This window comes from Umezawaea sp. (assembly GCF_036375055.1).
Taxonomy (GTDB): Bacteria; Actinomycetota; Actinomycetes; order Mycobacteriales; family Pseudonocardiaceae; genus Umezawaea.
The window spans coordinates 1-47,800 of sequence record NZ_DASUSQ010000056.1 but is presented as its reverse complement, the minus strand read 5'-3'; the positions used below and the strand labels follow the sequence as shown (position 1 = coordinate 47,800).

The window sequence follows — 47,800 nt, the reverse complement described above, 5'->3', positions numbered from 1 at the left end:
GACGGCGGGAGTGCACACGGCATCCGCCACCCGCTCCCGCTGGCCGGAGGACTCCGCGGTCCGGCCGGCGGGAGGCTGGGGCAGGGGGTTGTGGCAGGGGGTGTGGTCAGCCGCCTGCTACCGATGGGAGGACCTGTAGTTCGCAGTTGTCGTGGAGGACTGTTTCGGTGCCCGCCAGGCGGCGGCACTCCTCGCCGTCCACGTAGAAGTTGACGTAGCGGCGCAAGGCTGACCGCTCGTCCCTCAACCGGCGGTCGAGCAGCGGGTACTGGGCGGCCAGGACGTCCAGGGTGGCGCCCAGGGTGGCTGCCTCGGCCACGTCCAGCTCCAGCTTGGCGTTGCCGTTCACCACCGACCTGAGGACGCCGGGGACCAGGACGACGACTCTCATGACCGGATCACCGCCGCTCGGACGGTGAGGACGTCGGGCAGGTGCTCGGCCACGCGGTGCCAGTGGTCGCCCTCGTCGGCGCTGGCGAAGACCTCGCCGGTGCGGGAGCCGAAGTAGACGCCCGCCGGGGTGGCCGTGTCGACGCAGAGGGCGTCGCGGAGGACCGAGCTGTAGAAGCCCTCGTCGGGCAGGCCCTCGGAGAGGGCAGTCCAGGACTTGCCCGCGTCGTCGGTGCGGTAGACGCGGCACCTCGCGCCGGGCGGGAACCGGCGGGCGTCCGCCTCGATCGGGAAGCTGAAGACGACGTCCGGCCGGTGGGGGTGGACGGCCATGGCGAAACCGAAGTCGGTGGGCAGGCCGTCGGCGATGGACTCCCACGTGTCGCCGCCGTTGTCGCTGCGGTAGACGCCGTGGTGGTTCTGGAGGTACAGGCGGTCCGGGGCTTCCGGGTTGGTGGCGACCTTGTGGACGCACTGCCCGAACTCCGGGTACTCGTCGGGCATGAAGCTGACCTTGACGCCGGTGTTGGCGGGGGCCCACGTGGTACCGCCGTCGGCGGTCCGGTAGACGCCGCCGGTGGACATGGCGACCAGCACGCGCTCGGCGTCGGTGGGGTGCGGCAGGACGGTGTGGACGGCCTGACCGCCGCCTCCTGGCAACCAGTCCGGCCGGTGGGGGTGGTTCCAGAGGCCTTCGACCAGCGAGTAGGTGAGGCCGCCGTCGGTGGAGCGGAACAGGGCCGACGGCTCGGTGCCCGCGTAGACGACCTCGGGGTGGGCCTCGGGGCCGGGCGCGATCTGCCAGACGCGGGCCAGCGAGGTGTCCGTGCCCTCGGGGAACGAGATCGGGGCGTGGTCGGGCTCCTGCCACGTCAGGCCCAGGTCGTCGCTGGTCGAGACGCTGGGACCGAAGTGCTCGCTGGTGACGCCCGCGAGGATGCGAGGCACGGCGCCCCTCGTGTCGATCGCCACGGCGTACACCTCCGTCATGGCGTGGTGCGGGCCGCTCATCGACCAGCTCCGACGACCGTCCTCGCTGGTCGCGAGCCACAGCCCCTTGCGCGTGCCGATGGCGAGCAGAACCGTCTCGTCCTTGTTGTCGCCCATCAATCCCACCTCCCGAGTGTGACGTCCGGCACGCTACGCCGGGGGTCTGACAATTTCCTGGACTCCGGCACCCACCCGCTTAAGTTACTGACTGGTAGCGTGCGGCGGAGCGGACACGACCCGAAGGGAGCCACGGTGGCGGACTCGCTGTTCGACCCCAACAGCTACGACCCCAAGCACCTCGACGAGGAGAGCAGGCGGCTGCTGCGGGCGACGATCGACTGGTTCGAGGACCGCGGGAAGCGGCAGCTCACCAAGGACGACCAGGAGCGGGTCTGGTACACCGAGTTCCTCGACTTCGTGAAGCGCGAGAAGCTGTTCGCGACGTTCCAGACGCCGGCCGCCGACGCGAACGGCCACCCGGACAAGCGCTGGGACGCCGCCCGCAACGCCGCGCTGAGCGAGGTCCTCGGCTTCTACGGCCTCCAGTACTGGTACGCCTGGCAGGTCACGATCCTGGGCCTCGGGCCGATCTGGATGAGCGACAACGCCACCGCCCGCCGCCGCGCGGCCGACCTCCTCGACGACGGCGCGGTCTTCGCGTTCGGCCTGTCGGAGAAGGAGCACGGCGCGGACGTCTACTCCACCGACATGGTCCTGACGCCCAACGGCGACGGCACGTTCAAGGCCAACGGCGGCAAGTACTACATCGGCAACGGCAACGTCGCGGGCATGGTGTCGGTCTTCGGCCGCCGCGCCGACGTCGACGGCCCCGACGGGTACGTGTTCTTCGCCGTGGACAGCCAGGACGAGCACTTCCACCTCGTGCGGAACGTGGTCGACTCGCAGATGTTCGTCAGCGAGTTCCGCCTGGAGGACTACCCGATCGGGCAGGACGACCTGCTGCACAGCGGCGCCGACGCGTTCAGCGCCGCCCTGAACACCGTCAACGTCGGCAAGTTCAACCTGTGCACGGCGTCGATCGGCATCAGCGAGCACGCGTTCTACGAGGCGATCACGCACGCGCACAACCGGATCCTCTACGGCAACCCGGTCACGGACTTCCCGCACGTGCGGCAGAGCTTCGTCGACGCCTACGCGCGGCTGGTCGCGATGAAGCTGTTCTCCGACCGCTCGGTGGACTACTTCCGCTCGGCCTCCCCCGAGGACCGCCGCTACCTGCTGTTCAACCCCATCACCAAGATGAAGGTGACCAGCGAGGGCGAGCAGGTGATCGACCTGCTGTGGGACGTGATCGCGGCCAAGGGCTTCGAGAAGGACACCTACTTCGCGCGCGCCGCCCGCGACATCCGGGCCCTGCCCAAGCTGGAGGGCACGGTGCACGTGAACCTGGCCCTGGTGCTCAAGTTCATGCCGAACTACCTGTTCAACCCCACCGAGTACGCGCCCGTGCCGACCCGGCACGACGCGGCGGACGACGAGTTCTTCTTCCGCCAGGGGCCCGCCCGCGGTCTCGGCCAGATCCGGTTCAGCGACTGGGAAGTCCCCTACCGCGCGTTCTCGGACGTCCCGAACGTCGCGCGGTTCCACGAGCAGGCCGCGGCGCTCAAGACGCTGCTCACCACGGCCGCGCCCGACGCCGACCAGCAGAAGGACCTGGACTTCCTGCTGAACGTGGGCCACCTGTTCACGCTGGTGGTCTACGGCCAGCTCGTCCTGGAGCAGGCGGAGCTGTCCGGCGTCGACCGCGACGTCCTCGACCAGGTCTTCGACGTCCTGGTCCGCGACTTCTCCGGGTACGCGGTCGCCCTGCACGGCAAGGCGTCCTCGACCGACGCGCAGCAGGCCTGGGCGTTGGGCCAGGTCCGCAAGCCGGTCGTCGACGAGACCCGCTTCGGCCGGGTGTGGGAGCAGGTCAAGGCGCTGTCCGGCGCCTACGAGACCCGCCCCTAGACCGGCACGACCCGACCGACCTCACGGCCGCCGCCGAGCACCGGCACGCTCAGGTGCTCGGCGGCGGCCGAGACGTCGAAACCCAGGTCCCGCAACGCCACCAGCGCGACGGCCGTCGTGGCGCGCGGGCTGCCGTCGAGCACCTTCACCGCCACCGCGTGCCCTTCGGCCGTCGCCAGCACCAGCACGCCCTCCGCGCCCCCCTTGGCCAGCACGCCGGGCAGCAGCCGCATGACCTCGGTGTTCACGTGCCCCGGCCCGGCCACGTACTCCGGGTGCGCCCGCATCGCGTCCGCGACCGGCGTCCCCGCCAGCCCGCGGATCGCCCGCGCCAGCCCGGTCAACGTCATCGCGAACAGCGGCGCGCCGCAGCCGTCGACCGCGGTGTGCGTGGACCTCTCCCCCGCGAGGTCCTCCACCCCGGCGCGCACCAGCTCCTGGAACGGGTGGGCGGGCTCCAGGTAGTCGTCGACCGACCAGCCGGACGCGACGCAGCCCGCGAGCATCCCGGCGTGCTTGCCGGAGCAGTTCATCCTGATCCTCGACGGCTCCTCCCCCGCCCGGATCAGCGCGTCGCGGGTCGGCTCGTCCTCCGGCCACGACTCGACGCACCGCAGCGCGTCGGCCGTCAGCCCCGCGTCGGCGAGCACCCGCGAGACCACCTCCACGTGCCGGTCGAGACCGGTGTGGCTGCCCGCCGCGATGGCCAGCGCCGGTCCGCTCAGCGGCGCCCCGGCGGCCAGGCACGCCAGGGCCTGGAACGGTTTCGCGCTCGACCGCGGCAGCACGGGGTCGTCGACCGGTCCCCGGCGCAGCACGACCGCGCCGGACGGGTCGAGCCCGACGACGCTGCCGAAGTGCCTGCTCTCCACGAAACCCGACCTCGTGACCTCAGCGAGCGGAACGTGCACTTCGGGCCTCCAGGTGCCGGGCGAGCGCGGACAGCGAGGCGGTGACCACGAGGTAGACCAGGGCCACCACGAGGAACGTCTGGATCAGCAGGTGGTTGAGGTTCGCCAGCCCTCGACCGCTCTGGAGCAGTTCCAGGTAGCTGACCACGTACCCGAGGGCGGTGTCCTTCAGCAGCCCCACGGTCTGGCTCACCAGAGGTCGGCGTCGAAACCGGTCGGCTCGCCGGTGGCGGGGTCCCGCTGCGAGAGCGGGGGCGCGTCGAGCGAGCCGCCGACGAGCAGCTCACCGCGTTCCCTGATCCTGGCCATCGCGGAGCCCGCGGGGAGGTCGGCCGCGACCGGGGCCTTGGCCAGCAGCCGGTCGACCGCCGACGTCGGGCCGCCACCGGGCACCGCCGACCCACCGCCGGAACAGCCCGCCACCGCGAGCAGGACCACCGACAACGTTGTCCAACGCACGAAAACCGAGGCTAACGGTCCGGTTCGAGGCAGGTCAACGGTTTCAGGCGCGCGCGAGCACGGCCTCGACGATCACGTTGTCGCGGTAGCTGCTCGCCGTCTGGTCGAACGTGCCGCCGCAGGTCACCAGCCGCAGCTCCGACGCCGGGGTCGGGCCGTAGACCAGGTCGGTGGGGAACGCCGCCTTCTCGACCGAGTACGTCCGGTCCACCAGGAACTTCACCGCGCTGCCGTCCGCGCGCTCGACGAACACCTCGTCGCCGGGCTTGAGGTCGCCCAGCCGGAAGAACACGCCCGGCCCGGTCTTCGAGTCCACGTGGCCCGCGATCACCGCGGGACCGGCGTCGCCGGGCGCGACCCCGTCGGCGAACCAGCCGAGCACGTCGGCCCGCTCCGGCGGCACCAGCACGCCCGTCGCCGCGTCCACGGTCGTCTGGGTGACCACGTTGTCGACGGCGATGGACGGGATGCGCACCGACACCGGGCGGGGCGCGGAGACGGCCTCGTCGCCGCCGGGCTTCACGGCGTACGCCGCCAGCACGAGCACGCCGATCCCGAGGGCGATCTTGCCCCTGCTCACGGCACGACCCGGTCGCGCCGCGACCACAGGACCGCCGCGCACACCAGGACGGCGGCGAACGGGACCACGGGCCAGTCGGTCGAGCCCTCGCCGTCGGCCATGCCGCCCCAGCCGGTCTCCTGGCCGCCGCCGGGCACGACCTCGGACGCCTTCGCGTCGGCCCGGATCGTCGCGGTGACCTCGCCGTCCAGCTCCAGCACGACCACGGTGTACACGCCGCCGGGCTCGATGGCCGCCGTCAGGGTGACCGGCTCGGCCCCGCGGGGGACGACCTGGAGCGCCGTCGTCTCCGGGGCGATCGACGCGTAGAGCGTCGGCTCGGCGTACACGGCCTGCTTCACGATCGCCGTGCCCCCGTCGACCAGGTCGGCGGACATGGCGCGCGGGGCCGCGTTGATCATCCTGATCCTGGCCTGGCCGCTGCCGGGGAGGGTGATGTCGTCGTCCAGGACCTTCAGGGCGAGCCGGTCGGCGTTGCCGAGGCCTGCGACCGTGTACGCCCTGCCCTGACCAGCGTTCACCACCGTGCTGGCGGTCGCCTTCACGCCGGGGTCCGACCCGAGTGGCCGCCACTCGACGGTGTAGTTCCCCGGCTCGACCCGCCGGTAGTCCAGGAGGTCGCCGTAGTCGACCCCCGTCGTGCGCACGGCGGTGCCCGCCGTGGGGATGAGCGTGATGTCCTGGCTGCCGGTGCCTGCCGCCAGGTGGGCCAACCGGATGTAGGTGCCCGTGGCGGCGTGTGCCGGGGGCGTCAGGGCGAGGAGGAGGAACAGGACCACCGCAGCACGAGCAGCGCGCACCGCGCACCTCCCTCCGCAGGTCCGATGACGATCTCGACGGTACCTTGCGCGGACGCCGCGTCGGGAACGGGAAAGCGAGAGCCGCCAACCCCTGGTGGGGCTGGCGGCTCTCGCGAGTCCTGGGGACTCGATGAGTCAGGAGACTCGGATCAGCCGAGCGGACGAACAGACTGGGCCTGCGGGCCCTTCTGGCCCTGTCCGATCTCGAACTCCACGCGCTGGTTCTCCTCCAGGCTGCGGTAGCCGCTGGTCTGGATCTCCGAGTAGTGCACGAACACGTCGGCGCCACCGTTGTCCGGGGAGATGAAGCCGAAGCCCTTCTCCGAGTTGAACCACTTCACGGTGCCTTCTACAGCCATCTTGCTACTTCTCCTCTAACAGGTGCGCTGGGACCGAAGTCGCAGTTGCGGCAACTTCCGCCTGACCCGGAGGAAAGCTTCGCGCCCGCAACGTCGTTCCGCGAGCGTGGTCAAACACGAACACAGAAACTTTTACGACCTCGGACAGTCAACCACGGGGGACCTCCGCGCGTCGAGCCGAGATTTTTCGACCGCTCCGGCTGCTACGCTGGGCTATCCGCGGTCACTCTGCGACGCACGTGGACACCCACGGGTCCACCGCCACCGCCGACCGAGCCCGAGGAGCGCCGCCATGCCCGAACCGGTCCTGCTGTCCATCGCCGCCGCGGTCGCCACGAGGGCCGTGAAGGGGCTCTACGAGCTGGTGCGGGCGAAGTTCGCGGACGACCCCGACGCCTCCGAGCTGCTGGACGCCGCCGAGCGGGCCGCGGCCGAGGGTGACGCGACCGACTCCCCCGAGGTCGCCGAACTGGGTGAGGCGCTGGAGCGGGCCGAGCGGCAGGACCCCGAGTTCGGCGAGCGGCTGCGCGGGCACTGGGGCCACTCCGCCACCGTCGAGCAGCGCGGCCGGGTGACGAACCAGCTCACCGGCGACGTGCACGGCAAGCTGCTCCAGGCGGGCGACATCCAGGGCAACGTGCACTTCTAGGCCCGCGACCGGACCGAACCGACCGGGCTCCGCACGCGTGGGCGTAATGTCCATTTCCCCAGTGCGCACCGGAAGGGATCACCAGCGGTGTCGGTTCCCCTGTCGCGGTCGGCGGGCCCAGACCTGGTCAGCTCCGGCAGCGAGCGCCTGCTGTTCTTCTTCGTGGGGCTCGTCGTCACGTTCGTGCTCATCCGGATCAGCGTCCGGCTGATCCGCGCCAAGGTGCGCTGGTGGCCGGGCAACATCACGCCCGGCGGCACGCACATCCACCACGTCGTGTTCGGCACGGTCTTCATGCTCGTGGGCGGCGTGGCGGGCCTGGCCGCGCCGGACGACGTGCACTGGCTGCGCCTGAGCGCCGCCGCGCTGCTGGGCGTGGGGGCCGCGCTGGTGCTGGACGAGTTCGCGCTCATCCTGCACCTGAGGGACGTCTACTGGACCAAGAACGGCAGGCTCTCGGTCGACGCGGTGTTCCTCGCCATCGGCATGACGGGCCTGCTGCTGCTCGGCGCGCGCCCGCTCGGCTACGACGACTTCCTGACGCCCGGCCAGACGGGCGGCGACGCCGTGCTGCTCCGGCTGCTCGCGATCCTGGTCAACATCGGCTTCGCGATCGTCGCGCTGCTGAAGGGGAAGATCTGGACCGGTCTGCTCGGCCTGCTGGTGCCGGTGCTGCCGGAGATCGGGGCGATCCGGCTCGCGAGGCCCGGCTCGCCGTGGGCCAGGTGGAGGTACGCGGACGATTCCCGCAAACTCCGGCGGGCCTACCGGAGGGAAGCCCGCGTCCGACAACCACTCATTCGGATGAAGATCAGGATCCAGGAGTTCATCTCCGGTCGTCATGATCTACCGGATTAAGCGGCGATTGCCCCGGCTTTCACCGGAGCAATCGCGGCTGGGTTAATTGATAACGATGTTGTTCGCTGCGCAGATCGCTACAAGATCGTTCACGCACAGCTCCGACGATTTGACCACACCCTCCGCCACCAGACGGCGCACGGTCGGTTTGGTGATCAGGTCGGCACCCAGGAGCACCGACTTCACGTCGCGCTTGGCGACCAGGTCCCGGAGGTTGCCGGTGGCGAGGTCGTCCGCGCCTTCGAGGTCGCCCTTGGCCACGGCGATGGCGAGCCGGGCCGCCGCCTCCGCCTCGTCCCTGATGGGCTTGTAGACGGTCATGCACTGCTCGCCGCGCAGGATGGCCTGGAGGCCCGCCAGGGTGGCGTCCTGGCCGGTCACGGGCACGCGGATGTTCTTCGCCTTGAGCACCTCGATCACCGCGCCCGCCAGGCCGTCGTTCGCGGCGATGACGCCGTCGACCTTGTCGGCGTTGGCGTCGAGGATCTGCTCGAACTGCTGCTTCCCGATGACCGGGTCCCACTGCTCGATGGCCTGGCTCTTGACCAGCTTCAGCGCGCCGGAGTCGTACTTGGCCCCCATCTTGCGCCGCTGGCCGTCGGCGAACAGCGTGGCGTTGTTGTCGGTGGGAGCGCCCTGGATCTCGATGATCTGGCCGCCGGGCTTGTCGCCGAGGCAGGACAGCAGGCCCTCGGCCTGCAGTTCTCCCACGGCGATGTTGTCGAACGACACGTAGAACTCGGCGGTGCCGCCGAGCGTGACGCGGTCGTAGTTGATCACCGGGATCTTGGCGGCCTGCGCCTTGCGCTCGACGGCGGCGCCGCCCTCGGGGCTCAGCGGCGTGGTCATCAGGACCTTGACCCCGCGCTTGATCATGTCGTCCGCGATGCTCGCGAACTTGTCCTCGTCGCCCTCGGCGTTCTCGATGATCGGCTCGATGCCCGCGAAGCCCAGGGCCTGGGCGAGGAGGGGCCGGTCCTGGTCCTCCCACCGCGCGGAGGACGTCCGGTCGGGGAGGATCACGCCGACCGTGGGCTTCGCCTTGGACAGACCGGTCGTGCCGGTCCGGTCGTCGGGCGCCGTTCCACAGGACGCGACGAGCAGCACCAAAAGACCGCATGAGGCCGCACGTGCAAGTCTTCGCATTCGCCAGTCCCTTGCAACTGAAGTCGTCTGTGACCCCAAATATGAGAATGCGAAAGTTCATACCGCCGGAGGTGCTTTCGTCAAGTCTCACGTGCGCACAGGTGGGAAAGAAGCACATCTTGACGGGCGGTCTGAACCTTTTTCGCGACGGCCGCGCAGCGCTTTCCCCGGAAGCGCCATCACGGAGCGCACGTGAACGACTACTTTTCGTTTCTTCGGTGTTTCGAGAAGACCCCTACCAACGGCGCTGACGCGGGCCGCACATGTGTGTCAGGGTGTCGCCCTTGACGAGGGGTCGGGGACCTCGTCGCGGTTCGGGTGTGAGGAGACAACACAGGTGAGAACAAGGAAGATCGTTCCTTCGGCGCTGGTGGTGGCCACCACGGTGGTCCTGCTGGCCGCGGGGACGCACACGGCGGGCGGGGCCCCCGCCGCGGCCGTCCAGCAGGGCACCACCGACTACACGGTGATCCTGGAGGACGGGCGCAACCGCGACATGGCGATCGGGGACATCCGCGCCGCGGGCGGCGAGGTCACCCGCGTGAACGACGCCGTGGGCGTGCTGACGGTGAAGGCCCCGGCGTCCGGGTTCATCGAGCGGGTGTCGGCCTCCGACTCCGTGCTCGGCGCGGCCCACGTGAAGCCGGTCGGCCACTCCCCGGCGCAGCCGAAGGTCACGCGGGAGCAGGTGAAGCGCGCCGAGGTCGAGTCCGAGAACAGGACCACGACGCCGAACGCCTCCCCGAAGAAGAACGGCGCGAACACGGCAGGCCTCGACCCGCTCGACGGCGACCTGTGGGGCCTCAAGATGGTCCGCTCGGACATCGCGCGCGCCAAGCAGGCCGGTGACAAGCGCGTCTACGTCGGCATCCTGGACACCGGTGTCGACGGCACCCACCCGGACATCGCGCCGAACTTCAACGACGCGCTGTCGCGCAACTTCACGATCGACATCCCGAACGACTCCGACGGCGGCGAGTTCGACGGCCCGTGCGAGTTCCGCGGCTGCGTCGACCCCGCCAACCACGACGACGGCGGCCACGGCACGCACGTCGCGGGCACGATCGGCGCGGCGGCGAACGGCTTCGGCGTCTCCGGTGTGGCCCCCAACGTGTCGCTGGTCAACATCCGCGGCGGCCAGGACGCGGGCTCGTTCTTCCTCCAGCCCGTCGTCGACGCGCTCACCTACGGCGCCGACATCGGCCTCGACGTGATCAACATGTCGTTCTACGTCGACCCCTGGTACATGAACTGCGCGGCGAACCCGGCCGACAGCGCCGAGGAGCAGATCGAGCAGAAGGCGATCATCGCCGCCGTGCAGCGCGCGCTCGGTTACGCGCACCGCAAGGGCGTCACGCTGATCGGCGCGGGCGGCAACAACCACGAGGACCTCGGCAAGCCCCGCACCGACGTGGCGAGCCCGAACTACCCGCCCGGCCACGCCCGCGACCGCGTGATCGACAACGCCACCTGCCTCAACCTGCCGACCGAGGGCGACCACGTCATCTCCGTGTCCGCGCTCGGCCCGTCGACCGCCAAGGCCGACTACTCCAACTACGGCCTGGAGCAGGCCTCCGTGGCCGCCCCCGGCGGGTACTTCCGCGACGGCCTCGGCACCGACTGGTACCGGACCAACGAGAACCTGGTCCTGTCGACGTACCCGCGCAACGTGGCGCTGGCCGACGGCGCGATCGACGCCGCGGGCGAGATCACGGCCGCCGGTGTCACCGCGGGCGTCAAGAAGGCCTGCGAGGACACCACCTGCGGCTACTACCAGTTCCTCCAGGGCACCTCGATGGCCGCCCCGCACGCGGCCGGCGTCGCGGCGCTCATCGTCAGCCAGTACGGCAAGCGGGACGCCAAGCACCCCGGCACCCTGACCCTGGCGCCCGCCAAGGTGGAGAAGGTCCTCACCAGGACCGCCACCGCCCGCGCGTGCCCGGCCCCCAGGACCGTGTCGTACGTGCCGGTCGGCCGCTCGGCCGAGTTCGACGCCACCTGCGAGGGTGACACCAGGTTCAACGGCTTCTACGGCTACGGCATCGTGGACGCCTACGGCGCGGTCACCCGCGGCGGCAACTTCCTCTAGTCCGCTCCACCGCGAAGGGCCCCCGGTGCGCCGGGGGCCCTTTCGTAAACTCCGGCCGTGGCGAAATCAGCAGCTCAGAAGAGGCGGCGCAAGCAGCGGCGGCAGGTGCAGGCGCGGAACGCCCGGCCTTGCACGCCGCGACGGCAGCCTCGGCAGACGTGGTCCGCGGGCAAGGTGACGCTCTGGACGACCCTGGGCGTCTTCGCGTTCATCGGGCTGGTGCCCGCGTTCTGGTACTGGATCGCGCCCGCGATCAGCGACCTCGTCGACCCGGTGCCGGTGCTGGCGGTCATCGCGGGCTGGCTGCCCGTGGGCGGGTTCGTGGCCGCGGTCGGGTTCTTCCTGGTCATCCGCGACGAGCTGCTGCCGAGGACGCGGGTCCGGCTGGCGTGGGTGCTCGGGGTGTGGGGCGTGTCGGCGCTGGCCACGATGCCGATCGACGTCAACTCGCCGCCGCTGGACCACGGCTACCACACCGGCCTCCAGGTGGGCTTCCTCGGCACGCTCGCGGGAGCCGTCCTGGTGCCGGTGGGCGTGTACGCGCTGTGGAAGCCGTTCAACCGGCGCGAGGAGCCCACGACGGCCGTCTGGGGCTGCGCGTTCGCCGTCTTCGCCGTCGCCCTGCTGCTGCTCGCGGCGGCCCTGTCCTGGCTGCCCTAGGTCCCTGGTGCGCGTCACGGCGCGACGCGCACCAGGGCCTGCGTGGTCAGGCCAGCGCGGTGCCCAGCGCCTGCCAGTCGAGCACCGGCGCGGCGTGGTCGCGGATCGACGCCAGCAACCCGAGCCTGGCCGCCTTCACGGCCGGGTCCTCCGCCATGACCAGCACCTCGTCGAAGAAGGTGTTGATCGGGGCGGTGAGCACGGCCGTGGCGGCGGCGAACGCCGCCAGGCCGTCCGGGCGCTCGCCGAGACCGGAGAACGCCCGGTGCAGGGCCACCTCGGCGGGCTCGGTCAACGCCGAGGCGTCGTAGCCCGCGGCGGTGCCGGCGGGCACGATCCGGCGCACGCGCTGGAGCGCCGCGACGAGCTCCCCGAACGACGGGTCGGTGGCCAGCTCGGTGAGCTGCGCCAGCGTCTCGTCGGCGACCGCGGGGGCGTCGGCGAGCGGCAGGACCGCGTTGACGAACCGGTGGTCGTGACCGGCGTCGAGCACGGCCTGCTCGTAGCGGCGGACGGCGAACTCGCGGGCCGCCGCGACGGTCTCCTCCGGCACGTCCAGGCCGAGCTGGGCGCGGGCCGCGGACAGCGCGACGGGCAGCGTGATCGCCCGCAGCCCCTGGAACGCCCGCAGGATGCTCACGGCGCCGAGCGCGGCCCGGCGGAGCCCGAACGGGTCGGAGCTGCCGGTCGGGTTGGCCCCGATACCGAACAGGCCCGCGAGCAGGTCGAACCGGTCGGCCAGCGCGAGCAGCGCGCCGGGCGTCGAAGCGGGCAGCGGGTCACCGGCGGACCGGGGCTGCTCCATCTCGAACAGCGCCTGGGCGACCTCGTCGGTCTCCCCCGCGCGCCGGGCGTACTCGCGGGCCATCGTCCCCGCGAGGCTGGACAGCTCGATGACCATCTGCGAGCCGAGGTCGAACTTCGCCAGGTCGCCCGCGCGCTTGAGGGTCGCCTCGCCGCCACCGAGGTCGACGTGACCGGCGAGCGTGGCCGCCAGCGAGGCGATCCGCTCGGCGCGGTCGGCCACGGAGCCGAGCTTGTCGGCGAACGTCAGCTTCGCCAGGCCCGCCTTCATGTCCTCCAGGGGCGTCTTGAGGTCGGCGCGCCAGAAGAACGCGGCGTCCTCGTACCGGGCGCGCAGCACCGCCTCGTTGCCGGACCGCACGCGGTCGACGTCGATCGTGCCGTTGGCGACGGCGACGAAGTGCGGCAGCAGCTCGCCGTCGGCTCCGCGCACCGGCAGGTAGCGCTGGTGCTTGCGCATGACCGTGGTCAGGATCTCGCCCGGCAGTTCGAGGTAGCGCTCCTCGAAGCCGCCGAGGATGGGCGTCGGCCGCTCGACCAGGTTCGTCACCTCGGCCAGCACGCCGGCCTCGGCGGTGAGGTCGACCGTGCCGCCGACGGACGCCGCCAGCTCGGTCGCCGCGGCGACGATCGCGGCCCGGCGGACGGACGCGTCGGCGTCGATGCCGTGGCCCGCGAGGAACTCCAGGTAGCCGTCGGCACCGGTCACGGCCACCTCGGGCTCGGCGGCCGTGCGGTGCACGCGGGTGGTCGTGCCCGCCTGGAGCGTGGACACGGCGACCGGCACCGGGGTCTCGCCGAGCAGCGCGAGCAGCCAGCGGATCGGGCGGGTGAACGACAGCTTCGGGTCGTTCCACTTCATGTTCTTCTCGGACCGCAGCTCGGCCACGACCTCGGCCAGCAGCCCGCTGAGCACCTCGACGGCACCGCGGCCGGTCTCGGTCTTGACCAGCGCGACGTGCTCGACGCCGTTCTCGGTCACCCGGCCCAGCTCGGACAGCTCGACCTTCTGGCCGCGGGCGAAGCCCTGCACGGCCTTGGTGGGCTCGCCGTTCGCGTCGAACGCCGCGGCCACCTTCGGCCCGCGCACGGTGCGCTCGGCGTCCGGCTCGCGCGGGGTCACGTCGGCGACCAGCACGACCACGCGGCGCGGGGTGCCGTGCACCTCGACGGCGCCGTGGGTCAGGCGGGTGGCGGCCAGCTTGTCCTCCACGGCCGCGCGGACGGCGGCGACCGTGCGGGTCACCTCGGCGGGCGGCAGCTCCTCCGTGCCGATCTCGAACAGCAGCGTCGCGGGCTCGGTGACGGTGGCGAACGCCGTCGGCGCGGTGGCGGGGGCGGGCGTCTCGGCGACGCCCAGCGGGTGCCCCAGCTCGGCGCGGCGCTCGGCCCACAGGCCGGAGACCTCGCGGGCCAGGCCGCGCATCCGGGCGAACGCGCGGGCCCGCTCGGTGGTGCTGATCGCGCCGCGCGAGTCGAGCACGTTGAAGGTGTGCGAGCACTTCAGCACGTAGGTGTGCGCGGGCACCGGCAGGCGCAGGTCGAGCAGGCGCTTGGCCTCGGTGGCGTACTCCTCGAAGAGGCGCTTGTTGGCCTCGACGTCGGCGTCGTCCAGGTAGTACCGGCTCATCTCGTACTCGGCCTGGCCGAAGGCCTCGCCGTAGGAGATGCCGGGCGCGTAGGCGATCTTCTTGAAGTGGTCGACGCCCTGGAGCGCCATCATGATCCGCTCGATGCCGTACGTGACCTCGACGGACACCGGCTCCAGCGTCTGGCCGCCCGCCTGCTGGAAGTAGGTGAACTGGGTGATCTCCAACCCGTCCAGCCACACCTCCCAGCCCAGGCCCCAGGCGCCGAGCGCGGGCGAGGCCCAGTTGTCCTCGACGAAGCGGACGTCGTGCGCCCGGATGTCGATGCCCAGGGCCTCCAGGCTGCCCAGGTACAGCTCCTGGGGGTTGCCGGGGTCGGGCTTGAGGATCACCTGGAACTGGGTGTGCGTCTGGAGGCGGTTCGGGTTCTCGCCGTAGCGCGCGTCGTCGGGGCGCACGCTGGGCTCGACGTAGGCCACCCGCCACGGCTCGGGACCGAGCACCCGCAGCACCGTCGCCGGGTTGAGCGTGCCCGCACCGACCTCGGTGTTGAAGGGCTGCACGACGATGCAGCCGCGATCGGTCCAGTACTTGGTCAGCGCCAGGAGCGCGTCCTGCATGGTCAGCACGGTGACAACCTTGGATGGGGGGTGTGGGGCCGGTCGCAGTCTACGAAAGACGGGGCACGGGCGACTGCGCTGGTCAGGTAGCCGACCGACCCGTATCACCACGGTCGTCACCCGCCTGTGTCACCCTTTGCGCAACCTCGCGGACCGTACGGGCGTCCTATGTGGCGTAGCCGTGCGACCGTTGGAGCAGCGCTCACGAGTAGGAGACGGGTGTGGACAAGCGGCCGCCGCGGCCAGGTGACGGGGGCGACCCCCGCGACCGATCCGTGCCTCCTCGTCGACCCGCCGCAGGTCAGCCCGGCCGCCCCCAGGGCAGGGCCGGTCGGCCCGGCCCGGCTCGCCGCCAGCCGCCGCCCGCCCGGCGCGAACCCGCCGACCCACCGCCCGCGCGCGGCGAGCCCGCGAGCCGGGTCGAGCCGCCGCGCCGCAAGCCCGTCTCGGCCACGGCGCCGACCGAACGCGTGGAGCCCGCGCGCCCGGCCCGGTCCGCCCCCGCACGCACGCCGCGCCCCCCGGTCCGCCGCACCGCGCCCCCGAGCAGGGCGGCGAGCGGAGCGTCGGTCACCGGCAAGGCGATCCTGTCGATGCTGTCGGTGGTCGTCCTGCTCGGCACCGGCTACGCGTGGCAGAACCTGAAGTCGTTCACCGACAACCTGACGACCACGGACGTCATCGGCGAAGGCGCGGGCGGCGAGAAGCCCGCCGACGGCGCGATCGACATCCTGATGGTCGGCATGGACAGCCGCACCGACGCCAGGGGCAACCCGCTGCCGCAGCAGATCCTGGACGAGTTGCAGGCGGGCGGCACCGACGACGGCGGGTTGAACACGGACACGCTGATCCTCATGCACATCCCGAACGACGGGAAGAAGGCCGTCGCGATGTCGTTCCCCCGCGACTCCTACGTGAAGATCGCGAACGGCTACGGCAAGCACAAGATCAACTCGGCGTTCTCCTACGGCATGAACGACGCCGCGGCCGAGCTGACGGAGAAGGGCGGCCTCGACGCCGCCCAGATCACGGTCCAGTCCAAGAAGGAGGGCGCGAAGAACCTCATCGCGACCGTCCAGGACCTCACCGGCGTCACCATCGACCACTACGCCGAGATCAACCTCGTCGGGTTCTACGAGATCACCAAGGCCATCGGCGGCGTCGACGTGTGCCTCACCGAGGCCACCCAGGACGACTTCTCCGGCGCGGACTTCGCGGCGGGCCCGCAGACCATCGAGGGCAAGGCCGCGCTGGCGTTCGTCCGGCAGCGGCACGGCCTGCTGCGCGGCGACCTCGACCGGGTCGTGCGCCAGCAGGTCTTCATGGCGGGCCTGGCGAAGAAGATGCTGTCGGCGGGCGTGCTGTCGGACCAGACCAAGACGAAGAACCTGATCGACGCGGTCACCAAGTCCATCGTGCTCGACCAGGACTGGGACATCCTGAACTTCGCCAACCAGATGAAGAGCCTGTCCGGCGGCGCGATGGAGTTCCAGACCATCCCGACCGGCAACCCCGAGCTGGAGACGCCGGAGGACGGCCAGGCCATCGAGATCGACGAGGCCGAGGTCAAACGCTTCGTCAAGGGCCTGACCGAGGAGCCCAAGCCCTCCGGCACGCCCTCGACGCCTGCCACGCCGTTCGACAACGGCACCCTGACCGTGGAGGTCCGCAACGCCTCCGGCGTGCCGGGACTGGCCGGTCAGGTGCTGGAGGCGCTGACGGCGAAGGGGTTCGTGCCGGGCGGCGCGGCCAACGCGGAGTCCAACGCGAAGTCCTCCGTCGTGCGGTTCGGCAAGGGCGGCGACGAGGGCGCGGCGGCGGTCGCCACCGCGCTGGGCGGCGACGTGGAGACCGAGCAGGACAACAACATCCAGGCGGGCTACGTGCGGGTGTTCGTCGGGTCCGACTACTCGGGGCCGGGCGCCCAGAACTTCGCCGGTGGAGCGGGGATCGGGCTCGACGGGGCTCGGCGGCAGCAGCCGTCCGGCGAGGCGCCGATCACGGCCGACGGCGTCCGCTGCGTGAACTGACCCGGCCGGGGGCGGGATGACGACCCCCGACAGCCGGCGCCGGTCCGACGGGGAGCCCCCGCGGTCGGCGCCGGTCGGTTATTCGACCCCAAACGGGCAGCAGCGGTCACGGGGGACGACCGGCCGGGCAGCCGGGGAACGGCCGCCGAACGTGGGCCGGGGCACACCGCCGACCGGCCCAGCGGGACTGCTCGCAGCAGTTCCGGACGTCGAACGGGCATCGTCGCCACGACCGCACGAAACACCAAAGGACTACTGACGGTACTACTCGGTTAGCCCGATCGGGCGATAAACCGGGCAAGTCACGTAATCAACGCACTTATTCGACCTTTCCTCTGCGTTGGGGCCGAACACCCCACGTGAACGGGTGGAGGAAGTGACGGTGCAGATCGACACAGCGGCGTACCAGCGCGTGCTCGGCGATGAACTCCGCAGCCTTCGCAAGCAGCGCGGATGGACTCGCAAGGAGTTGAACAGCCGGCTCCAGAGCGAGATCTCGCTCCAGACGCTGGCGACCTACGAGCTGGGCACCCGCCAGGTGTCCGTCGTGCGGCTGGTCGAGATCTGCGCGGCGCTGGCCGTGCCCGCGCACGAGGTGCTGGCGCGCGTGCACGAACGCGTGTTCGGGGACGCGCCCACGGGACACCTGTCGCTGAACCTCGTCGCCGTGGTCGCCGACGAACGCCCGGAGCTGCTGCCGCTGCGGCGCTGGGCGCAGGGGCGGCTGCACGCGCTGCCGCTGGGGCAGCCCCCGCAGGTGCACCTCGACCTGCCCGCGCTGGAGTACATGGCGCAGTTGTGCCAGCTCAGCACGGTCGAGCTGATCCGGGCGCTGCGCGATCTGGGCGGGACCGCGCGGAGGTAGGCGGGCGTCCCGCTAGACTCGCCGCCGTGACCAGGGGCGCGCCCGTTCCAAATGCAGGAAGTCGCTTGCCTAACAACGCTAACGAAGATCCAGCCTCCCCAGCCCGTCTGCCGTTGCGGACCGCGGCTGCCGTGCGCTTGGGCAACATGAGTTCGAAGCTGTCCCAGAAGATGGGGCTCGGCGCAGGCGGCATGATCGGTGGCCGGGTGGCGTTGAAGCTGGACCCGCAGGCGCTCCGGCGCCTGACGTCCGGCAGGCGGGTCGCCCTGGTGACCGGCACCAACGGCAAGACCACCAGCACCATGATGCTCAGCCGAGCCGTGACCGCGCTCGGCGAGGTGGCCACCAACCACAGCGGTGCCAACATGCCCGACGGGCACGTGACCGCGCTGAGCAAGCAGCCCGACGCGCCGTACGCGGTGCTGGAGGTCGACGAGGGGTACTTCCCCGCCGTCGCCGCGGCGGCCCAGCCGGACGTCGTGGTGCTGCTGAACCTGAGCCGCGACCAGTTGGACCGCGTCGGCGAGGTGCGCACGATCGAGCGCTCCCTGCGCGACGTGATCTCCAAGCTGCGCTGCACGGTGATCGCGAACTGCGACGACATCATGGTGACGTCGGCGGCCAAGGACGCCCACCGCGTCGTCTGGGTCGCCACCGGCACCGGCTGGCACCACGACTCGGCGTCGTGCCCCCGGTGCGGCGAGCCGATCCGCTGGCAGGGCGAGCACTGGACGTGCAGCACCTGCGACCTGGCCCGGCCCAAGCCGGACTGGGTGACCACGGACGGCTTCCTGATCGCGCCGAACGCCAGCAAGGTCGCGCTCCAGCTCCGCCTGCCCGGCAAGTTCAACCAGGCGAACGCGGTGATGGCCACGGCCGCCGCCGCGACGATGGGTGTGCAGATCGAGGAGGCCGTCCGCCGCCTGCGGGGCGTCTCCAACGTCGCGGGCCGGTACCGGACGATCCAGCGCAGCGGGCACACCGCCAGGCTGCTGCTGTCGAAGAACCCGGCGGGCTGGAGCGAGACGCTGACGGTGGTCAAGGAGTCCGACCACCCCGCCGTGCTCGTGATCAACGCCAACGAGGCCGACGGCCGCGACCTGTCGTGGCTGTGGGACGTCCCGTTCGAGCGGCTGCGCGGCCGGACCGTCATCGCCTCCGGCGAGCGGGCCACCGACCTCGCGGTGCGCCTGACCTACGCCGAGGTGGAACACCAGATCGTGCCCGACCCCCTGCTGGCCATCGACGCGCTCCCCAAGGGGGCGGTCGAGGTGATCGCGAACTACACGGCCTTCCGCGACCTGAACGCGAGGTCCGCCAGTGAGTGACTCCGCTGTTCGGATCGCCCTGGTCCTGCCCGACCTGCTGGGCACGTACGGGGACTTCGGCAACGCCGTGGTCCTCGACAAGCGCCTGGCGTGGCGCGGCATCTCCTCGGAGATCGTGTCGGTCAACTTCGGCGAGGCCGTGCCGGACTCCTGCGACATCTACGTCGTCGGCGGTGGCGAGGACACGGCGCAGACGCTGGCCGTGCGCCACCTGCGCGACAACCCCGGCCTCCAGCGCGCCGCCGCGCGCGGGGCCGTGGTGCTGGGCGTGTGCGCCGGGATCCAGATCTTCGGCGAGAAGTTCACCCGCGCCGACGACGTGACCCACCCAGGGCTCGGGCTGATCGACTCCGTGTCGTACGCGGGCGGCTCCCGCGCCATCGGCGAGGTGCTCGCCAAGCCGGCCAACGGGTTGTTCGAGGGGTTCCTCACGGGCTTCGAGAACCACCAGGGCCGCACGGAACTCGGTCCGGCCGCCCAGCCGCTGGCGCACGTGACCGTGGGCACCGGCAACGACGGGAAGGTGGAGGGGGCGGTGCAGGGCAAGATCCTGTGCACGTACCTCCACGGGCCCGTGCTGCCGCGCAACCCGCAGATCGCCGACCTGCTGATCGAGTGGGCCACCGGGGTCAAGCCCGCCCCGCTGGACCTGCCCGCCGTCACCCGGCTGCGGGCGGAGCGGTCCAAGGCCGCCGGGCAGCGCGTCGAAGCCTGAGCTCTCGCGCGGGAGGGGGCGTGTCCACACCGGACACGCCCCCTCCCGCCGTCTCACACGCGTACGCGGGCCCTGGTCGACAGCACGAAGTCGTCGGCCCGCACCTTCCTGGTGCGCATCCAGTAGCGCCAGGTGAAACCGGGCCAGATGGTCCGGTTCACGCCCTGCGCGTCCAGGTACCAGCTCCGGCAGCCGCCCTCGGTCCACACGCCGCGGCTCAGCTTCCGCTGGATCTCCTCGTTGAACCGCCGCTGGACCTCGGGCCGGACCTCCAGCTCGTCGGCCCGGTCCAGCATCCCCAGGCACTGCGAGACGTACTTGATCTGCGACTCGGCCATGAACACGACGGAGTTGTGCCCCAGCCCCGTGTTCGGCCCGAGCAGGAAGAAGAAGTTCGGGAACCCGGCGACGGTGATCCCGAAGTGGCTCTGGATGCCCTGCTCCTGCCACTCCTTCGCCAGGTCCCGGCCGTCCTTGCCGGTGATCGACAGGTAGCCGAACGCGTCGATCACGTGGAACCCGGTCCCGTAGATGATCGCGTCCACCTCGTGCTCGACCCCGGCGGTGTCGACGACGGAGTTCTCCCGCACCTCGGCGATCCCGTCGGTGACCAGGTCGACGTTGGGCCTGGACAGGGTCGGGTAGTAGTCGTTGGAGATCAGCACCCGCTTGCACCCCATCGTGTAGTCCGGGGTGAGCTTCTCCCGCAGGGCGCGGTCGGGGACCTGGTGGGCCATGTGCCGCTTGGCGATCCCCTGCGCCAGCTTCATGATCTTCGGGTTCACCGCGAAGCCCAGCGCGGTCGACTCCCGCGTCCAGTAGACGAGGTCGCGGTACAGCCGCTGCGCGAACGGGACCCGCTTGAACACCCGGTGCTCGCGCTCGCCGATGGGCCGGTCGGCCTTCGGCATGATCCACGGCGGCGTCCGCTGGAAGATCTCCAGCGACTCCACCTGATCGGCGATCTTGGGCACGAACTGGATCGCGCTGGCGCCGGTCCCGACCACGGCGACCCTCTTGCCTGCCAGGTCGTAGGACTGGTCCCAGCGCGCCGAGTGGAACACCGCGCCGCGGAAGCGCTCCACGCCGGGCAGCGTCGGCACGTTGGGGACGTGCAGCGCGCCCACGCCCATCACCAGCGCCTTGGCCGTGTACGTGTCGCCGGTGCCCGTGGAGACGTGCCAGGTCTTCGCGTCCTCGTCCCAGCGCGCGCCGGTGAACTCGGTGTTGAACCGGATGTGGGGGCGCAGGCCGTACTTGTCCGCGACGCCCTGGAGGTAGGCCCAGATCTCCGGCTGCTCGGCGAACGCCCGCGACCAGTTCGGGTTCAGCTCGAAGGAGTACGAGTACATGTGGGACTGCACGTCGCACGCGCAGCCGGGGTACCGGTTGTCGCGCCAGGTGCCGCCGAGGTCGGACGCCTTCTCCAGGACGACGAAGTCGTGCCTGCCCGTGCGCTTGAGTTCGATCGCCATGCCCAGCCCCGAAAAGCCCGTGCCGACGATCAGGGTTTCGGTCTCCCGGTGCGTGCCCATCAGTGCGCAACCTCCGCGGTCCGACTATGTACTCGCCGGTAGGTTACTCGAAGTAAGTTACTAGCGGTAGTACCCTTCGGGGGTGACCAGCACCCAGCCCGTGCGCAGGCGTCGCATGCCCAAGGCGGAGCGCAAGGCCCAGATGCTCGACGTGGCCGAGGTGGTGTTCGCCGAGCAGGGCTACCTGGCCACCTCCATGGACGAGATCGCGGAGCGCGTGGGCGTCTCGAAGCCCATGCTCTACGAGTACTTCGGCTCCAAGGAAGGCCTGCTGATCGGCTGCATCCAGCGGGCGCGGGCCGAGCTGCGGACGAAGACCGAGAACGCCATCGTCGGCGCCGCGGACCCGGAGGACCTGCTGCGCAAGGGCCTGCTGGCGTTCTTCGAGTTCATCGTCGACCACCGCCAGTCCTGGGCGCTGCTGCGGCAGGAGGCCGCGATCACCGTGCCGTCGGCCGAGGAGGAGATCGAGGGCATCCGGACCCAGCAGACCGCGCTGATCAGCGCGGTGATCGCCGGGTTCTCGCCCGACCTCGAACCGCTGGAGGCCGAGGCGTTCGCGGAGATCGTCGTCGGGTCGTGCGAGCGGCTCGCGCTGTGGTGCGAGCGCAGGCCCGAGGTGGGGCCCGCGCTCGCCACCGACTACGTGATGACCGTGGTGTGGCGGGGCGTGGCGTCGCGCCTCACGGCTTGAGGACCACCTTCAGCGCCTTGCGGTCCTCCATCGCCCGGTAGGCGTCGGCGACCTCCTCCAGCGGCACCGCGCGGTCGAACACCGGGGACGGGTCCAGCCGACCGGCCAGCACGTCCGCCAGCAGCTCCGGCAGGTACTGGCGGACCGGGGCGACCCCGCCGCTCACGCCGACGTTGCGGCCGAACAGGTCCTTCAGCGACAGGCCTTCCGGGCCGTGCGGCACGCCCACGTACCCGACGCGCCCCCCGTCGCGCACGACGCCGAGCGCGGTCTCCCACGACTGCGCGGTGCCCACGCACTCCAGCACGGCCGACGCGCCGAGGCCGCCGGTCAGCTCGCGGACCCGTTCCACCGCCGCCCCGCCGCGCTCGGACACCTGGTCGGTGGCGCCGAACAGCCTGGCGACGGCGGCGCGGTCCTCGTGGCGCCCCAGGGCGATGACGCGCTCCGCACCCAGCCGGGAGGCGGCCAGGACGCCGCACAGGCCCACCGCGCCGTCGCCGACCACGGCGACGACCGAGCCCGGCACGACCCCGGCGGCGAGCGCGGCGTGGTGGCCGGTGCCCATCACGTCCGACAGCGAGAGGAACGCGGGCAGCAGCGCCGCGTCGGCGTCCCCCGGCACCCGCACCAGGGTGCCGTCGGCCTGCGGGACGCGGACCGCCTCGCCCTGGCCGCCGTCGTGCCCCCGCTGCCCCCAGATGCCCCCGTTGGGGCACGAGGTCTGCACGCCGGCCGCGCAGTACGCGCAGGTGCCGTCGCTCCAGGTGAACGGGGCGATGACCCGGTCCCCGACGCGCACGGACGCGACCTCGGAGCCGACGTCGACCACCTCGCCGACGAACTCGTGCCCGATCCGCTGGCCGGGCTGCCGCTCGGACACGCCGCGGTACGCCCAGAGGTCGCTGCCGCAGACGCAGGCCAGCTCGACCCGGACCACGGCGTCGGTCGGCTCGGCCAGCGCGGCGTCGGGCACGTCTTCCACCCGGATGTCACCGGGTCCGTGGATGGTGGTCGCTCGCACCGCTCCCCCTCGTGTCGCCGTCTCCGTTCGAGTCCATCCTGACCCCTCCGAAGGGTTCACGCCCAGGTGACCCGCTTTTACGAATCACATTCGTGTTCGGGTTTTGTTCGGAGTGCGGGAGGTGCACCTGGAACGGGAAGAACACGCCTAGGATGTTTCAACCGTGCCCGTGCAGGAGAAAGGTGGCGTGGTTTTGGCCACACCGGCGTTCAGCGAAGAATCCCGCTCACCCCAGCGCGGAAGGCCGCGTGACGCGAGCCGGGACGACGCCCTGCGCCAAGCCGCGCTGGAGGTCATGGCGGAGGTCGGCTACCGCGCGCTGACGATGGACGCCGTCGCCGCCAGGGCCCGCGCGGGCAAGGCGACGATCTACCGGCGCTGGGAGTCCAAACTGGACCTGGTGATCGACACCTGCACCCAGCTCGCGAGCCAGAACCTCGCCGCGCCCGACACCGGGTCGCTGGCCGAGGACCTGCGCGAGTTCCTCAGCTCGTTCGCCGCATTCCTGTCGGGCCCCATCGGCAAGGCGGCGCAGGCCCTCGTCGGCGAACTCCCGCACGAACCGGAACTCGCGACGGCATTTCGGGAAACGTTCCTCATTTCCCAGCGCGACGTGCTGCGAGGAATTCTGGAACACGCCCTCGAACGCGGAGAAATTCGACCCCACGCCCCGCTCGGCCTGACCGTCGAACTCGCGGGCGCCGCGCTGATCTACCGGCTCATGCTCACCGGCGACCCGTTGGACCAGCCGTTCGTGGACAAGGTCGTGGACCAGGTCCTGCTCCCACTGGTCGGCAAGCAAAACTGATCAGGGCAGCACTATTGCGGACACGGCGGGGCGTATTCGACAGTATTGTCGGGAACATCAGCCAATAGTGTCGCGCAATTGGGAGGCTGCCATAGTCCAGCCACAGCAGCGACGTACGCCCGCTTGGCCGAAGGCGACGCTGTTGGGCCAGTTGCGCCCGCCCACCCGCGACAGGCTGCTGGCGCTGGGCACGACCGTGGCCTACCGCGACGGCGACGTGATCCTCACCCACGGCGAACCCGGCGACAACGTGGTGCTGCTGCTCACCAGCGCGGTCAAGGTCGTGGTCCACAGCGAGCACGGGCCGACGGCGCTGCTGGCGATCCGGATCCGCGGCGACCTCGTCGGCGAGCAGTCCGTGATCGACCGGAAGACGCGCTCCGCGAGCGTGATCGCCTGCGGGGACGTGCTGGCCCAGTCCATCGGCCGCGGCGAGTTCGAGGCGTTCCTCAAGCGCACGCCGGACGCCGACCAGCAGCTGCGCAGCATGATGAGCGAACGCCTGCGGTGGGCCGACCAGCGGCGGGTGGACTTCCTCGCGCTCAAGGCGCACGCCAGGGTCGCCCGCGTGCTGGTGGAGGTCGCCAAGACGTGCGGCTGGGAGCACGAGGAGACGTGGGAGATCACCATCCCGCTCACCCAGGAGGAGCTGGGGTCGCTCGCGAGCATCGCCAGGCGCACGGTCGAGCAGCAGATGCGCAAGCTGCTGGAGGCCGGTCTCGTGCGGACCGCGTACCGCAAGACGTCGCTGCTGAACATGGCCGAGTTGCAACGCGTGGCCGATTCGCGCTGAGCACTATTGCGGACACGTCCTGCCGCATTCCACAGTAGTCTCGAAATCGCTCGCCCAATTGCGCAGCGAAAGGGGGGACGGCCATAGTCCAGCAGCCACACGGCCGTACCCCCGATTGGCCGAAGACGACATTGCTGGGCAGGTTGAGCAACGAAAGCCGGGCGCAGTTGCTGAAATTGGGCACCGCGCGCACCTACGAGAACGACAAACGGATCTTGGAGCAGGGGGCCTCCAACGACCACGTGGTCGTCGTGCTGCGGGGAACGGTCAAGGTGGTCGCCTACAGCGAGTACGGTCCGACGCTGCTGGCGATCCGGGTCCGCGGCGACCTCGTCGGCGAGCAGGCGGGCATCGACAAGAACCCGAGGTCCGCGAGCGTCATCGCCTGCGGCGAGGTGCTGGTCCGCACCATCGCCCTCAACGAGCTGAAGCGCGTGCCGGAGGTCGACGTCCAGGTGCAGCGCATGGTGAGCGAGCGCTGGCGGTCCTCCGACCAGCTCAGGGTCGACTTCTTCGGCCGCAACGCCCGTGCGAAGCTGGCCAGGGTGCTGATCGAGATCGCCACGATGGGCGGTTGGGAAGCGGAACCGCGGTGGGAGCTGAAGATCCCCCTGAAGCGGGCGGAACTGGGGTCGCTGGCCTCCATGCCGCCCAGCACGGCCGACAAGCAGATGCGGCAGCTGATCGTCGACGGACTGGTGGCCGCCGAGCAGCAGCGGATCACCCTGCTCGACACCGAAGCCCTGCGGCTCATAGCAGATTCCCACTGATCCCGTCCCGCCAAAGTGCGGGTAAAGGTTTGTCCGGGTCGGCGACAGTGGTCGCGTCAGCTCAAGCAGCCCGGCGCGCTCCGGCGCACCGGGCCTCGTGTCGAAGGAGATCGCGTCTCTCCATGGACGAAAACCCGACTCACCACTCGTTCGTCATCGCCGACATCGAAGGGTACGGACGGCGTTCCGACGAGGACCAGAGATGGCTGCGCAACGAGCTCTACTGGGTTTTGCAGACGTCGCTGGCGAAGGCGGACGTCCCGTTCACGCCGAGCCTCACCCAGGACCGCGGCGACAGCGTCATCCTGCTGGTGCCGGGCACCGCGCCGAAGCGCAACATCGGCGACGCCCTGGTCCAGCACCTCGACCGGGAGCTGACCAGACACGCCCGCCGCAGCAGCGAGCCCGCGAGGATGCGGCTGCGGCTGGCCCTGCACGCGGGCGAGGTCGCGCGGGACGGGCGGGGCTGGATCGGCCGGGACCTCAACACCGCGTGCAGGCTCGCCGACCTCCCGTCCGCGCGGGAGGCGCTGGCCGCGGAGCCCGACGCGAACCTGGTCGTCGTCGTGTCCGACGTGTGGTTCCGCACCGTCGTCCGCCCGGACCCCGTCCTGGTGGACCACTTCGAGTTCCGGAGGGTGCCGTTCGTGGTGAAGGAGATCGACGACCACGCCTGGATCCACGTGCCCCGGCGGTCCTCGTGAAGGTCGTGCGACGGGCCAGACCCGACCTGGGCGCCCGCCGCGCACCCGTCGTGAAGTCGGTGCGGAGCAGGCGCGACGACGTGGGGGAGGCGCGGTTCGTCATCGCCCAGTTCAGCGGGTGGGTCGCGAACGCCGACACGAAGGCGGGGCTGCTGGCGACCGCGACCATCTTCCTCGGCACGACGCTCGTCGGTCAGCGCTCGGCGGTCCGCGCCTCGTTCTCGCCGTCGACCTGGCAGGAGTGGGTGCGGGCGGTGCTGATCACCGGGGCGCTGGTGGCCGTGCCGGTCGCCGTGGTCGCGCTGACGGCGACGCTCCGGCCGCGGGTCCTGGGCAACACCGGCTCGCGCTACTCGTGGCCGTTCGTCGCCACCACGCCCGTGCGCGAGCTGGCCAGGAGCAATCGGACGGCCGACGAGGCCTGGCTGGCCGCGCACAACCTGGCCGTGATCGTGCGCAGGAAGTACCGCTGGCTCACGCTCGCGCTGGTCGCCTGGGCGATCGGCGCGCTCAGCCTGTTCACCTGGTTCCTGCTCACGCCGTAGAGCGGTCCAGCGGGCCGGGCGGCCCGCTGGACCAGCAGGTCAGCGGAACAGCTTGCGCACGACCAGCAGCCCGACGACGACGCCCACCGCGATGAGCGCGTAGCGGACCTTCGGGTCGTCGAACCTGGCGCGCACGCTGGCCTTGCCCTCATCGACGAAGCGCTGGGGGTTGGCCCTCGTGCCCAGCTCGTCCAGCGTCGTGGCCAGCGCGTCGCGTGCCTGCTCGATCTCACGCTGGATGGTGTCGGGGTCGCGAGCCACATGTCCTCCTGTCAGCGGTGCCCTGGGGCTTGCCCCACCGTAGTTGGTCAGCGGCCGGGGCGTGTCGATAGGCTTGCCGAAGGGGGCCGTAGCCCAATTGGCAGAGGCACACGGTTTAGGTCCGTGCCAGTGAGAGTTCGAGTCTCTCCGGCCCCATCCCCGGCACCCCGCCCCCGGTTCCCCGGCGGGCGGGGCAGCCGCTCGGCGCGCGACGCGCTCGGAGCACCCAGGCCGAGTCGGAGGACACCACGTGAGCCCCTCGCTGCACGACACGCTCGCCGGGCCCGCGGCCGACGCCCGAGCCCGCTTCGCCAGGGACGACAACGGCTACCTCCAGGGCTCGACCGTCGTGCACGCGGTCCGCCTCCAGGACTGGCTGGGCGTTTCCGTCCCCGGCCCCGGCTGCCACGTCGGCACCGGCGGCTGGGACTTCACCCGCTTCAAGCCGACCCGCTCGCCCGTGGACTGCGGCCGGTGCGCGAAGTCCGGGATGCGCGGCACCGCGGAGGACGGCGACCGACCGGGCCAGCTCGCCCTGGACCTGGACTCGGGTCCCCCGAAGGTGTGACGGGGCCGACTCTTCCGCGGTAACCCCCGCGACAGCACTTCGGCCCTTCGTCCCCCTGGGGTGCTCGCCGACCGGAGAGGGCCTCCAGCTCGACCGAGCACCGCGGCACCGTGCGGATACCCTCCTCGGAGTGCCGCGCCAGGCCCCTCCGCGACTGCCCAGCGGTGAAGGCGGTGTCCACCCGCGCCGGCACGGCCAGGACGTCGCCGTCGAGAGTCGGCCTGTGGAACCGGAGAACCCGTGGCCGTCACCGACCCTCCCCGACGGCGCGCGCGCTCGGTCGTGCTCGGCGCGTGCGCGGTGGTGCTGGCGGGTGTCGCCGCGCTGCTGCTCGTGCGCGCCACCGGGCTGGACGCGGGCACGGTGTTCTCGGCCGTGGTGGTCGGCGTGCCGTACGCCGCCGTGGTGACGGCCGTGGTGGCGGTGGTCCTCGCGGTGGCGGGGGCGCGGTGGCCGGGCGGGATCGCGCTCGTGCTGCTGGTCGTCCAGGTCGTGTGGCTGGCGCCCCGCTTCACCTCCGACGGGGTCGAGGTGCCCGCCGACGCGCCGCGGCTGCGGGTGGCCACGATCAACGCGCACCTCGGCGGCGTGGACCCGCGCGCGCTGGTCGACTTCGTGCGCGCGGAGCGCGTGGACGTGCTGGCGGTGGAGGAACTGCCGCCCGAGGCGATCCCCGCGCTGGACGACGCGGGCCTGCGGGAGCTGATGCCCCACCGGGAACTGCGGCCGAGGGACGACTCGTCGCTCTACTCGCGACTGCCGTTCACGGCGAGCGGTCCGCTGGCCGCGCCGACGACGTGGCCGCAGACGACCGCCACCGTCGACGTGAACGGGCGGGCCGTCCGGTTCGTCGCCGTGCACACGTACTACCCGACGGGCGATCCCGGCCTGTGGGCCGCGGACCTGACGGCGTTGCGGGCCTCGGCCGGTGAGGACTCCGTGCTGCTCGGCGACTTCAACGCCACCCTCGACCACGCGCTGATGCGGGACCTGCTGTCGGCGGGCCTGGTCGACGCCCACGCCGAACTCGGGAACGGCTGGGCTCCGACCTGGCCCGCCGACAGCGTGCTGCCGCCGGTGGTGCAGCTGGACCACGTGCTGCACGGCCGGGGGCTGGCGGCCGTCAGGACGGACGAGCGGACCCTGCCCGGCTCCGACCACCGGCTGGTCTTCGCGGAACTGGCCCTGCTCTAGTCGCCGGTGAACCGCATCGCGCGAGCGCCGACGAGCACCCCGGCCACCGCGAAGGCGACCGCGCTGAGGACGCCGTGGAGCACGGCCGTCCCGGAGAGCTGTCCGGCGAACAGCGCCCGTTCGGCCTCGACGACGTAGGTCAGCGGGTTGACCCGCGACAGCGCGCGCATCCACGCGGGCGCCCCGTCGAGCGGCAGGAGCACGCCGGAGAGCATGAGCAGCGGGAACACCAGGGTCTGCTGGACGAGGTAGAACAGCGACTCCTGCTTGCGGGCGAGGACCGCGAGCGCGCAGGAGAACGCGCCGAGCCCGACGCCGATGACGGCCAGCAGCAGCAACGCGACCAGCGCGCCGACGAGGTGCAGCTCGAAGCCCAACGGCAGCACCACGAGGACGATCAGCACGGACTGCGCGACCAGCAGCACGACCTCCTTGGCCGTTCGCCCCACCAGCATCGCCGACCGGCTGACCGGCGTGACGAGCATCCGGTCGAGCGAGCCGCCGGTCATCTCGGTCATCAGCATGTATCCGGCGGACACCGTGCCGCCCAGGCCCAGCATGATCAGCATCCCCGGCACGAACCACTGCCAGGCCGCGCCGTCGCCGCCCCACGAGATCCCGGACAGCAACGAGCCGAACAGGACCAGGAACACCACCGGCTGGGCCATGCCGAACACGATCCCGGCGGGGTTGCGCAGGTTGGGCCGCACCTCCCTGGCGAACACGATCCCGGTCTCGGTCGCGAACCTCATGCGGGAACCCCTTCCGCCTCGCGCAGGCTGCGCCCGGTGAGGGCGAGGAACACGTCGTCGAGCGTGGGCCGCAGGACCTCGGCGGTCCACACGTCCACCGTGGCGGCGTCGAGCGCGCGCAGCAGCACGGGCAGCGCGGCGGCGCCGTCGGGCACCCTCAGCCGGAGCGCGTCGCCGTCGGTCACCACGTCCCGCACCAGCGGGATCCGGTCGGCGATCCGCGCTGCCCTGGCCGGGTTGTCGGTCCGGACGACCAGGTGGTCACCCGCCAGGTCGGCCTTCAGCCGCTCGGCCGTGCCGTCGGCGATGACCCGTCCGTGGTCGATCACCACGACCCGTTCCGCCTTGGTGTCGGCCTCCTCCAGGTAGTGGGTGGTGAGGAAGACGGTCGTGCCGAACCGGTCGCGCAGCCGCAGGACGTGCTCCCACAGGTTCGCCCGGTTCTGCGGGTCCAGCCCGGACGACGGCTCGTCCAGGAACAGCAGGTCCGGCTGGTGGACCAGGCCGAGCGCGATGTCGAGCCGCCGCCGCTGCCCACCGGACAGCGACCCCGCGTCCCGGTCGGCCAGGTCCTCCAGCTCCATCGTGCCGAGCAGTTCGTCCGCGCGCCGCCGCGATTCCGCCGCGCCGAACCCGTAGCAGCGGCCCTGGGTCACCAGCTCGTCGCGAACCCGGAAGTAGTGCCCGGCGCCGTTGCCCTGGCCCACGTAGCCGATGCGCCTGCGCACGGCGGCGGGGTCGGCCCGAACGTCGTGCCCCGCGATCCGGGCCTCGCCCGAAGTCGGCCGGAGCAATGTCGTCAACATCCGGAGCGACGTCGACTTGCCCGCACCGTTGGGCCCGAGGAACGCGACCAGCTCCCCTTTCCCCACATCGAGATCAAGCCCTCTCACCGCCTCCACGATCCGTCTTTTGACCTTGAAATGCCTGGTCAACCCCCGTGTGTGAATCAACGAACCCTCCTGGTTCCGGGCATGCGCCAGCCGCGCCGGAGTAGGCGCCGACCGATGGGTGGGATGCGGAAGCCCGAGAAGAATAGGGCAACATTTCACGTTTCCGTCAGGAGCCCTGACAATCAACGAATGCGCGCACCCATTCCGTACCTCCTCGCCTACGCCAACACCATCGCGTCACGCCTGGCCGACGCGGAACTCCGCCCGCACGGCCTGACCGTCCGGCAGTTCGGCCTGCTGGCCCAGCTCCGCGCCGAACCGGAACTGACCATCGCCGACCTGGCCCGCCAACTGGGCATCACCAGGCAGTCGCTGCACGGGATGGTCGACGAGCTGGAACGCGACGGCCACCTGGTCCGCGAACCGGGCGCGTCCGGCCGCACCCGCAGGCTCGCGCTGACCCTGGGAACAGCAGGCCTGCTGGCCGACGCCGGGGGCCCGCTGGCCCGCGCCGAGGCGCAGTTCCTGCGAGGCGTCTCGACCCGGGACCGGGAAGCACTGCGCACGCTGCTGCAACGGGTCCTGGCCACCGCCACCGACGACGAGGCCTGGCTGTAGGAGGCACGGCCCCGACACCGCTGCCGACGTAGGTTGGACCGAACGTCCACCGACCACGGGAGAACACATGACCAGCACGTTCACCATCGGCGGCGACCTGGAGGTGAACCGCCTCGGCTACGGCGCCATGCAACTCCCCGGCCCTGGCGTGTGGGGCGAATCCCGGGACCCGGAAGGCGCACTGGCCGTACTGCGACGCGCCGTGGAACTGGGCGTCACGCTGATCGACACGGCGGACGCCTACGGCCCGTTCATCGCCGACCAGCTCATCAAGGAGGCGCTGCACCCCTACGCGGCGAACCTGGTCATCGCCACGAAGGTCGGCTTCACCCGTCAGGGCCCAGGCCAGTGGACAGCGGTGGGCCGCCCCGAATACCTGCGCCAACAAACCGAACTGAGCCTCCGCCACCTGGGTCTGGAGCAGATCGACCTGATGCAGCTGCACAGGATCGACCACAAGATCCCCCTGTCGGACCAGATCGGCGAACTGGCCCTGCTCCGCCAGGAGGGGAAGCTCCGCCACATCGGCCTCAGCGAGGTGACCGTCGACGAGATCGAGGCAGCCTGCGAGTTCGCCCCCATCAGCTCGGTGCAGAACCGCTACAACCTCACCCTCCGCACCTCAGAACAGGTACTGGACCACTGCACGGCCAACACCATCGCCTTCATCCCCTACAGCCCCCTGGCCAAGGGCACACTGCTGACGGACAACGCCAGGGTGGCAAGAACAGCGCAGGAGCACGGCGCCACCCGCTCCCAAATAGCACTGGCCTGGCTGCTCAAGCGCTCCCCGGTGACACTGCCGATCCCTGGCACAGCCTCGATCCCCCACCTGGAGGACAACCTCAAGGCCGAGAACATCACCTTGACGGACGCGCAGTTCACCGCGCTGACGGCATGAGACCCGCAGCAGGCCGGCACCTGCCCTGAACCGGTGATGGCGCCCGCGGCCGCTCCCCCGTTCACGGCCGGGGCAGCCCTCAGGCCGCCCGGCCGGTGACGAGTCAGACGGGGTCGATCGCGAGGTCGGTGACCTGGTCGTCCTCGATGCCGAACACGAACGCGAAGGACAGAGGCCCGCCGGGGAATTCACCGTCCCCGGCGGCCACCAGCCGGTCGTCCGCGAACGCGGTGGGCGTGAGCACGATCTTGGGGTTGATCAGGTGTCCCTGGATCCACTCGCGGATCTCGGCCCCGCCGGTGTAGGTCGTCCCGTCGTCGCGCACGGTGGCCCCGTCGCCGAAGACCGCGGCCAGCGCGTTCACGTCGTGCGCGTTGGTGGCCGCGACGAAGTTCTCGACGGCCTCGGGAAGGGTGATCTGGTTCATGTCCGCTCTCCGGTTTCTCGGTGGCCCGCACGCGGGCGCGTGCGGGCACGTTCTTGCGGCACCTCGATGGCACGGTGGCGATGCGGGTGGCAACCCGGCACGGGCCGTGCGGCGCGGTGATCAGCTCGGAGTCCCGACCAGGGGTCGAGTCGGCACCAGGCTCAGAAGTCCGCTCCGCGGGAGAGCTCCTCGTTCGCGCGCAGCTCCGCGAGCGCGTTCTCGTGCATCGCGACAACGGCGTCGTAGCCGGAGTTGCCGAGCACGATCCGGTGCGGCGGAACGGGTGCGTTCATCGCGCTGATCACGGCCCGCACTCCGCGTTCGGGGTCACCCGCTTGCTTGCCGTTGTGGTCCACGAACGCCGCCTTGACGCCCTCGACCATCGGCACGTAGGCGTCGACGGTCTCGTTGACGGGCTCGTTCTGGAAGTAGGCGAAGGCCTTGGTGCGGAACGCTCCCGGCTCCACGACGAGCACGCGCACGCCGAACGGCTCAACCTCGTGGCGCAGTGCCTCCGACAGTCCTTCGACCGCGAACTTCGCCGCCGCGTAGTAGCCGAAGCCGTGTGCGCCGACGAGGCCTGCCACCGACGACATGGTCACGATCCAGCCGTCGCCGCGTGCCCGCATACCCGGCAGGACCGCGCGGATCACCTCGACCACGGCGAACAGGTTGAGGTCGAACGTGCGGCGGATCGTCTCGTCAGGGGTCCCCTCGACCGAGCCGTACCAGCCACGGCCCGCGTTGTTGACGAGCACGTCGATCCCGCCGAACCGCTCCTCCGCCGCCTTGACCGCTGCACGCACCTGCTCGGCATCGGTGACGTCGAGCTGGAGGACCAGCACGCGGTCGCCGTGCGGTTCAGCCCATTCTTGCAGTTCAGAGGGCCGACGTGCGGTCAACACCACCTGATCGCCCTGTTCAAGGGCGGCCTCGGCGTAGACCTGGCCGAACCCTCCGGGCGTCCCACCGGTGATGAACCATGTCTTCATGGACTTCCCCTTTCGCTATAGACGGCAATGTAGCGCTACATGAGCTACTATAGCAACCATGCAGAACGCACGGGATCGACTCCTGCTCGCCGCGGCGGAGTTGCTGGAGGGTGGCGGCACGGTGTCCACGAGGGCGGTGTGCGAACGCGCCGGGGTGCAGGCCCCGACGCTGTACCACCACTTCGGCAGCAAGCAGGGCCTGATCGACGCCGTGGTGAACCACGGCTTCACCCAGTACACGGCGGTCGAGAGCTCCGGTGACCCGCTGAGCGACCTGCGCGAGGGCTGGGACAGGCACGTGCGGTTCGGGCTGGAGCACCCGTCGTTCTACGGGCTGCTGTACGGCCGTGCCGAGCCGGGCAAGCCCTGCGCCATCACCGCTCCCGCGCACGCCGCGTTGCGCGAGCGGTTCACCGCCGCCGCCGCCCGAGGCCTGCTCAAGGTGCCCGCGGACGACGCCGCCGAACAGGTGCTCGCCGCCAACGTCGGCATCACGCTCACCCTGATCAGCCAGCCGGAGCCCGACTTCGAACTGTCCGGACGCGTCCGCGAGGCCGCGCTGGCCGGAGTCCTGCACACGCCCTCCGCCGACGCCCCCGCGACCCGTCCGAGCGCCGCACTGACGTTGCGCGCGCTGGTCGACAACGACCCCGGCGACCTCACCCCTGGCGAACACGCGCTGCTCGGCGAACTGCTGGACCGCCTCGCCCGCTAGAGCACGCGGCATTCCGCAAGCGTTTTACCCGCCCACGACAGGGGTACTTGAAACGAACCACAGCCCATCAGGGGGGCCGCCACCATGGCGCCCCTCAGCAGCCCTTGCCTAGCTTGGAGGACATGAGCAACCCCATATCAACGGTCGTCGAGTGGGTAACGGGCCTGATGACGACGTTGGGCGCCCCTGGCGCCGGCATAGCCATCGCCCTGGAGAACCTGTTCCCCCCTCTGCCCAGCGAACTCTTCCTCCCCCTGGCGGGCTTCACCGCCAGCAGGGGCGGGATGAACCTGGCGGCGGCGATCACGTGGACCACGGCGGGCTCCGTCGTGGGTGCTCTGGCCCTCTACTACCTGGGCGCGCTGCTGGGCCGGGAAAGAATCCGGGCCATCGCCAAGAAACTCCCCCTGGTAGACGTCTCCGACGTGGACAAGACCGAGGACTGGTTCGCCGAGCACGGTTCCAAGGCCGTGTTCTTCGGCCGGATGCTCCCCCTCTTCCGCAGCCTCATCTCCATCCCCGCGGGCATCGAGAGGATGCCGCTCCCGAAGTTCATCGGCCTGACAGCGGCGGGCAGCCTGATCTGGAACACCACGCTGATCATGGCCGGTTACCTGCTCGGCGAGAAGTGGCACCTCGTCGAGCAGTACGCGGGCTACGTCTCCACCGCGGTCCTCGTGGCGGCGGGAACCGGCCTGGCGTGGTTCATCACGTCGAGGCTGTCCAAGCGCAAGCAGGGGAGTCACGACCCGAGGTAGCGCAGCACGGCCAGCACCCTCCGGCTGCGCCCCTCCACCGAGGACAGGCCGAGCTTGTCGAACACGCCCGCCACGTGCTTCTCCACCGCGCTCCGCGACACGTGCAACCGGTCGGCGATCGTCGCGTTGGTGCAGCCCTCGGCCATCGCCGCCAGCACCTCCCGCTCCCGCGGCGTCAGCGCGCCGATCTCGCGACCGGTGCGGGACAGGAGCTGCCGCACCACCTCGGGGTCGAACGCGACCCCGCCCGACCCGACCCTCCGCAGGGCGTCCAGGAACTCGTCGACCCGCACGACCCGGTCCTTGAGCAGGTAGCCGACCCCCTCGGAGTGCTCGGTGAGCAGGTCGACGGCGTACCGCTTCTCCACGTACTGCGACAGGACGAGCACCCCGACCGAGGGCCAGCGGCGGCGGATCTCCAGCGCCGCGCGCAGGCCCTCGTCGGTGTTCGTCGGGGGCATCCGCACGTCCGCCACGACCACGTCCGGCAGGTGGGCGGCGACGGCGGGCACCAGCGCGGCGGCGTCGCCCACCGCCGCGACGACGTCGTGCCCCTCCTCGACCAGCAGCCGCACCAGTCCTTCGCGCAGCAGCGTCGAGTCCTCGGCCAGGATCACCCGCACGGCAGTTCCGCGGTGATCGAGGTCGGTCCACCGACCGGGCTGCTCACGCCGAACCGGCCGTCCAGCGCGGCCACCCGCCGCGCCAGTCCGGCGAGGCCGCCGCCGTCCGGGTCCGCTCCCCCGCGTCCGTCGTCCCGAACCAGCACGCTCACGACCCCCTCGTCCCGACGAACCTCCACGGTGATCCCGCTCGCGCCGGAGTGCTTCGCCGCGTTGGTCACCGCCTCGCACACCACGAAGTACGCCGCCGTCCCCACCGCGGCGGCCACCTCCCCGTCCAGGTCGACGGTGAACCGCACCGGGACGGCCGACCGGTCGGCCACGGCCGCCAGGGCCTCGCCGAGCCCGAGCGAGTCGAGCGCCGTCGGGTAGACCCGCCAGGCCACCTCGCGCAGGTCCTCCAGCACCAGCGCGGACTCCTCGTGCGCCTGGCGCAGCAGCTCGTCCGCCTTCGCCGGGTTCCGCCGGGCGCGCCCGAGCAGCATCCCCAGCGCCACCAGCCGCTGCTGCACGCCGTCGTGCAGGTCGCGTTCGATGCGCCGCCGTTCGGCGTCCACCGCCTCCACGACGCCCGCGCGGCTCAGCGCCAGCTGCTCGACGCGCCGCTGGAGCAGTTCCCGCTCGCCGGGACCGAGGAACCGGTGGGCGACCGCGCGTTCCAGCGCGACGACGCCGAGGATCCCCCGCACCTCCACGAACAGCAGGACGACGCCGATCAGCGCCGTCCAGCCGACCTCGACCAGGCTCGACGGCCCCAGTTCACCGGTGGCCAGCCGCCAGGCGATGACGGCGGCCCAGTAGAGCCCGTAGCACAGCCAGGCCAGCACGACCCCGCCGAGCAGACCGACCAGCGCGCGCACGACGACGAACCGCAGCGCCTGCCGGTCGAGGGGTTCCGCGCTGTCGACGCCGAGGAACACCAGCAGCCGTCGGCGTTCCAGCTCCGCGAGCCGCGCGACCACACCACCGGACGCCCAGGCGACCGCGAGCAGCGGCAGTTCGACCACGGCGCAGCAGAAACCGAGCAGCAGCCCCGCGAGCACCCGAACCGCTGTCCCCACCGGCCGTTCCCCCGCTCGTCACCGTGTCCCCGCGCAGCCGCGGACAAGCGTGCCACGGGTGGGGGCGTCGCCGACGCGGAGGCCGCGCTCAGCCGACCGGCACGGGGGCCAGCAGCTCCTTGATCTCCCGCACGGCCGCGCGGCCCGCGCGCGACGCGCCGACGGTGCTGGCCGACGGCCCGTACCCCACCAGGTGGACGCGCGGGTCGGCGACCACGCGGGTGCCGTCGACCTTGATGCCCCCGCCGGGTCCGCGCAGCTTCAGCGGGGCGAGGTGGTCGATCGCGGCCCGGAACCCGGTGGCCCACAGGACCGCGTCGGCCCGCACCTCGCGGCCGTCGTCCCAGGCCGCACCCGTGGGCGTGAGGCGGTCGAACACCGGCAGCCGGTCCATGAGCCCGGCCTCCTGCGCGGCGCGGATCCGCGGGGTGCGGAACAGGCCGGTCACGCTGACGACGCTGGCGGGCGGACGGCCCGCGCGCACGGCCTCGTCGACCCGCGCCACGACGGCGCGACCGGTGTCGTGGGTGAACGGCTCGTCGGTGAACAGCGGCTCGCGGCGGGTCACCCACGTGGTCGTGGCGACCTGCTGGATCTCCAGCTGGAGCTGCACGGCCGACGAGCCGCCACCGACGACGACCACGTGCTGCCCGGCGAACTCCTCGGGCCCCGCGTAGTTCGCGGTGTGCAGCTGGCGGCCCCGGAACAGCTCCTGGCCGGGGTAGCGCGGCCAGAACGGGTGGGTCCACGTGCCCGTGGCGTTGACCAGCGCGCGGGCGGACCAGGTCTCACCGGCGCTCTCGACCAGCAGTCGGCCGTCCCCGCCGTCGCGGACGGCCGTCACGGACACCGGCCGCCGGACGTGGATCCCGTTGCGGCGCTCGAAGTCCGCGAAGTACGCGGGCAGCACCTCGTTGGCGGGCGCGTTCTCGTCCACGACCTCGAACGGCATCGCGGGCAGGTCGTGGATGCCGTGGACGGTCGCCATCCGCAGCGTCGGCCAGCGGTGCTGCCACGCACCGCCGGGACCCCGGTCGGCGTCCAGGACCACGTGGTCGATCCCGGCCCGCCCCAGGAAGTACCCGGCGGACAGCCCGGCCTGCCCCGCCCCGACCACCACGACGTCCACGCTGATCACACCCGGTAGAACGCACGGGACCCGGACCCGCTTCCGTCGCCTCCGTCACAGCGCTAGGTTCGGCGAGGTGCACAAGATCCTTTCGACGGTCCTCGCGCTCGCGCTCGTGACGGCCGCGGCAGTACCCGCCCGCGCCGATCCGGCCACCGACGCCCGCGCCGCGGCACCACCGGACGTGACGGTCGCGTTCGCCGTGTACGACCGCGACTCCGGGCGCTCCACCCTGCGGTTCAACGAGCACCAGCGGATCCGGTCGGCCTCGATCGTGAAGATCCTGATCGCGCTGGACTACTTCGAGACCAACGGCGCGGGCACACCGATCCCGGAAGCCGACCTCGCCCTGCTGGTGCCGATGCTGCGGTCCAGCGACGACGACGCGGCCAGCGAGCTGTGGGTGCGGCTCGGCTGGGAGAAGATCGTGGAACGCGCCGTCGTGCGGCTCGGGCTGCGCGACACCGCTCCTCCGGTGAACGTCGGATTCTGGGGCTACACCGCCCTCAGCGCCGCCGACGTCATCACGATCTACCGGCACGTGCTGGAGGACGCCCCCGCACCGGTCCGCGACTTCGTGATGGGCAACCTCCACCAGGCCACCACGTGCGCGACCGACGGGTTCGACCAGTCGTTCGGCATCCCGTCCGCCGTGCCCGGCCGGGTGGCGTTCAAACAGGGCTGGTCGCGGTTCGGCGACGTGCCGCCGCGCCCGTGCGTGGAGCCGAAGCCGCGCCGGGACCTCGGCGCGTCGAAGGACGGCCCGGAGCGCGCCGACGTCCCGGACCTCATCCGGCCCGCGATGCACACCACCGGCACGTACGGCCGCAAGATCATGGCCGTGCTGACGCTGGAGCCCGAGGGCACCACGTGGGACGAGTCCGCACACCGCATCACGGCCCTGACCAGGGCCGTCTACCTGGCTGACCGGATCATCGGCGGCTGAGCGCTGTGACCGGCGGCACGGGCGGGAATGTTCCCGCCCGTGCCCGCCGTTGGCCGTTGCATGAGCCGACTCCGCGACGTGCCGCTGTCCGTCCTCGACCTGGCCACGATCGGCAGCGGGTCGAACGCGACAGCGGCGCTGCGGGACACCACGGAACTCGCCCGGCACGTCGAGGGCCTGGGCTACCACCGGTTCTGGCTCGCCGAGCACCACGGGATGCCGGGCATCGCCAGCTCCGCGCCCGCCGTCCTGATCGGCCACGTCGCCGCCGCCACGGCCAGGCTCCGCGTCGGCTCCGGCGGCGTGATGCTGCCGAACCACGCGCCGCTCGTCGTCGCCGAGCAGTTCGGCACGCTGGCCGCGCTGCACCCCGACCGCATCGACCTCGGCATCGGGCGCGCGCCCGGCACGGACCAGAAGACCGCCCGCGCGCTGCGCCGGTCCACGGGAACGCTGTCGGCCGAGGACTTCCCGCAGCAGCTCACCGAGCTGATGGGCTACTTCGACGGGACCGAGGCCGTCACCGCGGTGCCCAGCCCCGGAACCAGGCCGCCGGTGTGGCTGCTGGGCTCCAGCGGCTACAGCGCCCAGGTCGCGGGCCTGCTCGGCCTGCCCTTCGCGTTCGCCCACCACTTCAGCGCGGAGAACACGCTGCCCGCGCTCGCGCTGTACCGGCAGAACTTCCGGCCGTCCGCGGTGCTGAGCGAGCCGTACGCGATGGTGTGCGCCGCCGTGATCGCGGCCGACACCACCGAGCACGCCCGGTGGATCGCCGGCCCCTCCGGCCTGGCGTTCCTGCGCCTGCGCGGCGGCAACCCCGGTCTGTTCCCCTCCCCGGAGGAGGCGGCCGAGCACCCGTACAGCGACGTCGAGCGGATGTTCATCGAGGACAGGGCGTCGTCGATGATCATCGGTGACCCCGCGACCGTCGACGCCGAGCTGGCCGAGCTGCTCGACGACACGCGGGCCGACGAGCTGATGGTCTCGACGATGGTGCACTCCAACGCCGACCGGATGAGGTCGTACGAGCTGGTCGCCGAGCTGGCGGGCCGCTCGGTCAGCGTGTGATCAACTAACCCGAACGGGTGAATCGGAGGAGGGGCTGTAGCACCTGCCGAGCACCGCGCGATGTCGTAGTTGAGCGCGCACGCCCCCCGACGCGCTCAACTACCGCCGGGCCTTCGGGCCCGGAGTGCAGCACGAAAGATCGGCCGCCGCCGCGATCGGCGTGGGTGGTGCCCCTGTGGTGCCGCCCACGCCGTCGGCCGCTGGTCATCACGGCTTGGCCACATCCCGGCACCAGGTGCGAATCAAGCACCCAAATCGCCCCCGCTCCTCCCAAAACACCGTCATGGTGGTGGCAGTCGCAGTCGCGCCCACCGCCAGGGCGGAAAGGGGAGTTCGTGAAGTTCGCCAAACTGGCCGTCGGCATCTGCCTGACCCTGGCCGTGGCGGGATGTGCGGACGCCCCCGATCTCGTCAGCGCACCCGTGGCCCAAGCCGGTGAAGCCCCGTCCGTCCGCAAGGGCGGCGTGGCCGAAGCCTCCCCGCACACCGCCTTCGGCGCCCAGCACGTGTGGACGACCGGCCTGTCGATCACGATCGCCCAGCCGAAGTCGCTCCAGCCCAGCTCCACGGCGTTCCCGCAGGCGCCCCGCATGGCCGTGTTCAGCGTGACGATCACCAACGGCAGCAAGACCGAGTACCGCCCCACCCAGCTGTCGATCCGCGCGCTCAGCAACGGCCGGTCCGCCCAGGAGGTGATCGACTCGGTGCAGGGGCTCAACGGCATCGCCACCGCGGTGCGCGAACTCCCGCCGGGCCGCGACACCACGTTCACCCTGGCGTTCGTGGCGCCCGAGGAGCCCGTGCTCATGCGGCTGGTCGTGGAACCGAACGGGGCGGGCCAGGAACCCAGCGCCACCTTCGAGGGCCAGGCCTGAGTACCGTCTCGTGACATGAGCGAGCAGAAGCGCCTCTCCCCCGGCGACCAGGCGCCGGCGTTCACCCTCCCCGACAGCGGGGGCAAGCCGGTCTCCCTGTCGGACTACCTGGGCCGGTCCGTCGTCGTCTACTTCTACCCGGCGGCGAGCACGCCCGGCTGCACCAAGCAGGCGTGCGACTTCCGCGACAGCCTCGGCGTGCTCGGCGAGTCCGGCTACGACGTCGTCGGCGTCTCCCCCGACAAGCCGGAGAAGCTGGCCGAGTTCGCCGCGGCCGAGGGACTGAACTTCCCGCTGCTGTCCGATGTGGACCGGTCGGTCCTGGCGGAGTGGGGCGCGTACGGCGAGAAGCAGAACTACGGCAGGACCGTGGTCGGCGTGATCCGCTCGACGTTCCTCGTGGACGCCGAGGGCAAGATCGCGAAGGCGATGTACAACGTCCGCGCCACCGGCCACGTGGCCAAGCTGCTGCGCGAGCTGCCCGCCTGATCACCCGTCCGCGGGATTCCGGGCACCAGGTCGGCGACCAGCGGGAGCCGGTGCCCGCGGCGGGCCTGGCCGTCCAGGACGGCCAGGTCGAGACGCCGGTCGGCCACGCGGACACCGGGCCCCGACGAGCTGGGCCCGGTGTCCGCGTCGAGCACGACTAGGCCAGTGCCCTCAGGTTCGGCAGCAGCAGGCGGAGCGCGCGACCGCGGTGGGACAGCGCGTCCTTCTCCTCCGCGCTCAGCTCGGCGGAGGTGACCTCGTGCCCCTCGGGCACGAAGATCGGGTCGTAGCCGAAGCCGTTGGCGCCCCTCATCGAGCGCGTGATGGTGCCGCGCCACTCGCCGCGGACCACCGTCGACTCGCCGTCGGGCACCACCAGGGCCGCCGCGCACACGAACCCGCCGCCGCGGCGGTCGTCCGGGACGTCGCCCAGCTGCGCCAGGACGAGGTCCACGTTGGCCTGGTCGTCGCCGTGCCTGCCGGACCAGCGGGCCGACAGCACGCCCGGCATGCCGTTCAGGGCGTCGATCGCGATGCCCGAGTCGTCGGCCACCGACGGCAGGCCCGTCGCGGCGGCGGCGTCGCGGGCCTTCGCCAGCGCGTTGCCCTCGAACGTCGGGTCGGTCTCCGGGGCCTCCGGGAAGGACGGCACGTCGTCCAGGCCGATGACCTCGATGCCCTCCAGGCCCTCGGCTGCCAGGATGCGGCGGAGTTCGCCGAGCTTCTTCGCGTTGCGGGACGCCAGCAGCAGCTTGGTCATGAGCGGGACTTCTTCGGCTTCGGCTCCGGCAGCACGCCGGGGTACGGGAGGGCCAGCGCCTCGGCCTGGAGGCGGTTCAGCTCGGCGCAGCCCTCCAGGGCGAAGTCGAGCATCTTGTCCAGGGTGGACCGGGCGAAGGTGGCGCCCTCACCGGTGCCCTGGACCTCGATCAGCGTCCCGGCGTCGGTGGCGACGACGTTCATGTCGACCTCCGCGCGCGAGTCCTCCTCGTACGGGAGGTCGAGGCGGACGCGGCCGTCGACGACACCCACCGAGACGGCGGACACGGCGCACGCCAACGGCTTCGGGTCGGCCAGCCTGCCCGCCGCGCCCAGCCACGTGATCGCGTCGGCCAGCGCGACGTAGCCGCCGGTCACGGCCGCGGTGCGGGTGCCGCCGTCGGCCTGGATGACGTCGCAGTCGATGACGATGGTGTTCTCGCCCAGCGCGGCCAGGTCGATGCACGCCCTCAGCGAGCGGCCGATCAGCCTGCTGATCTCGTGGGTCCGGCCGCCGATCCTGCCCTTCACGGCCTCCCGGTCGCTGCGGGTGTGGGTCGCGGAGGGGAGCATCGCGTACTCGGCCGTCACCCAGCCGAGCCCGGACCCCGCCCGCCACCTCGGGACGCCCTCGGTCACGCTCGCGGCGCACAGCACCCTGGTGTTGCCGAACTCCACCAGCACCGACCCCGCGGGCCACTGCTGGTAGCCGCGGGTGATCCGGATGTCGCGCAGCACGTCGTCGTTCCTGCCATCGGTCCTCAGCACGTCCCTACCCTAAGGTGCTCGCCAGGTGAACCGGGGGACGGCCCACCGGCGTAGGGAGAGGCATGGCACTCGCAGACGACCTGTGGACGATCGTAGGTATCCCGGCGCACCCGCTGCTGGTCCACGCGGTGGTGGTGCTGCTGCCGCTCGCGGCGGTGTGCGCGACCGCGCTGGCGGTCCGGCCCGCCTGGCGGCCGAAGTACGCGTGGCCGGTGCTGGGCCTGACCCTGGTGGGCGTCGGATCCGTGCCCCTGGCCCAGAAGGCCGGTGAACAGCTCGAAGCCCGCCTGGCGGGCCTGGAGAACCCGCTGATCCAGCGGCACGCCGACCTGGGCAACGACCTGCTGCCGTTCGCACTGGGCTTCGGCCTCGCGGTCGTGCTGCTGGTGGTCGCGGGCCGCCTGGCCGACCGGGAGCGCGCGGCGGCGGTCGAGAGCCCGGAGATCCCGAGGACGTGGCGGCGGATCGCGGTCGTCATGGCCGTCCTCGTCGTGTGCACGGGTGTGGCCAGCACCGTGCAGACCGTGCGGATCGGCCACAGCGGAGCGACGGCCGTGTGGGACGGGGTGGGCGTCAACTAGGGCGGCTCGCGGTCACCAGCGCGGTGAACTGCGAGATTTCGCCGACCCGCTGGCCGGACGACCACGTCGTGAACGTCCTCGGCTTCCGCGAAGCGGTCGACTCGGTGCGGACCGTGCTCCTGCCCGGCGACGTCCCCGTCAAGGTGCCGTCGACACCGGCACTCGTGCTCTTGAGGCTCTTCGCTCGGCAGGACCGCCATCACGACGACACCCGCGCCGCGCTCGACCTGAGGACGATGACCGAGTGGTACTCGTCCGAGGAGTACCTGGACCAGCTCCACGGCGAGCACCTCGCCGCTGTGCGAGCCGCGTGCCGAGGTGTCCACGACAGCGACCGGTCGCGACCCGAGCAAGGGAAACGGCTCGACCCGGCGGACGTCAGCCGGGCAGGGTGAGCGGGGTCGTCGCCGACGCCTTCAGGGTTCGGGTGACGGTGCACAGCTGCTCCACGGCCCGGCGCACGACCACCTCCAGCGCCGCGCGCTGGGCCTCGTCCAACCCGGACAGGTCGTAGTCGAGCGACACCGGCACCGTCGTCAGCTCGTGGGCGCCCTCGACGCTCACGTGCTCGGCGTGCGCGGTGAACTCCCCGACCCGCCGCGTGAGCGCGGTTTCGGCCGTCACGGCCACGCACCCGGCCGCCGCGGCGAGCAGCAGCTCGACCGGGCTGAACGAGCCGTCCTGGTCCTTGCGGCCGATCCGGACCTCGGCGCCCCGGCCGTTGGACGCGACGAAGACGTGCTGGCCTTCTCGGCGGACCTCGACGTTCGACACCCCGTGAAACTAGCCGATCCCCCGCCGCACCCGTACCGGCGCGGCGGGGGATCGACCGGATCGGCTAGTCGATCCGGTCGGCGGTGGCCTTCGCCAGCCGCCGCACGTACTCGATGTCGCCGCACCCGTCGGAGATCCGCTCCTGCCGCTCCTCCAGGAAGTCCTTCCCCAGTTCCTCGCGGCGCTCGTCGGCGACCTCGGTGCGGGCGTCGTTGAGGATGGTCCGCTCCTCCTCGTCGACGTGGTGGTTGAGCGCTTCGACCAGCTCTTCGAGCTTGTCCTCCCACTCCTCCGACTCCGTGTCGGAGATCTCCATCAGCGCGAGCAGCGCCTGGTGGCCCTCCGCGTGCTCCTCGGCGCCGTGGTCGACCTCGTCGCTGTCGACCTCCTTGTACCGCTTGAGCGCCGGGTAGACCTTCGACTCCTCGGCTTCGGCGTGGGCTACGAGCAGTTCCGCGAGCTCCCCGAGGAGCGCGGTGCGGTCCGAGGTGCGGTCGCGCAGGTCGCGGAACAGCTCCTCGAACCGGCGGTGGTCGGCCAGGATCAGCTCGACGACGTCGGTGGGCATCTTCGTCCTCCAAGTGGTGGGTAGCAGCGGATACCCACCCGCACGGCTAGCCAATCCGGTAGCTGGTGCCCTGCCTGGCGAGTTCGACGGGCCCGGTGAACGCGGCCCGCGCCTCGGCGAGCAGCGGCACGGGGTCCTCCCACGGCGCGATGTGCGTGAGGATCAGCATCCCGACGCCCGCGGTGGTCGCCACGGCCCCCACACCGCAGCCCGCTTCGGCCAGCAGCACGTCGGCGCCCGACGCGAGTTCCGCCGACGAGCCGTAGACCAGCGACGCCTCGTCGGTGGCGATCCGGATGCCGAAGACCGACCCGGTCCGCACGACGCTGATCTCGAACGGCCCCCGGCGGATCGTGCCCTCCACGAGCAGCTGGAAGTCGTACACGTCGGACAGGTCGGTGGTCGCGAGTTCCTCGTCGTTCTCCGCGTACGCCCTGGCGAACCGGTCCGGCGCCCCGCTCGGCGCGTGCACCTCCAGCTTCCGCGCGGTCGTGTCGTACGGCGGGTCGGAGTGGTAGCGGCGCAGCACGGTCAGCGCGGTGAGGTCGCTGCAGTGGTCGGGCAGCAACCGGGTGAGGACGAGCGCGTCGATGGCGAACGGGTCGCACCGGGTCTGCAACGCGGCGAGCACACCGCTGCCGAAGTCCATCACGAGGCGGAAGCCGTCGGCCTCCACGAGGTAGCCGGACGCTGCGGCGTCCGGGCCCGGGGAGCGGCCTGAGCAGCCGAGGATCGTCAAGAGCACGCGTGCGAGCGTCGCACGTCACCCCAGGGCGTGAAACGCGGAAACACCCAGTTGGGGTAGGAACCGGCGGGCCAACCTGGTGAACGTCGCCAGGTCGCCGGTGCAGCTGAACCGCTGATCGGGTTCGCCCTCCCGGAACTGGTCGCGCTCGTTCAGGACGCGCATGACGTCCTTGACCGTCTCCTCCGCGCTGGACACCAGCGTCACCTCGTCGCCCATGACGATCTGGAGGACGCCGGTCAGCAGCGGGTAGTGCGTGCAGCCGAGGACGACGGTGTCCACGTCGGCCTGCTGCAACGGCTCCAGGTACGCCTGCGCGAGCCCGAGCACCTGCCGGCCCGACGTGATGCCCCGTTCCACGAAGTCGACGAACCTCGGGCACGCCACCGCCGTGACCTCGACACCGCGGGCGGCGGCGAACGAGTCCTGGTACGCGCCGGAGGTGATCGTGCTGGCGGTGCCGATCACGCCGATGCGGCCGGTGCGGGTGGTGGCGACCGCGCGCCGCACGGCCGGGACGATCACCTCGACCACGGGCACGTCGTAGCGCTCGCGGGCGTCCCGCAGGCAGGCGGCGGACGCGGTGTTGCAGGCCATCACGATCATCTTGGCGCCGTCGGCCACGAGCCGGTCGGCCAGTGCCAGCGCGTGCTTGCGGACGTCGGCGATCGGCAGCGGCCCGTACGGGCTGTTCGCGGTGTCGCCGACGTACCGGATCCGCTCGGCGGGCAGCTGGTCCATGATCGCCCGAGCGACGGTGAGACCACCGCCGCCGGAGTCGAAGATGCCGATCGGGGCGTCCGCGGAAGTCACATCGGCAGACTAGCCGGGCCTGGCGTCGCCACCCGGCGGGCGTCCCTGGCCACTCCCCACGCCGCCAGCACCCCGCCGACGGCGCCGAACAGGTGGCCCTCCCAGGACACGCCGGGCTGGCCGGGCAGCACTCCCCAGAGCGCCCAGCCGTACGCGACGAACACCAGCACGGCCACCACGATCTGCCACGGGGCGCGCGCGAAGATGCCGCGCACGAGCAGGAACGAGAGGTAGCCGAAGATCAACCCGGAGGCGCCGATGTGGCTGGCCGGCGACCCGACGAGCCAGATCCCCAGCCCGCTGGCCAACCAGATGACGGCCGTGACCTGCGCGAACTGCTTGAGACCACCCGAGGTGGCGAGGAAACCGAGCACCAGCAGCGGCACGGCGTTGCCGGTCAGGTGGCTCCACCCGGCGTGCAGCAGCGGGTACCAGATCAGGTTGTCCCACTCGCCGAACTCGCGCGGGATCACCCCGTCGTCGTCGAGCGAGTGGCCGAGCGCGGTGTCGACGCCCTCGATCACGAAGAGGAGGGCGACGAACCCCACGACGACGGCCGCGGACAGCAGCGGCTTCGGCGGGACGATCCGCTTGGAGAGCTGCTTCGGCGCCTGCACCTGGGTCGGGTCCACAGGTCCAGGTTACGTGCGGGAACGCGAAAACGGGGCGGTCGCCCGACCCGCCGCCTAAGGTGGTCCCGTGTCGATCGAAGTAGCGGTGCGCATCCAGGCCGAACTGGGCGAAGGACCAACCTGGGACCGGTCCAGCTCCACCCTCGTGTGGGTGGACGTACTGGCCAGCGAGGTGCACCGGTACGCACCCGCCAGGAACGACGACGCGGTGCTGTCGGTGCCCCAGCACGTGGGCGCGGCGAAACCCCGCTCGATGGGCGGCCTCGTGCTGAACCTGCGCGACGGCATCGCCCTGGTCGACCGCGACGGCGGCAAGACGTGGCTCGTCTACTGGGCGAGGGACGGCGTGCGCGGCAACGACGCGGCGGTGGACCCGGCGGGCAGGCTGTGGGCGGGCACCATGCGCTACGACGCGGAGCAGGGCGGCGGCTGGCTGGCCAGGGTGGAACCGACGGGCGCGGCCAAGGTCGTGCTGGACAAGGTCACCATCAGCAACGGCATCGGCTGGAGCCCCGACCACAAGCGCATGTACTACATCGACACGCCGGAGAACAGGATCGACGTGCTCGACTACGACGTCGACACCGGCGAAGCCACCAACAGACGCCCGCTGTGCCAGGTGGAGAACACGAACGGCAGCCCGGACGGCCTCACCGTGGACGCCGACGGCTGCGTCTGGGTAGCGCTCTGGGGCGGCTCGGCAGTACGCCGCTACACCCCAGCAGGCGAACTAGACCAAGAGATCGCCCTACCGGTGACCCAACCGACCGCCTGCTGCTTCGGCGGCGACGACCTGACGGACCTCTACATCACCACAGCCAGGACCGGCCTGGACGAACCGACGCTGACAGCCCAACCACTATCGGGCTCAGTACTGGTACTACCAGGAATAGGAACAGGCCTACCCTCATCCGCCTTCGCGGGCTGAGCAAAACAAAAACAAAACCCACGACACAGGCGACGCACGGCTTTCCCCGAACCAGGGCCGATTTCACTCGGGGGATTCGACCCTTACCCTGGTAGATCGGGCAGGTTGGCACCACCTGCCCTTGGCCCGATCACAGGGTCACATCGAGGGGTCCCCGAGTCGCATCGGCCACCACCGCTGGGACCGGCGGAACCCCTACCCCCACCTCACCGAACCAACTCCGCGTGCAACTCCCGCAAAGCCGAATAGGCCTTCTCCACCAGAGGCCGAGCCCGC

The 47,800-nt window shown here is 71.4% G+C and carries 56 protein-coding genes and 1 tRNA gene; 29 read left to right on the top strand and 28 right to left on the bottom strand.

Going from position 1 to position 47,800, the window contains the following annotated elements; all coding sequences use genetic code 11:
* Positions 1-106: 106 nt before the first annotated feature.
* Both VFZ92_RS16470 and VFZ92_RS16465 read right to left on the bottom strand, forming a co-directional pair.
* Entirely contained in the window at positions 107-391 is a 285-nt protein-coding gene (locus tag VFZ92_RS16470) for a MoaD/ThiS family protein (RefSeq protein ID WP_330876810.1), read from the bottom strand.
* Entirely contained in the window at positions 388-1,497 is a 1,110-nt protein-coding gene (locus VFZ92_RS16465; protein ID WP_330876809.1) for an exo-alpha-sialidase, read from the bottom strand. The genes VFZ92_RS16470 and VFZ92_RS16465 overlap by 4 nt, the downstream gene beginning before the upstream one ends.
* Before the next feature lie 135 nt (positions 1,498-1,632).
* Between VFZ92_RS16465 and VFZ92_RS16460 the strand changes: the two genes are divergently transcribed.
* A complete protein-coding gene (locus VFZ92_RS16460; protein ID WP_330876808.1) occupies positions 1,633-3,351 on the top strand; it encodes an acyl-CoA dehydrogenase in 1,719 nt (572 codons plus the stop codon).
* Here the strand turns inward: VFZ92_RS16460 and VFZ92_RS16455 are convergent.
* The 6 genes from VFZ92_RS16455 to VFZ92_RS16430 form a co-directional block, all read right to left on the bottom strand.
* Positions 3,348-4,223, bottom strand: coding sequence for an asparaginase (locus VFZ92_RS16455; RefSeq protein WP_330876807.1), 876 nt, complete (start codon positions 4,221-4,223; stop codon positions 3,348-3,350). The two genes, VFZ92_RS16460 and VFZ92_RS16455, sit on opposite strands and share 4 nt — an antisense overlap.
* Positions 4,224-4,242: 19 nt before the next feature.
* On the bottom strand, positions 4,243-4,455 hold the full coding sequence (locus VFZ92_RS16450; protein WP_330876806.1) for a hypothetical protein: 213 nt from the start codon (positions 4,453-4,455) through the stop codon (positions 4,243-4,245).
* Complete coding sequence (locus tag VFZ92_RS16445) at positions 4,452-4,721, bottom strand: hypothetical protein (protein ID WP_330876805.1); 270 nt, start codon at positions 4,719-4,721, stop codon at positions 4,452-4,454. Before VFZ92_RS16445 ends, VFZ92_RS16450 begins: the two co-directional genes overlap by 4 nt.
* A gap of 43 nt (positions 4,722-4,764) precedes the next feature.
* On the bottom strand, positions 4,765-5,301 hold the full coding sequence (locus VFZ92_RS16440; protein WP_330876804.1) for a class F sortase: 537 nt from the start codon (positions 5,299-5,301) through the stop codon (positions 4,765-4,767).
* The gene (locus tag VFZ92_RS16435) at positions 5,298-6,101 is read right to left on the bottom strand and encodes a DUF4397 domain-containing protein (protein ID WP_330876803.1); all 804 of its coding nucleotides are present in this window, start codon (positions 6,099-6,101) and stop codon (positions 5,298-5,300) included. The genes VFZ92_RS16440 and VFZ92_RS16435 overlap by 4 nt, the downstream gene beginning before the upstream one ends.
* 149 nt (positions 6,102-6,250) lie before the next feature.
* On the bottom strand, positions 6,251-6,460 hold the full coding sequence (locus VFZ92_RS16430; RefSeq protein ID WP_106192998.1) for a cold-shock protein: 210 nt from the start codon (positions 6,458-6,460) through the stop codon (positions 6,251-6,253).
* Positions 6,461-6,752: 292 nt separating this feature from the next.
* On the opposite strand from VFZ92_RS16430, the gene VFZ92_RS16425 reads away from it, so the two are divergent.
* On the top strand, positions 6,753-7,109 hold the full coding sequence (locus VFZ92_RS16425; protein ID WP_330876802.1) for a hypothetical protein: 357 nt from the start codon (positions 6,753-6,755) through the stop codon (positions 7,107-7,109).
* A gap of 87 nt (positions 7,110-7,196) precedes the next feature.
* A complete protein-coding gene (locus VFZ92_RS16420; RefSeq protein WP_330876801.1) occupies positions 7,197-7,967 on the top strand; it encodes a hypothetical protein in 771 nt (256 codons plus the stop codon).
* Positions 7,968-8,009: 42 nt separating this feature from the next.
* Here the strand turns inward: VFZ92_RS16420 and VFZ92_RS16415 are convergent, their stop codons facing one another.
* On the bottom strand, positions 8,010-9,074 hold the full coding sequence (locus VFZ92_RS16415) for a sugar ABC transporter substrate-binding protein (protein ID WP_330876800.1): 1,065 nt from the start codon (positions 9,072-9,074) through the stop codon (positions 8,010-8,012).
* 376 nt (positions 9,075-9,450) lie between these two features.
* Between VFZ92_RS16415 and VFZ92_RS16410 the strand changes: the two genes are divergently transcribed.
* Together VFZ92_RS16410 and VFZ92_RS16405 are read left to right on the top strand one after the other, a co-directional pair.
* Positions 9,451-11,202, top strand: coding sequence for a S8 family serine peptidase (locus VFZ92_RS16410; protein WP_330876799.1), 1,752 nt, complete (start codon positions 9,451-9,453; stop codon positions 11,200-11,202).
* Positions 11,203-11,259: 57 nt separating this feature from the next.
* On the top strand, positions 11,260-11,862 hold the full coding sequence (locus VFZ92_RS16405; protein ID WP_330876798.1) for a hypothetical protein: 603 nt from the start codon (positions 11,260-11,262) through the stop codon (positions 11,860-11,862).
* 46 nt (positions 11,863-11,908) lie between these two features.
* Here VFZ92_RS16405 and VFZ92_RS16400 read toward each other — a convergent pair whose 3' ends face one another.
* The gene (locus VFZ92_RS16400) at positions 11,909-14,875 is read right to left on the bottom strand and encodes a glycine--tRNA ligase (protein ID WP_330876812.1); all 2,967 of its coding nucleotides are present in this window, start codon (positions 14,873-14,875) and stop codon (positions 11,909-11,911) included.
* A 301-nt stretch (positions 14,876-15,176) separates the two neighbouring features.
* Positions 15,177-15,449 carry a hypothetical protein gene (locus tag VFZ92_RS16395; RefSeq protein WP_330876797.1) on the bottom strand — a complete coding sequence of 91 codons (273 nt, stop codon included), beginning with the start codon at positions 15,447-15,449 and terminating at the stop codon, positions 15,177-15,179.
* 19 nt (positions 15,450-15,468) lie between these two features.
* Between VFZ92_RS16395 and VFZ92_RS16390 the strand changes: the two genes are divergently transcribed.
* The 4 genes from VFZ92_RS16390 to VFZ92_RS16375 all read left to right on the top strand — a co-directional run bounded on the left by VFZ92_RS16390 (position 15,469) and on the right by VFZ92_RS16375 (position 19,813).
* Positions 15,469-16,905 (top strand): LCP family protein, encoded by a 1,437-nt coding sequence (locus tag VFZ92_RS16390; RefSeq protein ID WP_330876796.1) that lies wholly within the window; start codon positions 15,469-15,471, stop codon positions 16,903-16,905.
* A 382-nt stretch (positions 16,906-17,287) separates the two neighbouring features.
* Complete coding sequence (locus tag VFZ92_RS16385) at positions 17,288-17,770, top strand: helix-turn-helix transcriptional regulator (RefSeq protein WP_330876795.1); 483 nt, start codon at positions 17,288-17,290, stop codon at positions 17,768-17,770.
* 146 nt (positions 17,771-17,916) lie between these two features.
* Positions 17,917-19,098, top strand: a complete 1,182-nt coding sequence (locus VFZ92_RS16380) for a MurT ligase domain-containing protein (protein WP_330876794.1) — start codon at positions 17,917-17,919, stop codon at positions 19,096-19,098.
* On the top strand, positions 19,091-19,813 hold the full coding sequence (locus VFZ92_RS16375; protein WP_330876793.1) for a glutamine amidotransferase: 723 nt from the start codon (positions 19,091-19,093) through the stop codon (positions 19,811-19,813). Before VFZ92_RS16380 ends, VFZ92_RS16375 begins: the two co-directional genes overlap by 8 nt.
* 53 nt (positions 19,814-19,866) lie before the next feature.
* Here VFZ92_RS16375 and VFZ92_RS16370 read toward each other — a convergent pair whose 3' ends face one another.
* The gene (locus tag VFZ92_RS16370; protein ID WP_330876792.1) at positions 19,867-21,348 is read right to left on the bottom strand and encodes an NAD(P)/FAD-dependent oxidoreductase; all 1,482 of its coding nucleotides are present in this window, start codon (positions 21,346-21,348) and stop codon (positions 19,867-19,869) included.
* A gap of 115 nt (positions 21,349-21,463) precedes the next feature.
* Between VFZ92_RS16370 and VFZ92_RS16365 the strand changes: the two genes are divergently transcribed.
* On the top strand, positions 21,464-22,042 hold the full coding sequence (locus VFZ92_RS16365; RefSeq protein WP_330876811.1) for a TetR/AcrR family transcriptional regulator: 579 nt from the start codon (positions 21,464-21,466) through the stop codon (positions 22,040-22,042).
* On the opposite strand, the gene VFZ92_RS16360 is transcribed toward VFZ92_RS16365, so the two are convergent.
* Positions 22,032-23,066, bottom strand: a complete 1,035-nt coding sequence (locus VFZ92_RS16360; protein WP_330876791.1) for a zinc-binding dehydrogenase — start codon at positions 23,064-23,066, stop codon at positions 22,032-22,034. The two genes, VFZ92_RS16365 and VFZ92_RS16360, sit on opposite strands and share 11 nt — an antisense overlap.
* A 193-nt stretch (positions 23,067-23,259) precedes the next feature.
* On the opposite strand from VFZ92_RS16360, the gene VFZ92_RS16355 reads away from it, so the two are divergent.
* From VFZ92_RS16355 to VFZ92_RS16335, 5 genes are all read left to right on the top strand, one after another.
* On the top strand, positions 23,260-23,874 hold the full coding sequence (locus VFZ92_RS16355) for a TetR/AcrR family transcriptional regulator (RefSeq protein ID WP_330876790.1): 615 nt from the start codon (positions 23,260-23,262) through the stop codon (positions 23,872-23,874).
* Between the two features lie 142 nt (positions 23,875-24,016).
* Entirely contained in the window at positions 24,017-24,667 is a 651-nt protein-coding gene (locus VFZ92_RS16350; RefSeq protein WP_330876789.1) for a Crp/Fnr family transcriptional regulator, read from the top strand.
* 143 nt (positions 24,668-24,810) lie between these two features.
* On the top strand, positions 24,811-25,437 hold the full coding sequence (locus tag VFZ92_RS16345) for a Crp/Fnr family transcriptional regulator (protein WP_330876788.1): 627 nt from the start codon (positions 24,811-24,813) through the stop codon (positions 25,435-25,437).
* Between the two features lie 122 nt (positions 25,438-25,559).
* A complete protein-coding gene (locus VFZ92_RS16340; RefSeq protein ID WP_330876787.1) occupies positions 25,560-26,141 on the top strand; it encodes a hypothetical protein in 582 nt (193 codons plus the stop codon).
* A 5-nt stretch (positions 26,142-26,146) separates the two neighbouring features.
* Positions 26,147-26,686, top strand: coding sequence for a hypothetical protein (locus VFZ92_RS16335; protein WP_330876786.1), 540 nt, complete (start codon positions 26,147-26,149; stop codon positions 26,684-26,686).
* 39 nt (positions 26,687-26,725) lie between these two features.
* Here the strand turns inward: VFZ92_RS16335 and VFZ92_RS16330 are convergent, their stop codons facing one another.
* A complete protein-coding gene (locus VFZ92_RS16330; RefSeq protein ID WP_330876785.1) occupies positions 26,726-26,947 on the bottom strand; it encodes a DUF3618 domain-containing protein in 222 nt (73 codons plus the stop codon).
* 82 nt (positions 26,948-27,029) lie between these two features.
* Here VFZ92_RS16330 and VFZ92_RS16325 point away from each other — a divergent pair.
* The 3 genes from VFZ92_RS16325 (at position 27,030) to VFZ92_RS16315 (ending at position 28,709) form a co-directional block, all read left to right on the top strand.
* Positions 27,030-27,103, top strand: a tRNA-Leu gene (locus VFZ92_RS16325).
* Positions 27,104-27,197: 94 nt separating this feature from the next.
* Positions 27,198-27,515, top strand: a complete 318-nt coding sequence (locus tag VFZ92_RS16320; protein WP_330876784.1) for a hypothetical protein — start codon at positions 27,198-27,200, stop codon at positions 27,513-27,515.
* Positions 27,516-27,755: 240 nt separating this feature from the next.
* A complete protein-coding gene (locus tag VFZ92_RS16315) occupies positions 27,756-28,709 on the top strand; it encodes an endonuclease/exonuclease/phosphatase family protein (protein ID WP_330876783.1) in 954 nt (317 codons plus the stop codon).
* Here VFZ92_RS16315 and VFZ92_RS16310 read toward each other — a convergent pair.
* Positions 28,706-29,461, bottom strand: a complete 756-nt coding sequence (locus tag VFZ92_RS16310; RefSeq protein WP_330876782.1) for an ABC transporter permease — start codon at positions 29,459-29,461, stop codon at positions 28,706-28,708. The two genes, VFZ92_RS16315 and VFZ92_RS16310, sit on opposite strands and share 4 nt — an antisense overlap.
* Complete coding sequence (locus VFZ92_RS16305; RefSeq protein WP_414719910.1) at positions 29,458-30,414, bottom strand: ATP-binding cassette domain-containing protein; 957 nt, start codon at positions 30,412-30,414, stop codon at positions 29,458-29,460. Before VFZ92_RS16305 ends, VFZ92_RS16310 begins: the two co-directional genes overlap by 4 nt.
* A 129-nt stretch (positions 30,415-30,543) precedes the next feature.
* Between VFZ92_RS16305 and VFZ92_RS16300 the strand changes: the two genes are divergently transcribed.
* Both VFZ92_RS16300 and VFZ92_RS16295 read left to right on the top strand, forming a co-directional pair.
* Positions 30,544-30,972: a MarR family winged helix-turn-helix transcriptional regulator gene (locus VFZ92_RS16300; protein WP_330876780.1), complete on the top strand. Its 429-nt coding sequence runs from the start codon at positions 30,544-30,546 to the stop codon at positions 30,970-30,972.
* A 67-nt stretch (positions 30,973-31,039) separates the two neighbouring features.
* Positions 31,040-31,873 (top strand): aldo/keto reductase, encoded by an 834-nt coding sequence (locus VFZ92_RS16295; protein ID WP_330876779.1) that lies wholly within the window; start codon positions 31,040-31,042, stop codon positions 31,871-31,873.
* Between the two features lie 103 nt (positions 31,874-31,976).
* Here VFZ92_RS16295 and VFZ92_RS16290 read toward each other — a convergent pair whose 3' ends face one another.
* Both VFZ92_RS16290 and VFZ92_RS16285 read right to left on the bottom strand, forming a co-directional pair.
* Entirely contained in the window at positions 31,977-32,300 is a 324-nt protein-coding gene (locus VFZ92_RS16290) for a nuclear transport factor 2 family protein (RefSeq protein ID WP_330876778.1), read from the bottom strand.
* Positions 32,301-32,461: 161 nt separating this feature from the next.
* Positions 32,462-33,292, bottom strand: a complete 831-nt coding sequence (locus VFZ92_RS16285) for an SDR family NAD(P)-dependent oxidoreductase (protein ID WP_330876777.1) — start codon at positions 33,290-33,292, stop codon at positions 32,462-32,464.
* 58 nt (positions 33,293-33,350) lie between these two features.
* On the opposite strand from VFZ92_RS16285, the gene VFZ92_RS16280 reads away from it, so the two are divergent.
* Together VFZ92_RS16280 and VFZ92_RS16275 are read left to right on the top strand one after the other, a co-directional pair.
* The gene (locus VFZ92_RS16280) at positions 33,351-34,007 is read left to right on the top strand and encodes a TetR/AcrR family transcriptional regulator (protein ID WP_330876776.1); all 657 of its coding nucleotides are present in this window, start codon (positions 33,351-33,353) and stop codon (positions 34,005-34,007) included.
* Positions 34,008-34,129: 122 nt separating this feature from the next.
* Positions 34,130-34,765: a DedA family protein gene (locus tag VFZ92_RS16275; RefSeq protein WP_330876775.1), complete on the top strand. Its 636-nt coding sequence runs from the start codon at positions 34,130-34,132 to the stop codon at positions 34,763-34,765.
* Here VFZ92_RS16275 and VFZ92_RS16270 read toward each other — a convergent pair.
* From VFZ92_RS16270 to VFZ92_RS16260, 3 genes are all read right to left on the bottom strand, one after another.
* Positions 34,750-35,388, bottom strand: a complete 639-nt coding sequence (locus tag VFZ92_RS16270; RefSeq protein ID WP_330876774.1) for a response regulator transcription factor — start codon at positions 35,386-35,388, stop codon at positions 34,750-34,752. The genes VFZ92_RS16275 and VFZ92_RS16270 overlap by 16 nt on opposite strands.
* Positions 35,379-36,449, bottom strand: coding sequence for a sensor histidine kinase (locus VFZ92_RS16265; RefSeq protein ID WP_330876773.1), 1,071 nt, complete (start codon positions 36,447-36,449; stop codon positions 35,379-35,381). Before VFZ92_RS16265 ends, VFZ92_RS16270 begins: the two co-directional genes overlap by 10 nt.
* A gap of 88 nt (positions 36,450-36,537) precedes the next feature.
* On the bottom strand, positions 36,538-37,587 hold the full coding sequence (locus tag VFZ92_RS16260; protein WP_330876772.1) for an NAD(P)-binding domain-containing protein: 1,050 nt from the start codon (positions 37,585-37,587) through the stop codon (positions 36,538-36,540).
* Positions 37,588-37,654: 67 nt separating this feature from the next.
* Here VFZ92_RS16260 and VFZ92_RS16255 point away from each other — a divergent pair, with 67 nt between their 5' ends.
* From VFZ92_RS16255 to bcp, 4 genes are all read left to right on the top strand, one after another.
* Entirely contained in the window at positions 37,655-38,524 is an 870-nt protein-coding gene (locus tag VFZ92_RS16255; protein ID WP_330876771.1) for a hypothetical protein, read from the top strand.
* 60 nt (positions 38,525-38,584) lie between these two features.
* Positions 38,585-39,592, top strand: a complete 1,008-nt coding sequence (locus VFZ92_RS16250; RefSeq protein ID WP_330876770.1) for an LLM class flavin-dependent oxidoreductase — start codon at positions 38,585-38,587, stop codon at positions 39,590-39,592.
* Positions 39,593-39,927: 335 nt separating this feature from the next.
* Positions 39,928-40,467, top strand: coding sequence for a hypothetical protein (locus tag VFZ92_RS16245; protein WP_330876769.1), 540 nt, complete (start codon positions 39,928-39,930; stop codon positions 40,465-40,467).
* Between the two features lie 15 nt (positions 40,468-40,482).
* Positions 40,483-40,956, top strand: a complete 474-nt coding sequence (gene bcp, locus VFZ92_RS16240; RefSeq protein ID WP_330876768.1) for a thioredoxin-dependent thiol peroxidase — start codon at positions 40,483-40,485, stop codon at positions 40,954-40,956.
* A 157-nt stretch (positions 40,957-41,113) separates the two neighbouring features.
* On the opposite strand, the gene rdgB is transcribed toward bcp, so the two are convergent.
* The gene (gene rdgB, locus VFZ92_RS16235) at positions 41,114-41,716 is read right to left on the bottom strand and encodes an RdgB/HAM1 family non-canonical purine NTP pyrophosphatase (RefSeq protein ID WP_330876767.1); all 603 of its coding nucleotides are present in this window, start codon (positions 41,714-41,716) and stop codon (positions 41,114-41,116) included.
* Positions 41,713-42,483: a ribonuclease PH gene (gene rph / locus VFZ92_RS16230; RefSeq protein WP_330876766.1), complete on the bottom strand. Its 771-nt coding sequence runs from the start codon at positions 42,481-42,483 to the stop codon at positions 41,713-41,715. Before rph ends, rdgB begins: the two co-directional genes overlap by 4 nt.
* A 62-nt stretch (positions 42,484-42,545) precedes the next feature.
* Here rph and VFZ92_RS16225 point away from each other — a divergent pair, with 62 nt between their 5' ends.
* Together VFZ92_RS16225 and VFZ92_RS16220 are read left to right on the top strand one after the other, a co-directional pair.
* Positions 42,546-43,064, top strand: coding sequence for a DUF2231 domain-containing protein (locus VFZ92_RS16225; protein WP_330876765.1), 519 nt, complete (start codon positions 42,546-42,548; stop codon positions 43,062-43,064).
* A 23-nt stretch (positions 43,065-43,087) separates the two neighbouring features.
* The gene (locus VFZ92_RS16220) at positions 43,088-43,459 is read left to right on the top strand and encodes a hypothetical protein (RefSeq protein WP_330876764.1); all 372 of its coding nucleotides are present in this window, start codon (positions 43,088-43,090) and stop codon (positions 43,457-43,459) included.
* On the opposite strand, the gene VFZ92_RS16215 is transcribed toward VFZ92_RS16220, so the two are convergent.
* From VFZ92_RS16215 to VFZ92_RS16195, 5 genes are all read right to left on the bottom strand, one after another.
* Positions 43,443-43,838 (bottom strand): OsmC family protein, encoded by a 396-nt coding sequence (locus VFZ92_RS16215; protein WP_330876763.1) that lies wholly within the window; start codon positions 43,836-43,838, stop codon positions 43,443-43,445. The genes VFZ92_RS16220 and VFZ92_RS16215 overlap by 17 nt on opposite strands.
* Before the next feature lie 64 nt (positions 43,839-43,902).
* Positions 43,903-44,406: a hemerythrin domain-containing protein gene (locus VFZ92_RS16210; RefSeq protein ID WP_330876762.1), complete on the bottom strand. Its 504-nt coding sequence runs from the start codon at positions 44,404-44,406 to the stop codon at positions 43,903-43,905.
* Between the two features lie 46 nt (positions 44,407-44,452).
* Positions 44,453-45,151 (bottom strand): MBL fold metallo-hydrolase, encoded by a 699-nt coding sequence (locus tag VFZ92_RS16205; protein WP_330876761.1) that lies wholly within the window; start codon positions 45,149-45,151, stop codon positions 44,453-44,455.
* Positions 45,152-45,169: 18 nt separating this feature from the next.
* Positions 45,170-45,964, bottom strand: a complete 795-nt coding sequence (gene murI, locus VFZ92_RS16200; protein ID WP_330876760.1) for a glutamate racemase — start codon at positions 45,962-45,964, stop codon at positions 45,170-45,172.
* Positions 45,961-46,596 (bottom strand): rhomboid family intramembrane serine protease, encoded by a 636-nt coding sequence (locus tag VFZ92_RS16195; RefSeq protein WP_330876759.1) that lies wholly within the window; start codon positions 46,594-46,596, stop codon positions 45,961-45,963. Before VFZ92_RS16195 ends, murI begins: the two co-directional genes overlap by 4 nt.
* Before the next feature lie 67 nt (positions 46,597-46,663).
* On the opposite strand from VFZ92_RS16195, the gene VFZ92_RS16190 reads away from it, so the two are divergent.
* Positions 46,664-47,524, top strand: a complete 861-nt coding sequence (locus VFZ92_RS16190; RefSeq protein WP_330876758.1) for an SMP-30/gluconolactonase/LRE family protein — start codon at positions 46,664-46,666, stop codon at positions 47,522-47,524.
* Positions 47,525-47,800: the final 276 nt, after the last annotated feature.

What these genes read in the sequence shown, in the direction of transcription:
- VFZ92_RS16300 (WP_330876780.1), top strand. Translation starts at nt 30,544, where the DNA reads ATGCGCGCACCCATTCCGTACCTCCTCGCCTACGCCAACACCATCGCG.
- bcp (WP_330876768.1), top strand. Translation starts at nt 40,483, where the DNA reads ATGAGCGAGCAGAAGCGCCTCTCCCCCGGCGACCAGGCGCCGGCGTTC.
- VFZ92_RS16390 (WP_330876796.1), top strand. Translation starts at nt 15,469, where the DNA reads ATGCTGTCGGTGGTCGTCCTGCTCGGCACCGGCTACGCGTGGCAGAAC.
- VFZ92_RS16250 (WP_330876770.1), top strand. Translation starts at nt 38,585, where the DNA reads ATGAGCCGACTCCGCGACGTGCCGCTGTCCGTCCTCGACCTGGCCACG.
- VFZ92_RS16465 (WP_330876809.1), bottom strand. Translation starts at nt 1,497, where the DNA reads ATGGGCGACAACAAGGACGAGACGGTTCTGCTCGCCATCGGCACGCGC.
- VFZ92_RS16280 (WP_330876776.1), top strand. Translation starts at nt 33,351, where the DNA reads ATGCAGAACGCACGGGATCGACTCCTGCTCGCCGCGGCGGAGTTGCTG.
- VFZ92_RS16225 (WP_330876765.1), top strand. Translation starts at nt 42,546, where the DNA reads ATGGCACTCGCAGACGACCTGTGGACGATCGTAGGTATCCCGGCGCAC.
- VFZ92_RS16275 (WP_330876775.1), top strand. Translation starts at nt 34,130, where the DNA reads ATGAGCAACCCCATATCAACGGTCGTCGAGTGGGTAACGGGCCTGATG.
- VFZ92_RS16380 (WP_330876794.1), top strand. Translation starts at nt 17,917, where the DNA reads ATGAGTTCGAAGCTGTCCCAGAAGATGGGGCTCGGCGCAGGCGGCATG.
- VFZ92_RS16340 (WP_330876787.1), top strand. Translation starts at nt 25,560, where the DNA reads ATGGACGAAAACCCGACTCACCACTCGTTCGTCATCGCCGACATCGAA.
- VFZ92_RS16310 (WP_330876782.1), bottom strand. Translation starts at nt 29,461, where the DNA reads ATGAGGTTCGCGACCGAGACCGGGATCGTGTTCGCCAGGGAGGTGCGG.
- VFZ92_RS16285 (WP_330876777.1), bottom strand. Translation starts at nt 33,292, where the DNA reads ATGAAGACATGGTTCATCACCGGTGGGACGCCCGGAGGGTTCGGCCAG.
- rdgB (WP_330876767.1), bottom strand. Translation starts at nt 41,716, where the DNA reads ATGACCAAGCTGCTGCTGGCGTCCCGCAACGCGAAGAAGCTCGGCGAA.
- VFZ92_RS16400 (WP_330876812.1), bottom strand. Translation starts at nt 14,875, where the DNA reads ATGCAGGACGCGCTCCTGGCGCTGACCAAGTACTGGACCGATCGCGGC.
- VFZ92_RS16370 (WP_330876792.1), bottom strand. Translation starts at nt 21,348, where the DNA reads ATGGGCACGCACCGGGAGACCGAAACCCTGATCGTCGGCACGGGCTTT.
- VFZ92_RS16210 (WP_330876762.1), bottom strand. Translation starts at nt 44,406, where the DNA reads ATGCCCACCGACGTCGTCGAGCTGATCCTGGCCGACCACCGCCGGTTC.
- VFZ92_RS16430 (WP_106192998.1), bottom strand. Translation starts at nt 6,460, where the DNA reads ATGGCTGTAGAAGGCACCGTGAAGTGGTTCAACTCGGAGAAGGGCTTC.
- VFZ92_RS16365 (WP_330876811.1), top strand. Translation starts at nt 21,464, where the DNA reads ATGCCCAAGGCGGAGCGCAAGGCCCAGATGCTCGACGTGGCCGAGGTG.
- VFZ92_RS16425 (WP_330876802.1), top strand. Translation starts at nt 6,753, where the DNA reads ATGCCCGAACCGGTCCTGCTGTCCATCGCCGCCGCGGTCGCCACGAGG.
- VFZ92_RS16470 (WP_330876810.1), bottom strand. Translation starts at nt 391, where the DNA reads ATGAGAGTCGTCGTCCTGGTCCCCGGCGTCCTCAGGTCGGTGGTGAAC.
- VFZ92_RS16295 (WP_330876779.1), top strand. Translation starts at nt 31,040, where the DNA reads ATGACCAGCACGTTCACCATCGGCGGCGACCTGGAGGTGAACCGCCTC.
- VFZ92_RS16290 (WP_330876778.1), bottom strand. Translation starts at nt 32,300, where the DNA reads ATGAACCAGATCACCCTTCCCGAGGCCGTCGAGAACTTCGTCGCGGCC.